The following is a 47,058-nucleotide window of genomic DNA, read 5'->3' on the forward strand; positions in this document are numbered from 1 at the left end:
TACAGCCACGGAGCCGGTTGTGGTTGCAAGATTTCGCCCCAGGTGCTGGAGGTCATCCTGGCCGGCAGCGGGGCCCAGAACCTCGATCCCAAGCTGTGGGTCGGCAACGCCTCGCGCGATGATGCGGCGGTCTACGCCATCGACGGCGAACGCGGGGTGGTCTCCACCACCGATTTCTTCATGCCCATCGTCGATGATCCCTTCGATTTCGGCCGCATTGCCGCCACCAACGCCATCAGCGACATCTACGCCATGGGCGGCGATCCCTTGATGGCCATCGCCATTCTCGGCTGGCCGGTGAACGTGCTGGCCCCGGAAGTCGCCCGTGAAGTGATCCGCGGCGGGCGCTCGGTGTGCGACGCCGCGGGCATTCCTCTGGCCGGCGGCCACTCGATCGATGCCCCCGAGCCGATCTTCGGCCTGGCGGTGACGGGCCTGGTGGAAAAACGCTTCATGAAGCGCAACGACACCGCCACCGCCGGCTGCCTGCTGTACCTGACCAAGCCCCTGGGGATCGGCGTGCTCACCACGGCCGAGAAGAAGGGCAAGCTGCGCGATGCCGACGTTGGCCTGGCCCGGGACTGGATGTGCACCCTGAACAAGCCCGGCAGCCATTTCGGCAAGCTCGAGGCGGTTACCGCAATGACCGACGTCACCGGCTTCGGCCTGCTCGGGCACCTGGTGGAGATGGCCGACGGTAGCGGCTTGACCGCGCGTATCCATTACGACCGCGTACCGCGTCTGCCTGGCGTCGAGTACTACCTGGACCAGGGCTGCGTGCCGGGCGGCACCTTGCGCAACTACAGCAGCTATGCCGACAAGGTCGGGCGGGTGCAGGAGCTGCACAAGCGGGTGCTGTGCGACCCGCAGACCAGCGGCGGCCTGCTGGTGGCGGTGACGCCTGAGGGCAATGGCGAATTCCTCGCCCTGGCGGCGGAACTGGGCCTGGAGCTGGCGCCTATCGGCGAGCTGCTGGAGCGACAGAGTCACGCGGTCGAGGTGTGCTGATGTCCCTGGACTACACCGATTACCGCGAGATCTTCCTCAACGACCGGCCGCTGATGGACACCCGTGCGCCGATCGAATTCACCAAGGGCGCCTTTCCCGGCGTGCTCAACCTGCCGCTGATGACCGACCAGGAGCGCCAGCGGGTCGGCACCTGCTACAAGCAGCAGGGCCAGCAGGCGGCGATCGTCCTCGGGCACCAGTTGGTATCCGGGGCGATCAAGGCCGAGCGCATCCAGGCCTGGGCCGATTTCGCCCGGGCCCATCCCGATGGCTTGCTCTACTGTTTCCGTGGTGGCTTGCGTTCGCAGATCGTCCAGCAGTGGCTGCGCGACGAGGCCGGCATCGACTATCCGCGGGTGGGTGGTGGCTACAAGGCCATGCGGACCTTTCTCCTGGACACCGTGGAGCAGGCCATGCAGCAGTGCGACTTCGTGCTGCTGGGCGGCATGACCGGCACCGGCAAGACCCAGGTGCTGGGGCAACTGGACAACGCCCTCGATCTCGAGGGCCATGCCAACCACCGCGGCTCCAGCTTCGGCCGGCGCGCCACCGGGCAGCCGAGCAACATCGACTTCGAGAACCGCCTGGCGGTGGACCTGCTGAAGAAGCGTGAGCGTGGTGTGCGGGGTTTCGTCGTCGAGGACGAGAACCGCATGATCGGTAGCTGTGCGTTGCCGCTGCCGCTGCACCAGGGCATGCAACGAGCGCCGATGATCTGGCTGGAGGACCGCCTGGACAACCGGGTGCAGCGCATCCTCCAGGACTATGTGGTGGACCTGTGCGCCGAGTTCGTTGCCGTGCATGGTGAGCCGGGTTTCGCTCTGTTCGCCCAGCGCCTGCTGGAAAGCCTGAACAAGATCCACAAGCGCCTGGGCGGCGAGCGCCACCAGCGGTTGCTGGCGCTGATGCAGGAGGCCCTGGCCGAACAGGAGCGCAGTGGCGTGGTGGAGTTGCACCGGGGCTGGATCCAGGGCCTGCTCAGCGAGTACTACGACCCGATGTACGCCTTCCAGCGCGAGAGCAAGGGCGCTCGGATCGAGTTCGTGGGCGACCACGCCGCCGTGCTCGATTACCTGCGCCAGCGCCAACCTCTGTAGCCGCTGTCGCGCCCGCGAGGCTGCGCATGAGGACGCAGTCCTCGCCAAACCTGCCGATGCATTCCACCTGGATAAACGCAGTGCCTGCTTCTGCGGGTGCTGCGCGCCCGGTCGCAGCCGCGCTGGCGCTTGGCTGCGGTCAGGGGAAGGGTTACAGCAGGGCGGCGCCCACCAGGCCGCAGACGATGCCGACCAGCATGGTCAACACGGCGACGGTGACCAGCACCCGGGCGTCGAAATCCTTGCGCAGCATCAGCAGCGACGGCAGGCTGATGCTCGGCAGGGTCATCAGCAGGGCCACGGCGGGGCCGGTGCCCAGGCCCAGGGTCATCATGGTCTGGACGATGGGGATTTCCGCGGCCGTGGGAATCACGAACAGGGTGCCGGCGATCGCCAGGGGCACCAGCCACCACAGGCTATCGCCCATGGCCCCGTCGATATGCGGGAACAGCCAGACCCGCGCCGCGCCCAGCAGCAGGACCGCGAGGATATAGATCGGGATGGTGCTCCAGAACAGTTGCCACAGGGTCTTGCCCCAGCGCACGGGGAATGGCTGCTCGTTCGGCGTACCGGCCTCCACCACGGCTTCCACCGCCGCTTCGGGCAGTTGCTCGGGGCGCGCCACGCGCTGGGCGATCAGCGATACCCCCAATACCAGGGCGATGCCCGCCACCAGGCGCAGGGCCGTGAAACCCCAGCCGAGGACGAAGCCCATGAACACCAGGGTCGCCGGGTTGAGCACCGGGTTGGCGATCCAGAACGCCAGGGCCGCACCCACCGATACGTTCTGCCGACGCAGGCCGGCGGCCACCGGGGCGGCGCAGCAAGAGCACATCATGCCGGGCAGGGCGAACAGGCCGCCGCGCAGGGTCGAGCCGAAGCCGGCACGGCCGAACAGGCGCAGCAGCCAGTCCCGGGGAATCAGCACCTGCAACAGCGATCCCAGGATCACCGCCAGCACGGCCGCTTTCCAGATCGCCAGGAAATACACCTGGGCGTAGGCCAGGGCCGCGCTCCAGGGGGAAGTCTGCTGGTCATTGAGGATCGAGGCGCCGATGCTGTGGCTGTCGGCGGCGGTAAAGGCCTTGAGGTAGTAGGGCGACCACTTCACGTAGTACAGGCCGATAGCGGCAACCAGCAGGAACAGCAGGGGTTTGCACCAGAACGACCAGCCACGGGTGGGCTGGGTGGGGGCGAGGTTGGACATGAAGGGAATTCCGCACAAAGACAATAAGTGCGGATTGTAGCTGCTGGCGCTTCCCTAAGCTGCAAGTCTCAAGCCTCACCGGGTGCTTGTTGCTTGCAGCTTAGAGCGTTCGGATCGAAGCGCGGATCGCCCGGGCGCACTCGATCACTGAAGGCGCGAGCTTGCGTTCGGCTTCTTCCAGGGTCCAGCGGCTGCTGGGCACCACCACATGCACGGCGGCCACCGGCAGGCCCTGGCTACCGAGGATCGGCGCCGCGATGCTCATGTCCCCCAGGAACAGTTCTTCGGCATTCAAGGCATAGCCGCGCTGCTGGCTGGCCTCGATTTCCCGCAGGATGTCCATGAGCTCGGTGCGGGTATGCCGGGTATGGGCCTGGCGGTCGCTGGCCTCGAGGACCTGCCGGGCATCGGCTGCCGGCAGGGCGCTGAGGTAGGCGCGCCCGGAACCTGTGCAGTACATCGGGATACGGCTGCCAATGGGCATGTGGATCGGAATGAACTTGGGTGCCACAAAGCGCGCTACATAGACCATGTCCTGCCCATCGGGCTCGGTGAGGTTGGTGGTTTCCCCGGTGACCTGGGCCAGCTCGGCGAGGAAGGGATTGGCCACGTCCACCAGGGTGTCGGCGGCCAGGTAGTTGTAGCCGATCTCCATCACCCGCGGAGTCAGTTGGAAGCGTTTGGTCTGCGGATGCTTACGCACATAACCCAGCTGTTCCAGGGTATGCACCATGCGCTGCGCCGAGCTTTTGTTGATGTCGGCGGCCGTGGCGATTTCCGCCAGGTTCATGGTCCGTTGCGCAGCGTTGAAGGCCCGCAGCACCGCCAGGCCTTTTTCCAGTGACTGGTTGAAAAGGGAGTTGTTGTTATCGTTCATGACCAGTCCTTTGAGTGTTTTTGAGTTTTAAATATCGATATTCGATATTTATAAATCTCTTTACGATTTTTGTAAATTGTTTATAGTCGGGTCCATGCCTCCTGCCTTCCAAACTAGGGGCTATCCATCACGGACTTCAAACAATAAAACCGTCCAATGGGAGATCCGCCATGCACGCCCGCACTCGCGTCCTTGCACCCGCTGTATTCGCACTCTGTTGCGCCCTTGGCCTGGGCCTTCCGGTGTCGGCCCAGGCCGAACCGCAATACAAGGTCGGCGCCACCGCCACCGGGATTCCCTTCACCTTCCTCGACGTCAAGCGCCAGAGCATCGAGGGCATGATGATCGATGCCGCCCGGGCCGTGGGCAAGGCCGGCGGTTTCGCCGTGGAGATCCAGCAGACCACCTTCGCCGCGCTGATTCCCTCCCTGACCACCCACAAGATCGACATCATTTCCGCCGCCATGCTGCGGACCCCGGCGCGCGAGAAAGTGGTGCAGTACTCCGACCCGGTGTTCAGCTACGGCGAAGGCCTGATCGTCAAGGCTGACGACGCGACCGACTACACCCGCATGGAGGACCTGGCCGGGGCGACCGTCGGGGCCCAGGTCGGTACGGTATTCATCGACGAGTTGAACAAGCGCGGGATCTTCAAGGAAGTGCGTGGCTATGACTCGATTCCCGACCTGATGCGTGACCTGGCCCTGGGGCGCATCAAGGCCGGTTTCGCCGACCGACCGATCCTCGCCTACCAGCTGGCCCAGGGCGGCCAGGACAAGGTGCGGCTGGTCAAGGGCTACCAGCCGGTGGTCATGGGCGATGTCTGCCTGATCGTGCGCCAGGGCGATGCGCAGACCCTGGCCGAGGTCAACCGCGGGATCGCGGCAATCAAGGCCGACGGCACCCTGGACCGCATCATCGAGCACTGGAAGCTCAACTGATCCAGTCGCGGCCCGGCGTCTGGCCCGGGTTCCTTCCTCGCCGATTAAACAGGTCTTGCCATGTTTCTCCAGAATGCTCTGGACTTCCTGCCCATTCTATTGAAAGGGGCGGTAGTCACCTTGCAGGTCACCGTTGGCTCATTCGTGCTCAGTTCGCTGATCGGCCTGGTCTTCGCCTTGATGATGGTGTCCAAGGTGCGCTCGGTGGCGTTGTTCGCCATCGGCCTGGTCAATGTCATTCGCGGGCTGCCGATCATCGTCCAGCTGTTCTACATCTACTTCGTGCTGCCGGATTTCGGCATCCAGCTCAGCGCCATGCAGGCTGGGGTGATCGGCCTGGGCATCGCCTATTCGGCGTACCAGGCGGAGAACTTTCGTGCCGGTATCCAGGCCATCCACCAGGGGCAGATCGAAGCGGCTGAGTCCATCGGCATGCGTGGGCCGATGATCATGCGCCGGGTCGTCCTGCCCCAGGCTTTGCGCATCGCCTTGCCTCCGTATGGCAACACCCTGGTGATGATGCTCAAGGACTCGTCGCTGGTGTCCACCATCACCGTGGCCGAGATGACCCGCGCCGGGCAGCTGATCGCTTCCTCGACCTTCGAGAACATGACCGTCTACACCCTGGTCGCCTTGCTCTACCTGGCCTTGAGCCTGCCATTGTCCTTTGTCCTGCGCCGCCTGGAGGCGCGTATCAGCAGCCGGAGAAAGCCATGATCCAGATCAAGGGCGTACACAAGAGCTTCGGCAACGTGGCGGTGCTCGAAGGCATCGACCTTGAGGTGCGCAGCGGTGAAGTGGTGTGCCTGATCGGGCCTTCGGGGTCCGGCAAGTCGACCCTGCTGCGCTGCATCAATGGCCTGGAAAGCTACGAGCAGGGTGACATCCTGGTGAGCGGAGCGCGGGTCGACCGGCAGGCCAAGAGCATCCATGAGCTGCGCACCCGGGTGGCCATGGTGTTCCAGCGCTTCAATCTGTTTCCCCACCGCACGGCGTTGCAGAACGTCACCGAGGGGCCGATCTACGTCAAGCAGCAGGACCCCACCCAAGCGCGCTTGCGGGCCGAGGCCCTGCTGGAAAAGGTCGGCCTGGCCCATCGCATGCACGCCTATCCGGACGAGCTCTCCGGCGGCCAGCAGCAACGGGTGGCGATTGCCCGGGCGCTGGCCATGGAACCGGAGGCGATCCTGTTCGACGAGCCGACCTCGGCCCTGGACCCGGAACTGGTGGGGGAGGTGTTGGCGGTGATGCGCAAGCTGGCCGGCGAAGGCATGACCATGATCGTGGTTACCCATGAAATGGGTTTTGCCCAGGATGTGGCGGACCAGGTGTGCTTCCTCCACGGTGGGCGCATCGTCGAGGCCGGGTCGGCGAGGGCGGTGCTCAGCAGTCCCAGGCATCCGCGTACCCAGGACTTCCTGCGGCGCTTGCTCAACCAGGGCGGGGAGGTGCAGGCATGAGCATCTCTGAGCCCTTGCGCTTGCCGCCCTCGCTGTGGGCGGCCACCGCCATGCCGGCCGAGCACACCCCGGCGCTGGCCGAGGACCGTGAGGTCGATGTGGCGATTGTCGGTGCCGGCTATACCGGGCTGGTCACGGCCCTGCGCCTGGCCCAGGCCGGTGCCAGGGTCTGTGTGCTGGATGCCGGTGAGCCCGGCTGGGGGGCTTCCGGGCGCAACGGTGGGCAGGTGATTCCCGGGCTCAAGTTCGATCCCGGGCAACTGCTGGCCAAGTTCGGTCCGGTGCAGGGCGAGGCGCTGGTAAATGCCGTGGGTTCGGCGGCCGATGAAGTGTTCGAGCTGATCAAGGAGCACGGCATTGGCTGCGATGCCACTCGCAAGGGCTGGATCCAACCGGCGTGTTCCAGCGCCGCAATGCACACTTTGGAGCGGCGCGCCGAGCAATGGCGCCAGCGCGGCGTGGCCGTGGAGTTGCTGGACAAGGCCGCGGTGGCTCGACGCATCGGTAGCCAGCAGTATCTGGGCGGCTGGGTCGACCCGCGGGCCGGCAGCCTGCATCCGCTGAACTATGCCCGGGGCCTGGCCCGGGTGGCCCTGGGGCTGGGGGTGAGCCTGCATGGCCAGAGTCGGGTCCGGCAACTGTACCGCGATGGCGGGCAATGGACCCTGGAGACCGGGCGCGGCATCCGGGTGCGCGCGCCGAAGGTCGTGCTGGCGACCAATGGCTACACCGATGGACTGTGGCCGGGACTGCGCCAGACGGTAATCGCCGCCAATAGCTTCATCATCGCTACCCGGCCGCTACCTGCGCCGCTACGCCAGAGCATCCTGCCCGGGGGCGAGGTGTGCTCCGATGCCCGGCGGTTGCTGTTGTACTTCAAGCAGGATGCCCAGGGGCGCTTGTTGCTGGGGGGACGCGGGCCGTTTGCCGAACCGCGCCAGGATGCCGACTGGAGCCACCTGGAGCGCTCGTTGCTGACCCTGTTTCCGCAACTGGCGGGCATACCCATCGAGTACCGCTGGAGCGGGCGCGTGGCCCTGACCCCGAGTTTCCTGCCGCAACTGCATGAACCTGCGCCGGGGTTGTCGATCCTGCTGGGCTACAACGGCCGTGGCATTGCCCTGTCGACGTTGCTGGGCAAGTACCTGGCCGGAAGATTGATGGGCACAGGGCAGGACTTTCCATTCCCGCTTACGCCGCTGCGGCCGATCCCGCTGCATGGCTTGCAACGCCTGTACCTGGGGGCGGGGATTGCCTGGTACCGGATGCTCGATGCCCTGGGCTGATCAGCGCGGGCCTTCACGCGCGCCGTTGTCCAGGCCCTGCTAGCAGCTCTGGCTATGCAGGCTGGCCTTGCCATTGTTTCGGCCTGCCGGGGCCGTGAAGTCTGAGTCCCTGAATGGCATTTGATTCGATCATCGGCAGGTTGAGCGCCGCAGGTTGCCGATTTAAGAAGCGCCGGCGGATAATTCCCCGCGGTTGTCCGCCTGTGGCGCTGTTCCCCTTTTGATAGAGACTGGAAGCCTGTCATGACCGATCTTTCCGCTTTTGCCGTCACCCAGAAATGGCCCGCGCAGTTTCCCGACTGGATCCAGTTGTACTCCCTGCCCACCCCCAATGGGGTCAAGGTCTCGATCATGCTCGAAGAGATCGGCCTGCCTTACGAAGCCCATCGGATCAGCTTCGATACCCAGGACCAGATGACGCCCGAGTTCCTCAGTGTCAGTCCCAACAACAAGATCCCGGCGATCCTCGATCCCCATGGCCCGGGCGAGCAGCCGCTGGCGTTGTTCGAGTCCGGGGCGATCCTGGTCTACCTGGCCGACAAGAGCGGGCAACTGCTGGCCCAGGAATCGGCGGCCCGCTATGAAACCATCCAGTGGCTGATGTTCCAGATGGGCGGCATCGGGCCGATGTTCGGCCAGGTCGGCTTCTTCAATAAGTTCGCCGGCAAGGAGTACGAGGACAAGCGGCCCCTGGAGCGCTACGTGAACGAAGCCAAGCGCCTGCTGGGGGTGCTCGACAAGCACCTGCAAGGGCGCGACTGGATCATGGGCGAGCGCTACACCATTGCCGATATCGCCACCTTCCCGTGGATCCGCAACCTGATCGGCTTCTACGAGGCCGGGGAGCTGGTGGGCATCGACAACTTCGCCAACGTGCAGCGGGTGCTGGCGCGCTTCCTGGCCCGGCCGGCGGTGATTCGCGGGCTGGAGATACCCAAGGTTTCTTGACGGTTGCCTGCCCTGTAGCCGCGGCCGCAAGCTGCGCACGAGCGCGTCGCGGTCGCGGTGATCTCAAGAACGCCAGAGGTGTGTCTAGGGGCGCCAAGCAAGGGCCTGCGGCCCTTTTCGCAGCCGCGCTACAGCCACGTTGTGCCTTATAACGCTGTGCCTTAATAAGAAACGGGAAATTTTGTATGCGCCCCCTGAGTTTCAAGCAAGTCGATGTCTTCAGCTCGACGCCCCTGAAGGGCAACCCGGTGGCCGTGGTGTTCGACGCCGACGGGCTCGACGAACAGCAAATGGCGACCTTCGCCAACTGGACCAACCTCAGCGAAACCACCTTCATCCTCCAGCCCCGGGACCCGCGTGCCGACTATCGGCTGCGGATCTTCACCACCCTGAATGAGCTGCCGTTCGCCGGACATCCGACCCTGGGCAGTTGCCATGCCTGGCTGGAGTCCGGTGGGGTGCCCAAGGGCCAGGAGATCATCCAGGAGTGCGCGGTGGGCCTGGTGCGGATCCGCCGTCAAGGGCAGCAATTGGCGTTCCTGGCGCCGCCCCTGCTGCGCTCCGGGCCGGTGGCGCCCGAGTTGCTGGAGCAGGTGTGCCAGGGCTTGCGCCTGGCGCCGTGGGCGATCGTCGATGCCCAGTGGGTCGATAACGGCGCTGGTTGGCTGGCAGTGATGCTCGCCGAGCGCCAGCAGGTGCTGGAGCTGCAACCCGACTATTCGCAGTTGAGCGGCCTGGCGGTGGGGGTGATCGCCCCTTGCGACCCGGAGCGCGACGAGAGCGATGCGCAGTTCGAAGTCCGGGCCTTCATCGCTGGCGACGGCATGCCCGAGGACCCGGCCACCGGCAGCCTGAACGCCGGCATTGCCCAGTGGTTGCTGGGGGCGGGGCTGGCCCCGGCGCGCTATCGGGTCAGCCAGGGCCTGAGCATGGGGCGTGCCGGTTGCATCGAGGTGGAACAGGTGGGGGACGAGGTGTGGATCGGTGGCAACGCGGTGACCTGCATCGCAGGCCACCTGAGCCTGTAGCCCAGGCCCTCAGCAGCCCCGGCACGCTTGCGGCAGATCGTCGCAGCGCACTGCGCGGCCCTCGTGGCGAGTGCCTTAACACCGGGGTTGCCGGCGATTGTTACCTGATCGGCAAGGCTCTCTTGAGCATCCCGGGTTTGTACCCGGGCGGCCGCAGGCATAAGCTTTCAGCCTTTTTTCGATATAGCTCTAGTTGTCCCGCGCCCAGCCTTAGGAAAAAACATGTCCAGTCAGTTTCCAGAAGCCCGTCCTCGTCGCCTGCGTCGTTCCGAACAGCTGCGCAGCCTGTTCCAGGAAACCGAATTCACCCTCAACGACCTGGTGCTGCCGATTTTCGTCGAGGAGGAAATCGACGATTTCGTGCCGATCAAGAGCATGCCCGGTGTGATGCGCATTCCCGAGTCCAGGCTCGCCAGCGAGATCGAGCGTTATGCCCGCGCCGGGATCAAGTCGGTGATGACCTTCGGCGTGTCCCACCACCTGGATGGCGATGGCAGCGACACCTGGCAGGAAAACGGCCTGGTCTCGCGCATGTCGCGCATCGCCAAGGACGCGGTGCCGGAGATGGTGGTGATGTCCGACACCTGCTTCTGCGAGTACACCGAGCACGGCCATTGCGGCGTGATGCATGGCCATGAGGTGGATAACGACCAGACCCTGATCAACCTCGGCAAGCAGGCCGTGGCCGCCGCCCGTGCCGGTGCCGACGTGATCGCCCCGTCGGCGGCCATGGACGGCCAGGTCCAGGCCATTCGCCGGGCCCTGGACGCCGCCGGGTTCACCCAGACGCCGATCATGGCCTATTCCACCAAGTTCGCCTCGGCGCTCTATGGCCCGTTCCGTGAAGCCGGCGGCAGCGCGCTCAAGGGCGACCGCAAGAGCTACCAGATGAACCCGATGAACCGCCGCGAAGCGGTGCGTGAGTCGTTGCTGGACGAGCAGGAAGGCGCCGACTCGCTGATGGTCAAGCCGGCGGGCGCCTACCTGGACATCATCCGCGACATCCGCGAAGCCTCGCGCCTGCCGGTGGCGGCGTACCAGGTCAGCGGCGAGTACGCGATGATCAAGTTCGGTGCCCAGGCCGGGGCCATCGACGAGCAGCGCGTGGTACGCGAGAGCCTGGGTTCGATCAAGCGCGCCGGCGCCGACCTGATCTTCACCTACTTCGCCATGGACCTGGCCCTGGCCGGGATCTGAGCCACCCCTGGGCGCCTGCCTGTCAGGCGCTCCAGGGCGGGCCGCAGTCCAGCGTGGCGCCGGCCCGGGGCTGGATCCGCTGTTCACGAAAGTACCGCTCCAGCACCTGCGGGTCGGCCGAACGCTCCGCCAGCGCCACGTAGGTGTCGGGGCGCAGCAGGTACAGGGCGTTGCGCACCAGCCCGGCCTCGGCATGGGCCGGCAGCCAGTCGAAGCTCGACAACGGGACTCCCCGGGCCTGGCACCAGTCGCGCAAATCCTCATTCGCCTCGCCATACACATGCACTTGCCAGCCCAGGTACTCCAGGCTGTCGAAATTGTCTTGCCCCTCGCTCCTGACCCAGGGCAGGCGATCGCCGCCGTGCACCGGGCCGGCGCCGCCGGCGCTCAGGGGCATGCCGCGGTAGTTCAGGGTGATCTGCGACACGGTGCGAAACAGGAACTCCCGGGCCCGCTCCACGGCGGCGATCTTCGGCAGTAGCAGGGGCGCCAGGCGGGTCCGCACCAGCTGGGCGATCGGGCCGTCGGCGGTGGCGAAGCTGAACACCCGGTCGGTGGTGGCCACCAGGCGCCGGGCGAACTCCATGCGCTCGATGCCGTAGCTGTCCAGCAGGCCCTCGCTGGCCTGGCCCTTGAGTACCGCGGCCAGCTTCCAGGCCAGGTTGATCGCGTCGCCAATCCCGGTGTTCATGCCCTGCCCGCCAGCGGGGCTGTGCAGGTGCGCCGCGTCGCCCAGCAGGAACGCCCGGCCACAGCGGAATTGCTCGGCCACCCGGTGGTGCACCCGGTAGCTGGAGAACCAGTTGACCTGGCCGACCTCCACCTTGAGCTGGTGCATGGCGCGCTGGCTGACATCCTCGAAGCGCAGGTGCTCCGAGTGCTCGGCGCGTTCGTCGCGTACGGTGCCGATCAGCCGCGCCCGACCACTCTGGGCCAGGGGAAACACTGCCAGGAAGTCGGCATCGTCCAGGTCCACATGCAGCTGGCCATCGAGGCTCGGGCCGCCGGCCTCGACATCGGCGACGTAGAACACCTGCTGGTAGGTGCCGCCGGGGAAGGCGCTGCCCAGGGTCTTGCGCACGACGGAGTGGGCGCCGTCGCAACCGGCCAGGTAGAACGCCTGGCAGTGTTCTTCGCGGCCGTCGGGGCCGCGCAGGCGGGCGTTGACCAGGTGGCCGTGGTCGGTGAAGGCCAGCAGTTCGGTGTCGCGCTCGACCTGGGTACCCAGCTGGGCCAGGCGCTCGATCAGCAGTTGCTCGTGTTCGTCCTGGGGGAAGATCTGCAGGAAGGGGTAGGGTGTCAGGTCGGTGCCGATGGCATTGAACGGCAGCTGCGCGGCCCGCTCGCCCTTGACCCAGAGGTTCACCGCCGGCACGTGGTAGCCGCGCTCGACGATGGCCTGGGTCAGGCCCAGCTGACGATACAGTTCCAGGGTCCGGGCCTGCACCGCCAGGGCCCGGGACGTGGTGCCCGGGCCATGGGTCTTGTCGATGATCCGCACCTTGACTCCTTGCTGGCGCAACCAGAGCGCCAGGACCAGGCCGGTGGGGCCGGCGCCGCAGATCAATACGTCGCTGCAGGTCATGTCTGGGTCCTCGGCAAGGCAGTCAATGTCATGGGCCTGGCGCTGCTCGTCACGGCGTCAACGCTGGGCGAAGGCCAGATTCAGCCCCAGGCCGGCAAAGCTGGCGGCGAAGCTGCGGCGCAGCCAGTCCTGGACCTTGGGCGACTCGATCACCGCGCGGCGGAACAGGTTGGCCAGCAAGCCGTAGAGGGCGAACACCAAGAAGGTCATGGCCATGAACACGCCGCTCAGGAGCAGCATCTGCGGGATCGGGTCGCTGCCGTCGTGGCTGATGAACTGCGGCAGGAAGGCGAGGAAGAAGATCGTCAGCTTGGGGTTGAGGATGTTCAGCAGGCAGGCCTTGAGCATCAGCGCGCCGGCGCCCTGGCTGACTGCGTGGCTGTCGACGGCGAAGGCCGAGCGATCGCGCCAGGTGGCGTAGGCCAGGTACAGCAGGTAGGCGACCCCGGCGAACTTCAGGCCCTGGAACGCCAGGGCACTGGTATGCAGGATCGCCGACAGGCCGAGGATCGAGGCCAGCAGGTGCGGGACTATCCCGCCGGTGCAGCCGATGGCGGTGAACAGGCTGGCGCGCTTGCCGGCCAGCAGGGCGGTGGAGATGGTGAGGATCACGCCGCTGCCGGGAATCAGCACGACGATCAGGCTGGTGATCAAGAAATCCAGGTTCAACATCCGGGCATTACTCCATGGCAAGACGAGGGAGTCGTCGAACATACACCCAGGCGGGGATGTGCAGTAGATGGATTCTAGTCGGCCCTGTTGCTGTTGCCGGCGATTTGAGCCGATCTGTCGCCGCTGCCGAGCTTGCGAGGCTGCGCCAAGGCCCGTAAGGACCTTCAGTGCAGGAATGGCCGGGCCAGGCGGCCGCTGCGCGCCCGTGCGCAGGCTGTGGCAGCGGTTACACGAAGCCGATCACGCTGTCGAGGGGCAGGGGAACGGCGTTGCAGGTCTTTGGTCGAAGCTCGCGTTCGTTGCTTTACTTGCATGGGACCGGGTCCCGAATTTCCTTGGAGAAACATGATTTCACAGCGCCTTGTCGGCAGTTTCCTGGGCCTGCTGTTGTTGGCCGGTTGTGCCAGCCAGCCCGGTTCCCGCTCGCCCGAGATACCTGCCGAACAGGTCCAGGCGCGCATCCTGCGACTGTTGCCCGCCCAGGTGAACGATCGCCAGGGCTGGGCCCGGGACATCCAGGTGGCCTTCAGTGCCCAGGGGCTCGAGCCCAGTCCCGGCAACCTGTGCGCGGTGCTGGCGGTGGCCGAGCAGGAGTCCGGTTTCCAGGTCGATCCGGCGGTGCCGGGCCTGGGGCGCATTGCCCGGGATGAGGTCGATCGCCGTGCGGCCAAGGCACATGTTCCGGGGCTGCTGGTCAGCGCCGCGTTGCAGGTACGTTCCAGCGACGGCCAGTCCTACAGCCAGCGCCTGGCCAAGGCCCGTACCGAAAAGGAACTGAGCGCGATCTTCGATGACTTCATCGGCCAGGTGCCCATGGGCCAGACCCTGTTCGGTGGTTTCAACCCGGTGCATACCGGCGGGCCGATGCAGGTCAGCATCGCCTTTGCCGAGAAGCACGCCCAGGGCTATCCCTATTCACCACGAGATTCGATCCGCCACGAAGTCTTCAGTCGTCGCGGTGGCCTGTACTTCGGCATTGCCCACCTGCTGGGTTATCCGGTGAGCTACCCGCAGCCGCTGTATCGCTTCGCCGACTTCAACGCTGGCTGGTACGCCAGCCGCAATGCCGCGTTCCAGGCCGCGGTCAGCCAGCTCAGCGGAACTCGCCTGGCGCTCGATGGCGACCTGATCCGCTACGACTCGATCCTGCCCGGCAGTACCGAGCTGGCGGTACGCACCCTGGGCAAGCAGTTGGGGCTGCGCAACCCGGTGATTCGCGACCAGCTGGAGCAGGGCGACAGCGCGCAGTTCGAGCAAACCGCGCTGTACCGCAAGGTGTTCGCCCTGGCCGACCAGGCCAAGGGCAAGGGCGTACCGCGGCAGATACTCCCGGGCATCGAGCTCAAGAGCCCGAAGATCACGCGCCAGCTGACCACCGCCTGGTTCGCCAAGCGGGTGGACGAGCGCTATCAGCGTTGCATGGCGCGCCAGTAGGCTTGGCATCGGCGCATCCGCTATGCCAGGATGCGCCATGAATTTTTTCCGGCTCGGCAATCGCCCCCATCACCATCGACCTCATTCCAGGGGCCGTGGTCGCGTATGCGCGTCGAGCCGTCAGTGATGCGCATCCCTCGCCACTGACCCTCGACTCACCACCAAGGCGCCCTGCAAGGCGCCTTTTTTATTGTCCGTAAAAAACCAGAGGAACGACCCATGACCATGCTCCGTGGCACGCGAATGATCACCGGCGAACAAGCCGCCAACCTGCGCATCCTGGAGGGCCGGTTCCGGAGCTGGCTTCATCCAAGCGGGTGCTGAAGAAGTCATAGTCCCGGCCTTGTGGGGCCAGAACACCTTCATCGAGAAGGCCGGTGGCAGTGAAGTCATCGGCCAGATGTGGGCCTTCGCCGACAAGGCCGGGCGCCCGTGCTGCCTGATTCCGGAGGCCACCGCGCTGTTCCAGGAAACCGCTTGCGAGCTGCTGGCGGGACGGACCCGGGCACTGTTCTTCTACGTTGCCCGCTGCTATCGCTACGAGAAGCCCCAGGCCGGGCGCTACCGCGAATTCACCCAGCTGGGGCTGGAGATCCTCGGGCCCGACCCACGCCAGGCACTGGTGCAGGCGCAGCAGTTGTGCACCGGCTTCCTGGATGCCTTGGCGCTGGACTATGAGCTCAACCTCGGAGTCAAGCGTGGCTTGAGCTATTACCTGGATGGCGAGGGTTTCGAGGTGCGTTGCCGGCGCCTCGGGGCGCAGCAGCAAGTGGTGGGGGCGGGGGCTTATCGCCAGGGGGCTGGGTTCGGCATCGGCCTGGAGCGCTTGCAACTGGCGCTCCAGGCCCAGGCCTAGGCGAGGTTATTGGCGGCGACGGACGAACTTGCGCCACAGCCAGACCCACAACAGCGCCAGGGGGAAGGCGAGGATCACGAAGGGCAGCACGTAGCTGCCTTTCTCCAGGGCCTCGGCGGTACCGTCGGCCAGGTTGTCCAGCAGGTTGCTGAAGGCGCGCTTGAGGTTGGAGCTGCGCTGGCCGCTGTCGCTGGGCTGGAAGTTCAGGGTCAGGCGGTTGGTGTCCAACCGCCGTTGCTGGCCAGCGGCGGTCTGGGCCAGGGCTTGCAGGTCATTCTCGATGCCGGCTTGTTCCTTGCTCAAGGCGATCAGGTCGCCGACGCTGATGTCCTTGCGCGCGGCCAGTTCGTCCAGCCGCTGCTGCTGGGCCTTGAGCCGTTGCTGCTGGCGCTGCACGTCGGCCACGGCATCGGCCAGGTCTTCGGCGCTGGTGATGCGCTCGCCCAGCTCGGCGCCTGCGGCGGCCTGCTGGACCAGGGGCTCGACGCCGCCAGGGACGATGCGCAGCACCACCTGAGCGCGGTATTGGCCTTGTTCCAGGCGCAGGATATTGCACGCGCCGAACTTCGCCTGTTCGCAAGCCTCACGGGTTTGCGCCAGGCGCGGGCCGATCTGCTCCGAGGGCAACGACAGGGTCAGTTCGTGTTCATAGGCCAGTTGCGCGCCGGCGTGGCCCTGGGCACCGCCGAGGGCTACGCCGGCACTGCGTGGGTCGCTGGGGGAGCAGGCGCTCAGGGCCAGGGCGCCGAGCAAAGCCAGGGCCAGGCGGCGCAGGTGGCGGGGGTGATCGTCCTGATGCGACATGGGGATTCCTTTGGGGCTGGTCATGCGGGGGATTGAATGGCACGTATCTTACCGTCCTTGGCCACTGCGCCACGATCCCGCGGTGATTTATTCCTGAGGATTTGCCTGGTCGATGGTCATGGGCAGCACCCTGGATAGGCGCTACACCTGAATGCCCCGGGGCGGTTCCGAGTCGACCAGGAGTACGTTATGAATCAAGCAGACATTCCCCAGGGCTTCAGTCCCTTGCCGCGCAGCAGCCCGTTGCTGGAGTTGATCGGGCCGGTCTATGGCCGCGGCAGTGGCAGTGGGCTGCGCGTGGGCCTGCGCGCCGATGCGCGCCACGCCAACGGTCGCGGCATCGTCCATGGCGGCATCATCGCCACCCTGGCGGACGTCGGCATGGGGTATGCCATGGCGTTCGCCAGCGAGCCGCCATTGCCGCTGATCACGGCCAGCATGAACCTCGATTACCTGGGCGCGGTGCAGGTGGGGGAGTGGCTGGAGGTGCGCCTGGAGCATTCCCGGCGCGGGCGGCAGATCGCCTTCGCCACCGTGGTGCTGAGCGTTGGCGAGCGCGAAGTGGCCCGAGCCAGCGGCGTGTTCGTCGTGCCGCAGCCGACGCTGGCCTGATCCGACGCATCGCGGCCGCTGCGCGCCCGTGCGCAGCCTTTGTAGCCGTTGTCGAGCTTGCGAGGCTGCGCCAAGGCCCCCAGGGCCTGCAGCGGGCATTCATGAGCAGCTACGCGATGCTCAACTGGTGATCTGTTTCCAGTCCAGGCCGAAGCGCGCCAGGTACTTGCGCAAGCGATCGGCGTCGTTGGGATTGGCCTTGCCCAGGCGCGAGACCCCGAACAGGCGCCGCCCGGCATCCGACAGGCTGTCGGCGCGCCGGCATTCGGCGATCACCGCCTTGAGTTGCAGGCGGTCGAACAGGTCCAGCTCCACGTCTGCACCTAGCAACAGTTGCACCTCGTCCTCGACCTGTTCCAGGCCCCAGGCATGGCGCAGGCGCTGGATCTCTTCCTGGGCCAGGGCCTCGTCGATCCGGCCGCTATCGGCCAGGGTGGCCATGCGGGTGATGGACGCCGATAGCTCGCGGAAGTTGCCCAGCCAGGCCGCTTCGCTGGAGCTGGCGAAGGCCAGGTAGCGCCGCCGGGCCTCGAGGTTGAAGCGCACCAGTTGGCCTTGCTCCCGGGCATGGCGTTCCAGCTCGAAATCGATGTTGGGCTCGATGTCTTCGCGGCGTCCCGCCAGCCCCGGCAGATTGAAGGTCCAGAGGTTGATCCGGGCGTACAGGTCTTCGCGGAACAGGCCCTGGGCGACCCGGCCGCGCAGGTCGCGGTGGGTGCCGGCGATGATCAGGAAGTCGCTCTCCACCTCCTGGTCCGACCCCATGGGGAAGAAGCGTTTTTCCTCGATGGCCTTGAGCAGCATCGCCTGTTCGTCCAGGCCCAGTTCGCCGATCTCGTCGAGGAACAACATGCCGCCGTGGGCCGCTCGCAGCAGGCCGTCGCGGGCATTCTGGGCGCCGGTGAAGGCGCCCTTGGTATGGCCGAACAGTGCCGACATGGCGCCGTCGCCGCGCAGGGTGGCGCAGTTGACCTCGACAAAGCGCCCCTGGACCTGGTGCCGGCCGCGCTTGAGTTCATAGATGCGCCGGGCCAGGAACGACTTGCCCGCCCCGGTGGGGCCGATCAGCAGCATCGGCGCCTTGGAGCGTACCGCCACTCGCTCGATCTGTTCGATGGAGCGGTTGAAGGCCAGGTTGCGGGTGGCGATCCCCGACTTGAGAAAGGCCAGGCCCTCCAGGCGCTTGTGGGCGAAGCGCGAGGCGATGCGGTCATAGCGCGACAGGTCGAGGTCGATCAGCGCATGGGTGCCGGTGGCGTGTTCGCCCGGGTCGCGGCGCCGGGCTGGCGAGGTCTGGATCAGCCGCGCCGGCAGGTAGCGGGCCTCGGTCAACAGGAACCAGCAGATCTGCGCCACGTGGGTCCCGGTGGTGATGTGCACCAGGTAGTCCTCGCGCTCGGTGTCGAACGCGTAGGCGCTGGTGAAGTCGTGCAGGGCGCCATACACCTCCTCGAAGTCCCAGGGGTTCTTCAGCTCCATGGGGTGCAGGCGCACCTCGGTCTCGGGGGAGACCTGGCGGATGTCGTCGGCAATGCGCCCGGCGAGGCTGATGTCCCGGGCGTCGATGCCGTGGATCAGTTCCAGGCGGTGAATCAGCACATCCTGCTGCTGGCACAAGCCCACGCTCGGGCGCCAGTGGCTCCAGCGGTTGGCGCCCTTGCCGACGCGATCGAGGGTGGCGCCGACGAAACCGATGGCGACCGTGGACTTGCCTGACATGTTTATACCCTTAGATAAACTGCGATAGATAAAGATATAAAATCGGAGCGGCGTTTGTCGCGAAAAATCACAGAAGAAATAAAGATGAAAAATAAATCTGTTTAAAATCAATAAGTTAAAAATTAATTCGATAAAAAATTCAAAGCTGGCACGGCGGCTGCAATATCTCTGGCAACGAACAAGACAACCAGCGAGACGCCAAGATGGCCAACCAGCAGCTGTTCAACACCCAACAGGCAAAAGCCCCGGCGAGCGACACCCGCAATGCCTCCCAGGCCCCGGCCTACGCCCACAACGCCAAGCATCGCCTGGCCCAGCTGGCGGTCACCGGTTGCCTGAACTCGACCTTCTACACCTCGCCCGAGGATCAGCTGGAAGCCGTGTTGCAACTGGTGAGTGAAGTCGACAGCCGCTTCGTGGCCCAGGCCGCTCGCTACGCTCGCCAGCAAGGCCATATGAAGGACATGCCGGCGTTGCTGCTGGCGGCGCTGACCGCGCAACGTTCGGTCCAGGTGCCCGAGCTGTTCGCCCAGGTGGTGGACAACGGCAAGATGCTGCGCAACTACGTGCAGATCCTGCGTAGCGGCGTGACCGGTCGCAAGTCCCTGGGCTCGCAACCCAAGCGCCTGGTGCAGGAGTGGCTGAACAACGCCAGCGAGCGCCAGCTGCTGCAGGCATCGATCGGCAACCAGCCGTCGCTGGCGGATGTGGTCAAGATGGTCCACCCCAAGCCCCGCGAGGCCTGGCGCGAAGCTTTCTTCGCCTGGCTGATCGGCAAGCCGGTGGATGTCCAGGCGCTGCCCGGGCTGACCCGCGAGCTGCTGGCGTTTCGCAGCGGGGCCAGCACCCAGGTGCCGGATGTACCGTTCCAGTTGCTGGGCAACGAGACCCTGAGCGCCGAGCAATGGGCCGCCCAGGCTCGCAACATGGGCTGGCAGGGGCTGCGCATGAACCTCAACACCCTGGCTCGCCACGGTGCGTTCCAGGTGCGCGGTTGCACGGAGTATGTGGCGGCGCGCCTGGCGGATGCCGAGGAGGTGGCCAAGGCCCGGGTCTACCCGTACCAGCTGCTGGCGGCCTACCGCATGGCGGGGCAGGAGGTGCCGCAGCGGGTGCGCGAGGCGCTGCAGGATGCCCTGGAGCTGTCCCTGGCCAACGTGCCGGCGCTCAGCGGTTCGGTGGTGGTATGCCCGGACGTCTCGGGGTCGATGCACAGTCCGGTCACGGGGTATCGCCAGGGCGCCACCACGGCGGTGCGCTGCATCGATGTGGCGGCCCTGGTGGCGGCGGCGGTCCTGCGCAAGCGGCCGACGGCGCGGGTCATGCCGTTCGAGCGGGACGTGGTGGATATCCGCCTCAACCCCCGGGACAGCGTGATGACCAATGCCCAGAAGCTGGCGGCCATCGGTGGCGGCGGGACCAACTGCTCGGCACCCTTGGCGCAGCTGGCCAATGCGCGGTTCAAGCTGGACACGCTGATCCTGGTCTCGGACAACGAGTCGTGGATCGACGCCCGGCGCCATGGGGCCACTGAAACCATGCGCCAGTGGGAGCGGATCAAGGCGATCAACCCCAACGCCCGGCTGGTGTGCATCGATATGCAACCCGGGGCTACCACCCAGGCCCCGGACCGTGAGGACATCCTCAACGTCGGTGGCTTCAGCGATGCGGTGTTCGACGTAATCGAGCAGTTCATCGCCGGCAACTACGGCGGCCAGCACTGGGTGAAAGCCATCGAGGCCCTGGCGCCCTGAGCGCCAGGTCATTGAGTCAGAGCATGCGCCGGGCAGCCGGCGCACACAGAAGTTTCTTGATCATTGGCCCTGAATGCCGCTGTGACTACATCCAAAGGCGTCTCAGCAGATTTTGTCAGGGCCGGTGACGGCGCGAATGCCGGTGGCTGTACATCCTGGTCTTGCCGGTTCGAATCCGGCTATCAGCCACTCCTGTTGTCGCGCCACCTGTTTTGCGGTTTTTTGCGACGAATGCCGATGGAACTACATCCAAGGCTCGAGATGCGGGTGCAAGCCCCGCCGGTGCTCGAAAAGGGCGCCGTGGTTCAACCAGCAGAACGCGAGTGCATCGTTTCATCGATCCCTTGTCGTCGCAGGTTTTCCCCGCCTTGGCGGGATGGCAGCGAATGCCACGGGTACTACATCGTGTCGCGGGTTCGAGCCCCGCCAGCCGCAAGGCTGTAGCTCAGTGGGTAGAGCAAATGTGCCCGTTCCCTTGTCGCTGCCCGCAGGCCCGGCCTGCACCGATTGACCCGGCGAATGCCGGTGGAACTACAGGACAGCCTGGTCGCGGGTTCGATTCCCGCCCACCGCAAGGTGGTAGCTCAGAGGTAGAGCAGGCTGCATGTTTCACCCTTTTTTGTCGCCCAGGCCTGCCGGATGCCCGGCCGGCCACCCGATCGATCATGGGCGCAAGACTGCAATCCGCTCTTGCGCTGCCGATACAACAAGGCCCGGATTCGGGCCCCAGGAAGAAAGAGTAAAAAGATATGGAACGCAAGACCTACCAATTGCTGGAAGTCGCCAACGGTAAGCCAATCAAGATGTGGACCCAGGGCGTGCCCGTGGAAAACGAAGCCCGCCAGCAACTGATGAACACCGCCAAGATGCCCTTCATCTTCAAGCACCTGGCTGTGATGCCCGACGTCCACCTGGGTAAGGGATCGACCATCGGCAGCGTGATCCCCACCGTGGGCGCGATCATTCCGGCGGCGGTCGGGGTGGATATCGGCTGCGGGATGATCGCCGCCCGGACCTCGCTGACCGCCTCCGACCTGCCGGATAACCTGGCCGGGTTGCGTAGTGCCATCGAGCAGGCGGTGCCCCACGGTCGTACCTCGCCCCGTAGCGGACGAGACAAGGGGGCCTGGGGCGAGATCCCGCAACAGGCCGACCAGGCCTGGGCGGCCCTGCATCCACGGTTCAAGGCGATCACCGATAAGTACCCGGCGCTGGCCAACAGCAACAACCGCCAGCACCTGGGAACCCTGGGAGGCGGGAATCACTTCATCGAGGTCTGCCTGGACGAGGCCAACCGCGTCTGGTTCATGCTCCATAGCGGTTCGCGCGGCGTGGGTAATGCCATCGGCAACCTGTTCATCAACCTGGCCCAGGCGGATATGCGCCAGCACATCGCCAACCTGCCGGACCGCGACCTGGCCTACTTCGAGGAAGGTAGCCAGCACTTCGATGATTACGTCGAGGCCGTGGCCTGGGCCCAGGATTTCGCCCGGCAGAACCGCGAGTTGATGATGCAACTGGTGATCCAGGCCACCCGCAAGGTGATCAGCAAACCCTTCGAAGTGGCGCTGGAGGCGGTGAACTGCCACCACAACTACGTACAGAAGGAGCGCCACTTCGGTGAAGAGGTGCTGGTGACCCGCAAGGGCGCGGTGTCGGCGAAGAAGGGCGAGTTGGGGATCATCCCCGGGTCGATGGGAGCCAAGAGCTTCATCGTCCGCGGGTTGGGTAACGAGGAGGCGTTCTGCTCCTGCAGCCACGGTGCCGGTCGAACCATGAGCCGGACCAAGGCCAAGAACACCTTCACCCTGGCCGACCAGATTCGCGCCACCGCCCATGTGGAGTGCCGTAAGGATGAGAACGTGATCGACGAGATCCCGATGGCCTACAAGGACATCGACCAAGTGATGGACGCCCAGCGCGAACTGGTGGAAGTACTGCATACCTTGCGTCAGGTGGTATGCGTCAAGGGGTAGAGCGATGGATGTCATGGATATGCTGGAGTGCCCGCCCGATTGGCACTACCAACTGAGCGACTACGAAATTGGCCGGATGCGCGAAGTCTGGCAAACCCGGGACGAACACGATGCCTGGCTGGTCCTGAGCGGTTTTGGCAATGGCTTCGTCCGCCAGTCGGCAGTACGACGCCTGGCCCGCCAGCCGTCGGCCGCCGCCCTGGTGGTGCTGCTGGAGCGCCTCAACGATTGGGTGCCCCAGGTTCGCCAGGAGGCGGCTACGGCCGTGGAGCTGTACCTGGTGCCTGAACAGGGCGCCTTGTGGTTGCAGGTCCTGGGTCCGCTGCTGGCCTTGACCGCCAAGCAGCGGGTCAGCCACGGGGCGACCCTGGAACGGGTACGCGCGGTGCTGCAGTTGCCGCAAGTACGAGGCAAGGTCGAGCAGGCCTTTGGCGCTTGCCGGGGCCGGGCCGCACGGTTCGTCTTCGAGCTGTTGCTGGACAGTGGCGCGGATCGCCCGGCACTGCTGGCCCAGGCCCTGGGCCATGGCGAGGTCAGCGTGCGGCAGATGGCGGTGGACGCCTGTTCCGGGCTGGCTAAAGAGCAGGCCCGGCCGTTGCTGGAGCAGGTCATGCGGACCTCGGGCGCTAGCGTGCGGGTCAAGGCCCTGCGCTTGTTGCTGCCGCTGTTGGACGACCCGCGCGAGCAACTGCGCCAGGCCTTGCTCGACCCCTCGGCGGCCCTGCGTGGCCTGGGGCATTGGGCGGCGCCACGCTATGGCCTGGAGCCACGGGAAGTGCTGCTGGCCCGGGTGCTGCAACCGGCGCCGGCAAACCGGTCGCAGTGGCAGGGCCTGCTGGGCCTGGCCAGGGAACTGCAAGAGCCCCGGGCCGATGCCATGGTGCAACTGGCCCTGGCCTCGCCGGCCTTGAACACGCGTCTGCTGGCCCTGCATAGCCTGGGCGAGCGCGGCATGGCCTGGCAGCTCAAGGCCCTGGGCGATGTCTCGGACAAGATCTTCGAGATGGCGATCAGCCTGCTGCGCGAACAACCCTGGGCGGTATTCGACGAAGCCCTGGAGCAGTACATGGATGTTCACTGGCCAGCGCTGCCTGCATGGCGCCAGCGGATGCTGCTGAGTCTCAAGCCGGGCTGGCGGCAGCTGGAGTACCTGCTGTGGCGCCTGGACCAGGCTCCACAACAGGCGAGCTACTGGCAGGCGCAATTGGCCGGTTGGTGCAGTGGGCGTTATGCGCTGTTCGACCCGGTGACCCCCAAGCCGCTGCGCGAGGCGCTGGCCCAGCGGGTACGAATGATGGAAAAGACTGGAGAGCTGCCGGCAGGTTCACTCAAGTGGCTGCCATGAACCAAGGAGAGCAAGCATGTTGTCGCCACTACTGAACCTGCAGGACAACGAGCAGATCCAGGCCCTGCGCCGGCAATTGAAAGAGGCGGGCTGCGTATTCGAGTTCGCCGTGCTGGACGTCGCGCCACAGGCCAGCATCGACCTTGATCTGCATCGCCAGGCCCTCGACGCCTTGTACCTGCAGATAGAAGAGCAGCGCCGGGAGGCGCGGCGCCGGCTGATCCAGGAGCATCCGCGCTATGCCGATCTCGGCGAGGCGTCGCCGATGCGCTGGGAACTGCAGCGGGCCGTGGCTCGGGAGCTGGATGCGCAAGAGCTCCAGCGCCTGGGTACCGCCAGCTGCATGTCAGGTCCGCAGGCCTTGTACCAGGCCTTTATCGACCCGCCTTACCGAACGCGTTTCCCCGAGGATGGCGAGCCGCCGGAGGCGATCTTCCAGCGTTGGCTGGCCCTGCTGGGGCTTGAACCCGGGGCGCAGCCGGTGGTGATCGACTGGGTGAGCGATTTGCAGCTGGATTGGCAGGTCGAGGGGACGGCGGCCAGCGAGGCCTGGAGCGATTATTTCGATGAGGGCCTGGAGTGGTGGGGCGTCTGGTGCCTGAGCATCTGGAACCCCGAGCGCCGGACCTTGGGGGTACTGATGGCCAGTGCCACCGATTGAACAGGAAGCAGGACATGCAAGTAGACAAGGAACTTCACCCCCTGGACGACGCCATGCGCGAACGGGTCCTGGAGGAGCTGGCGCGGATCGAGCGCGAGCGCAATGTGCAGGTGCTGTATGCCTGCGAGTCCGGTAGCCGGGCCTGGGGCTTCGCCTCCACCGACAGCGACTACGACGTGCGTTTCATCTACGTGGAGAAACCCGAGTGGTTCATCCAGGTGGACGCCGCGCGGGACGTGATCGAGCGCCCGCTGGACGATGAGCTGGATGTCAGCGGCTGGGAGCTGCGCAAGACCCTGGGGTTGCTGCGCAAGTCCAACCCGACCTTGCTCGAATGGCTCGATTCGCCCCTGGTGTATCGCCGCGAGGTGGCTGCGACCGCGCGTTTGCGCGAGCTGGCCGAGGCCTTCTATAGCCCGCCGGCGGCGCGCAACCACTACCTGTCGATGGCCCGGAAGAACTTTCGCGGTTACCTCCAGGGCGAGAGCGTGCGGTTCAAGAAATACTTCTATGTGCTGCGACCGTTGCTGGCGGTGCGCTGGATCGACCAGGGCCGGGGCCGACCGCCCATGACCTTCGCCGAGCTGCTGGAGACCGTCGATGATCGGCGCTTGCTGGACGAGGTGGATGAGCTGCTGGACTTGAAGCGCCATGCCATTGAATCCACCCATGGTCCCCGGCGCCCGGCGTTGCACGACTTCATCGCCGCCGAGCTGGAGCGCCCGGTGCCGAAGCTTGCGCGCACCCATGAAGACAATGCCTTGCTGGACGCCTACTTGAGAGACACCGTCCGGCACTACGCTTAAGGAACATGATGAAACAGGATGTGATCGAGCTGGACGGCGCCATTGGCGGCGGCCAGGTACTGCGCAGTGCCCTGAGCCTGTCGATGCTCACCGGCAAGGCCCTGCGGATCGGCAATATACGCGCCCGGCGCAGCCGCCCGGGCCTGATGCGCCAGCACCTGACGGCGGTCCAGGCCGCTGCCCAGGTGTGCGGGGCCAGGGTCCGGGGGGCCGAGCTGGGCTCCCAGGTGCTGGACTTCGAACCGGGGCCGATCCGTGGCGGCGACTACCGCTTCGCCATCGGCACCGCCGGCAGCTGCACCCTGGTGTTGCAGACCTTGCTGCCGGCCTTGCTCCAGGCCCCGGAACCCAGCCGGGTGACGGTCACCGGCGGCACCCATAATCCCCTGGCACCACCGGCGGACTTCCTCCAGCACTCCTGGCTGCCGCAGCTGCGGCGCATGGGCGCGCAGGTGGAGTTGCAGTTGCTGCGCCATGGTTTCGTACCGGCTGGCGGTGGCGAGCTGGAGCTGTTGGTACGGCCTTCGACCCTGCAGCCCGTGCATCTGCAAGAGCGTGGCGCCTTGCTCGGACGTCGGGCCTGGGCCCTGAGCGCCGGCTTGCCGGAACATGTGGCCGAGCGTGAACTGCGGCGGGTGGGCAATCGCCTGGGGCTGTCCCGGGAGGAGCTGCAAGACGTGCAGCTGGATGAGCAATACGGCCCGGGCAACGTGCTGTTGCTGGAGTTCGCCTACGAGCACCTGACCGAGTTGTTCTGCGGTTTCGCCCAGAACAGCCTGCGGGCCGAAAGCGTCGCCGATGCCGCCATCGACCAGGCCCGGGAGTGGCTGGCCTCCGGCGCGGCGGTGGCCGAATGCCTGGCCGACCAGTTGTTGCTGCCCATGGCCCTGGCCGGTGGCGGCAGCTTCACCACGCCGCGCCTGACCAATCATCTGGCGAGCAATATCCAGGTGATCGAAGCCTTCCTGCCGGTGCGCTTGCAGACGCGCGCCCTGGGCGAGCAGATGCTGCACGTGGAGTGTCGTTCCCGGGACCGATAGGCGTAGAGTGCCCCGGTCAACCTGGAGGTCGCCAAGATGTATCACTTGTATGGAAGCCAGGGCACGGGTTCGGCCATGGTCGAGATTGCCCTGGAGTATTGCCAGGCGCCGTATCGCTGTATCGAGGCCGCGCCCTGGCAAGCCAGCCCGGGGCGGGACGCCCTGGAGCGGCTCAATCCGTTGCTGCAGATTCCCACCTTGCAGTTGCCCGATGGCAGCATCCTCACCGAAAGCGCGGCGATCCTGATCCACCTCGGGTTGCAATTCGCCGATTCCGGGTTGCTGCCGACCCAGGCCGCGGCGCGGGCCCAGGTCATTCGTGGCTTGGTGTACATCGCCGCCAACTGCTACTCGGCGATCGGCATCCTCGACTATCCGGCGCGTTGGGTCAGCGATGCCGACCCGGCGCTGGAGGCGCGGGTGCGCCAGGCGACCGGGCAACGCCTGCACCACGCCTGGGAGCTGTTCGCCCGCCAGTTCGCTCCACGGCCTTTCCTTAGCGGCGACGCGCCCGGGGCCCTGGATATCCAGGCGGCGGTGGTGTCGCGCTGGGGCGGCGCCAGGGACGCGCTGCGCCACAGCCAGCCGCATTTCGTGGCCCTGCTCGAACGCATCGAGCACGAGCCCCGGGTGGCCCCGGTGCTGGCCCGGCACTGGCCCGAATCCCGCTGAGAGCCGGCTTGAGGTGTTGGGGGCAAAGTTGGCAGTCTGCGCGCCCGGATTCCCCCAGGTCCGCTGGCGGGAGATGCCGATGATGTCGATGCGGCTCAGCTTTCGCCCACTCCAGGCGCGGCGCTGAAATCCGTCGGTTTTGCCGGGCAAAGCTCATATACTCCGGCGCCTCGTTTTCATACCCAGCAAAAGGAGCCTCCTGTGGCCAACGAACCGGATCACCAGTTCTTCGATCGCGCCGACGCCATCATCGACCTGGCCAACTCCCAGGTCGCCACTAGCGGCCGTGGCAAGGTCAGCGCTTCGCTGATGTATGCCAATGCCCGTTTCTGCGCATTCATCCGCGCCACCGGCTGCCGTGACGCCGAGGAAATGGCCGCTTCCAAGCAGCAGACGCTGGACTACTTCGTCGATCAGTTCCGCCACATGCTCGACGAGCACCTGACGGACTACGCCGAGCACTTCGCGCAATACACCAACCGTTCGCCAGAGTGAAGACCGCCGGCGCCGCCTGGCGCCGGGGCACCCAACCGCTGGTCCTGTTCCTGCCAGGAGTCCCGGGGCTTGCCGAGGGCTCGACTAGACTTCGTTTGCGGAGCGTCTTGCCGGGCGTTGCACCTGTACCAGAGGCCAGCGTCCGGTAGCGGCAGGCGCTGGCCGCAAGCAGGACATACCCAATCAGCAAGGAGTGCCAACCATGATCGTCATTCCACAACGTGTCATCGAAAACGGTAGTGTCATCTCGCTGCGTGGCGACTCGGGCAACTACATGTCGCGCATGGGCGCGACCGGCCTGGAGTTGTCCAAGGGCTCCATCGATCAGTACTGCAAGTTCAGGGTGGTGCTGGTGCAGATCGGCACCGACAAGAAGCTCGCCCTGCAGGGCGATACCGGCAAGTTCATGTCGCGCATGGGGGCCACGGGCCTGGAGCTGTCCAAGGACAGCATTGACCCGTATTGCCAGTTCGCCTACGCCATCGATACGGCCAGCGGCCAGATATCCCTGCGTGGGGACAACGGCAAGTGGATGTCGCGCATGGGCGAGAAGGGCCTGGAGCTGTCCAAGGACGGCATCGATCGCTTCAGCCAGTTCATGCTGGTGCTCGAAGGTTGAGACGGACGCGGCAAGGGCTCGAGCCGCAGGCCCTTGCCGCGCTCCATGTCCCGGCCCCCAGTGGGCAGCGTCGCGGATGTCGTTGCGGCGGTGCTGCCCCTGTCCGACTCGAGCTTCGTCACCGGGGTGGTGCCGGCCGTGGACGGTAGCGCCCCAGTGGCGCCTGGTAACCCGCGGGCACGGGGGTTACCAGGCCTTGTAAAGATCCAAGTGCCCCGCGATGGCCTCAGTGCCGACCACAAGCGTGCCCTGATCCAAGGGGCGACCGAGTTGCTGCGGCGCGAGCGCGATAACCGCGGTTGACACGCCAGGCGCCCTGGCCGGAAGCGATTTTTATGTGAACGATGTCACTCTTTTCTCAAGGGAATACCAGTCGCGGTCGATAACCTCCGGATGCCTAACTGATACGGAGTTCGTCATGGCTTTGCTTCCGGTTCGTCTGTCTCATCGTTTGACCCTCGGCAGCGTGCTGCTGTTGCTGTTCACGGCGCTGGCGGTTTTTGCCGTGATGACCCTGCGGGGACAACCCAAGGTAGTGGAGGCGAGCTCGGCGTTGATCGAACAGACCGGCAGTGCCATCGTCCGTCAACTGGCCTTGCAGTTGGCGGGAATCGAAGGCGTGACCGTGAGCATGGCGCACATGGTCGAGGGCCTGCCCAAGGAGCCGGAGCTGGTCATGGCCACCGCGCCCAAGGTGATCGACCACGAGAACGACAAGGCCATCGCCGGTGGCGGGATCTGGCCGGAACCCAATGCCTTCGCCCCGGGCGTGGAACGCCGCAGCTTCTTCTGGGGCCGCAGCGACGCGGGCTCGCTGGTGTATTCCGATGACTACAACGCCGCCGGCAGCGCCGGTTATCACCATGAAGCCTGGTACACGGGGGCGCGCAATAGCGCCGCCGGGCACTGCCTGTGGTCCGAGGCCTACCAGGACCCGGTGACCCAGGTACCGATGACCACCTGCAGCGTGCCCTATCGCCAGGGCGGCGCCTTTGCCGGGGTGGCCACCATCGACCTGCGCCTGGACGACCTGGCGCGCTTTCTCAAGGAACAGGGTTCGGTCACCGGCGGTTATGCCTTCGCCCTCGACCAGGCCGGCAACGTCCTGTACTTCCCCGATGCCCAGGCCAGCGGCGGCGGGCAGATGCTCAGCTTCGACGCCTTGAGCAAGCAGCAGGCCTGGTTGCGCCCGGTGGCCCAGGCCCTGGCTGGCGCGGCGCGTCCCGGCCAGGTGCGCAGCCTCGACCTGGATCGCGACGGACGCTTGCAGGAAGCGGCGCGGGTCAGCCTGTTCACCATGCCCGGCACTGGCTGGACCATCGGCCTGGTGACTCCCGAGGAGCGGGTCACCGGCCTGGCCCGGGCCATGACCACCGAGATCCTGGCATTCCTCCTGCCGTTGCTGGCCCTGTTGCTGTTCTTCGCCTGGCTGGCGGGCAACAAGCTGATTGCCCAGCTCGAGGAAACCACCCGCCAGATCGATGCCCTGGGCAGTGGCCAGGCCACCGACAATGCCGAGTTGCACGTGGATCGGGCCGATGAGATCGGCGCCTTGCGTGGCGCGGTCAACCGCTATGCCGGGCAGTTGCGGCAGATGCTGCAGAAGATCGCCAGCGAAGCCCGCCAGTTGCAGAGCGAAGCCGCGCGCCTGGGCGAATTGAGCAGCACCCTGGCCCGGCGCGCCGAGCAGCAGCGCCAGGAAAATACCCAACTGGCCACGGCCATCACCGAGATGTCCTCCAGTGCCCAGGAGGTGGCGCAGAACACCAACAACTGCGCCGACACCGCGCGCCAGTCGCTGGAAGTGGTGCAGGATGGCCAGCAACGGGTGGCGGCCAACAGCGAGTCGATCCAGCAGCTGTCCACGGAAATGGCCGAGGCGGCCTCGGTGATCCAGCGCCTGGAGCAGGACAGCCAACAGGTGGGCGCGGTCCTGGACGTGATCAAGGCCATCTCCGAGCAGACCAACTTGCTGGCCCTCAATGCCGCCATCGAGGCGGCCCGGGCCGGCGAGCAGGGCCGTGGTTTCGCCGTGGTGGCCGACGAGGTGCGGACCCTGGCCGGGCGTACCCAGACCTCGGCCAACGAAATCAGCGGCATGATCAACGACTTGCAGCAGGCTTCGCGCCAGGCGGTACAGGCCATCCAGTCCGGCGAGTCGCGCACCCGCCAGGCGGTGGGCGAGGCGGCCGGGGCGTCGGATGCGCTGTCGAGCACGGTCAACAGCTTCGATGACATTTCCCAGCGGGCGCAGCAGATTGCCGTGGCGGCGCAGGAGCAGAGCCACGTGACCCAGGAAATCAACGAGCTGGCGGTGCGTATCCACAGCATCAGCGAAGACAACGCCCGGGACGCCCAGGCCCTGGACAAGGTCAGCGAGGCCATGCAGGCCTTGTCAGGACGCCTGGCCGACCTCAGTCACGGCCAGATCTGACGCCGCGCCCGCCCGACCCGGGTCGGGCGGGCGGCTTCGGCCTTTTTCGCCGCCGGGTCCGCCGGCGCCGAATCAGCGGTACGCCCGCTATTGCAGCTTGAAGTTCAGCAAAAAGCCCAATGCCACACCGAAGAACCCCAGCAGGCCGCTGCCCAGGGCGCTGCGTGGCGGGCGGCGTTTGGCCAGGTAGCGGGCCGCGGCGCCGCCGAGCACCGCGCCGGGGAAGTCGAGCAGGTAGTAGATCCAGCCCAGGGCATCCTGCGGGGTGGTGATCCACAGGCAGAACAGCAACAGGTGGATGGCCAGGGCCAGGGCGGCACCGGCGACCATGGCCGAGGCCGGGCGGGTCAGGAGCAGCAAGCCGAGGACCAGCGCCTGGGGCAGCCAGTAGCCCGCAAAGTTGTCCCAGAAGTAGTCCTGCGGCTCCATGGCCCGGGCAATGGCCAGGGCCATGCCCAGGATGATGGCGATGATGGCGGGCAGGTGCTGGAGCGGTAGGCGGTGCAGTGGCATGAGGACCTCAGGACGGGCGGGCAGGGACTTTTTACGGTCCGGGGCCGCGCCTGTCCAGTGCCACGTGGACGGTTTCCGCGCAGGTGGCGCCCGGCGTGCTGCACAGCTCGTGCACGCACTGGCGTAGCCAGCGGTGGGCCGGGTCGGCCTCCATCCGGGGGTGCCAGAGCAGGGAAATGGTCATCGGCGCGAGCGCCACGGGCAGCTCGAAGGCATGCAGGCCGGCCCGCAGGTTGCTGGTGTGGCGCTCGGGCACCATGGCGATCAGGTCCGAGCCCCGGGCCAGGGCCAGGGCGGCGGAGAACCCGCTGACCAGGGCCGTCACCTGGCGTGCCAGGCCCAGCGCCTGGAGGGCCGCGTCCATGGGACCGTGGGCGTGCCCCTGGTGGGAGACGAGGATGTGCTGGCCGGCCAGGTACTCGTCGAGGCCGACCGGGCCCCGGCTCAAGGGGTGGCCGGCGCGTACCACGCCGACGAAGCGATCGCGAAACAACGCCCGGGTGCGCAGCTCGGGGCTGGTGTCGGCATCCACCACCGCTGTTTCCAGATCGATGCTGGCCTCGCGCAGGGGCTGGCTGTCGCGGTCCAGCTTGGGCACGAAATGCATCCGCACGCCCGGCGCTTCCCGCTGCAGGCGGGCGAGCAGCGCCGGGCCGAAGTTCTCGACGAAACCGTCGCGGCTGCGCAGGGTGAAGGTTCGACGCAACTGCCGCAGGTCCACCTCGGTGGCCGGACGCAAGGCGGCCAGGGCTTCCTCTACCAGGGGGCCGATCCGCTGGCGCAGCTCCAGGGCCCGGGGCGTGGGCACCAAGCCGCGCCCGGCGCGCACCAGCAACGGGTCGCCAGTGGCCTGGCGCAAGCGGGCCAGGGCCCGGCTCATGGCCGAGGGGCTCAGTTGCAGGCGTGCGGCGGCGCGTGCCACGCTGCCTTCGGCCAGCAGCACGTCCAGGGTCAGCAACAGATTCAGATCGGGAGTCGACATGGGCGCAATCTAGCATGGCCGAACGCGGCTGGCATGGCGTGGCCTGCAGCTAATAAATGCACCGGCCGCGCCTTCCGCCTGGTGATGGGCGGCCCTAGGCTGGCGGGCATCATGTTGCTGGAGCCTGTGCGATGCCCATTCCCGAATCCGATCCCACCTCCCGGGAGGCCCTGGCGCCCCGTGCGCGCTGGGCCCTGGCCAGCCTGTCGCTGGCAATGCTGATGCCGTCCCTGGACACCAGCATCGCCAATGCCGCGCTGCCGAGCCTGGCCCTGAACCTGGAGGCGTCCTTCCAGCAGGTGCAGTGGATTGTCCTGGCCTATCTGCTGGCCGTCACTACCCTGATCGCCAGCGCCGGGCGCCTGGGCGACCTGCTGGGACGGCGGCGGGTGCTGCTCTGGGGCATCACCCTGTTCACCCTGGCCTCGTTGTGCTGCGGCCTGGCCCCGGGCCTGGGCTGGTTGCTGGTGGCCCGCGCCCTGCAAGGCCTGGGAGCGGCAGTGATGCTGGCCTTGAGCATGGCCCTGGTGGGCGATGCGCTGCCCAAGGCCCGCACCGGGGCTGCCATGGGCTGGCTGGGCAGCATGTCGGCTTTGGGCACCACTCTGGGCCCGGCCCTCGGCGGCCTGATATTGGCCAGCATCGATTGGCGCTGGATGTTCCTGGTCAATGTGCCCCTGGGGCTGGTGGCGCTGCTGCTGGCCTGGCGTTGCCTGCCCGCGGACCGGCCGGTGGCGTCGGCCAGTGCCTTCGATGTGCCCGGCAGCGTGCTCCTGGCTTTGAGCCTGGGCGCCTATGCCCTGGCCCTGACCCTGGGGCATAACCGGCTGGCGCCGCTGAACCTGGGCCTGCTGGCGGCCAGCGCGGCGGGAGTCGTCCTGCTGGTTCGCGTCGAGCGCCGGGCGACTGTGCCGCTGTTCCAGCCGGACCTTTTGCGCCGGCCACAACTGCGAAGCAGCTTGTGGCTGAGCCTGCTGGTGTCGACGGTGATCATGACCACCCAGGTGATAGGGCCGTTCTATCTGTCCCGGGGGTTGGGGCTGGACACCCTGGCGGTGGGCCTGAGCCTGTCCCTGGGGCCACTGGTGGCGACCTTGAGTGGCGCACCCGCCGGGCGCCTGGTGGATCGCTACGGTGCCCGGTCGCTGTCCCGGCTCGGCTTGCTGGGCCTGTGCAGCGGCCTGGGCCTGCTGGCGCTGCTGCCCCTGAGCCTGGGACTGGCGGGCTACCTGCTGCCGCTGGCCCTGGTTACCGCCAGCTATGCGTTGTTCCAGGCGGCCAACAACAGCCTGGTGATGCTCGATGTGGTGCCACGGCAGCGCGGACTGACGGCGGGCCTGCTGAGCCTGTCGCGCAACGTCGGGCTGATCAGTGGCGCGGCGGCCATGGGCGCGCTGTTCGCCTGGGGCGCGCAGCCGCAGGCGGGAGGGCGGGGCGGCGTCGAGGCGGTGGCCAGCGGTATGCATTGGACCTTCGGCATGGCGGCGTTGCTGATGTTGCTGGCGCTGGCCATCGCCGGCCGCGACCGGCTGTCCGAGCAGGCCGGTGCGGCTTGTCGGCCGGCGCGCTCCGACTAAGCTTGGCCAGCACACCCCACCAAGGAGCTGGTAACCGTGAGCACTCTTCGCACCCCGTCCCTGGGCCCGATCGTCGGACATACCACCGATACTTCCTGCCGCTTGTGGATCGCCGCCTCGGACGCCCTGGATGAGAAGGGCGTGGCCGAGGACATCCGTACCATCGGCGTCATTGGTGTGGTGGGCGGCAACGGCCGGGTGGCCGCCGACAACATCTACTACTTTCGCCTGCGTCGCGAGTATCACCGCACCGGCACCTTCAACCTCGGAGTCGACGTCAACCTGTGGCGCAACGAGACCGAGCGCAAGCAGCTCAAGCCCTTCCTGCTCACACCCGCCACCCACTACCGGGTGCGCATGGCTTCGCTGAATGTCGATGACGCGGGTTCCATCGATGATGAGGTCTCCAGCGAATCGGTGGTCCAGCGCCTGCCGCCAGCCTCGGCCTGGGCCAGCGACCTGAACCGCCTCGGCGCCGAACGGGTGTATGTGGAGGCCGAGTTCACCACCCACGCCAGTGCCGACGCTGGGGCGGCTTCCGAGCCCTTGAGTTTTCTCCTGGGTTCCTGCCGGTACCCGGGGTTGCCATGGCAACGGCGGGATTCGGATGCGATCTTCGGGCCCATGCTCAGCGAGCATGGCGATACCCGGTTCGTGCTGATGGTGGGGGACCAGATCTATGCCGATCTGTACAACCGCGCGGTGCCCATCGGCCGGGCGGACAGCTACAAGGAGTTCGAGGAGCGCTACCACACTGCCTTCGGCTCGCCCTTCATCAGCCGCTTGCTGGCGCACAAACCCACCTACATGATCCTCGATGATCATGAGATCGAGGACAACTGGACGCAGGATCGCATCGACAAGAACCTTGGCAAGCGCACCTTGTTCAATTGGGCCATGGGTGCCTACATGAGCTACCAGTGGAGCCATGGCCCGCGCTTCGAGGACAGCTATGTGCAGAACCGCGCGATGTCCGGCAACGATCAGTACCTCAAGCACCGCTCGGTCAAGCAGCTGTTCTACGACTTCTCCTGCGCAAGCTACCCGTTCTTCGTGCTGGATACCCGAACCCAGCGCTTTCTCGATGATGAGCCCGGCGCCCTGCCGGACAACCATCTGCTGGGACGACCCTCGCTGCACCCAGCCGAACCCGGCCAGCTGGATCGCTTGTGTGCCTGGTTGCGGCATATGCAGGAGGATCGTGGCAACACCCCCAAGTTCGTGGTGACCTCCAGCGTCTTCGTGCCCAATGGCGTCGATACCGCAGGGGAGGGGCCGCGCTACGATCGGCGCAAGAACGAGAGCGACTCCTGGTCGGCGTTCCCCACCACCCGCCGCATCGTGCTGGAAACCATCGCCCTGTACCAGGTGCAGAACGTGGTGTTCCTGTCCGGCGACATTCACTGCTCGAACATTTCCCAGCTGGAGTTCAGTGACGGGGTCCAGGGTATCAAGGCCTACGCCGTCACCTCGTCGGCCTTCTACTGGCCGTTCCCGTTTGCCGACGGCGACCCCGCCGGCTACGTGCACGACTCGCGATCCCCCGAGACCCCGGACAGTTTTGCCCTGAAAAACGTCAAGGGCACCATGGACTACCGCACCTGGGCCTTCACCCAGGCCGACAACTTCGCCCGCCTGGACCTGCACCCCGACACCGCTGAACTGCAGGTGCAGTTCTACGGCACCGACGGCAAGCCCCTGCTGACCCGCAAGCAGGACGACGCCGTGAACGACCGGCCGGAACGGCTGCAACTGGCGCCCTGGTAGGCCAATACCGCTCAGTTAATGGAACTGTAGGAGCCAGGCTTGCCCGCGATGGACTGGGGAGCGCTGGGTCTATCCCGTAGGCACGCGCTACCGTTAACGACCCTCGCGAGCAATCGACCGGCTGCTCCTACAGGGGGGGAGATTCAATCCCGGTGACAAGCCCAGTTACAGCCCCAGTTCCAGTGCCAGCAGGTCCGCCAGGGGCTGGCGGCGGCGGATCAGGCGCGGCTGGCCGTTTTCGAACAGCACTTCAGGCAGCAGGGTCCGGCTGTTGTAGTTGGAGGACATGCTGGCGCCATAGGCACCGGTATCGTGCAGTACCAGCAGGTCGCCGACCTGGGCCTGGGGCAGCAGGCGCGGGGTCAGGCACTCGTCGTCCTGGGTGAAGATGTCGCCGGACTCGCACAGCGGGCCGCCGACCACGGTCGGTCGTTGCGGACGCTGGACCGCTTGGCCATTGGCGTCCAGCAGGCTCATGCCGTGGTAGGCGCCATACATGGCCGGGCGCATCAGGTCGTTGAAGCCGGTATCCACCAGCACGAAGTGATGCTGGCCGGCGTCCTTGACCACCCGCACTTCGCTGACCAGGCAACCGGCCTCGGCCACCAGGAAGCGTCCGGGCTCGATCTCCATGTGTACGCCGTGGCCCAGGTAGGCCTCGATTTCCTCGCGGGCGACTTTCCAGGCGTTGGCGTAGCGCTGCACGTCCACCGCGGTATCGCCGTCGCGATAGGGGGTGGACAGGCCGCCGCCGATGGAGAACGCCTCGATGTCGTGGTCCAGGGACTTGACCGCCGCGACCATGGCCGCGCCCACCTGCTCCAGGTGGTCGTAGTCGACCCCGGAGCCGATGTGCATGTGCAGGCCCACCAGGTGCAGCTGGTGCTGGCGTATCACCGCCAGGGCCTCGCCCACCTGGTCGTGCCAGATGCCATGCTTGCTGTTTTCCCCGCCGGTGTTGGTCTTGCGGCTGTGGCCGTGGCCGAACCCGGGGTTGATCCGCAGCCAGACCCGATGCCCGGGGGACTGTTCGCCCAGCTGGCGGAGCATGTCGATGGAGCCGGCGTTGACCTCTACTTGCAGTTCCACCACACGCTTGAGAGTGGCCTCGTCGAACAGGTCGCAGGTGAAGACGATCCCGCCGTTGGCCGGGCTGAAACCGGCCAGCAGGGCTCGCTCGATCTCACCCAGGGAGACCGCATCGACCCGCACCCCGGCTTCGCGGATCAGGCGCAGCAGGTGCAGGTTGGACGAGGCCTTCTGGGCATAGCGCACCACGTCGAAGGCTTGCAACTGGGCGATGCGCGCCTGAAGGGTGGCGGCGTCGTAGCACCACAGGGGAGTGCCGTATTGGCGGGCGGCGGCGACGAGTTGGGCGGGAGCGAAGGGAATGGCCATGGTCTGTGCAGTCTGTGGTCAGTGAGAGTGGGGGCAGCATGCCGCTTCCTGGCTATTCAATAAAATATCTATTCTTTGCTATCTGATTCAGTTTTGATATGGATTGATCGACTCAACGAGCCCTCTCGCCATGGATATCTCCCTGCGCCACATCGAAGTGTTCCGCGCCATCATGCAGGCCGGCAGCGTCACCGGCGCGGCGCGCCTGTTGTTCACCTCGCAACCCACGGTCAGTCGTGAACTGGCGCGGCTGGAAAGCCTGTCCGGCCTGCGCCTGTTCGATCGCGAAGGCGGACGCCTGCTGCCCACGGCCCAGGCCCTGCTGTTGCTCGAAGAAGTGGAGCGGGCCTATGTCGGCCTGGAGCGAATCAACAGCGTGGCCCGCTCGATCCGTCGCTTCGAGCATGGCCAACTGAGCCTCTGTTGCCTGCCGCTGTTCTCCCAAACCCTGCTGCCCCCAGTGTGCAAGGACTTCCAGGCCCGGCACCCGGGCATCGGCCTGAGCATCAGCGCCCAGGAATCGCCGCTGCTGGAGGAGTCACTCAGTGCCCAGCGCCACGACCTGGGTCTGACCGAAAGCGAGCACCTGCCCCGGGGTACCCAGGGCGAGTTGCTGTTCTGTGCCGACATGGTCTGCATCCTGCCCGAAGGCCATCCGTTGCTGGCCAAGGCGCGGCTGTCGGTGGCGGACTTTGGCGGCCAGAACTTCATCAACCTTTCGGGCCTGGATATCTATCGGCAGACCCTGGACGAGCATTTTCGCCAGGCCGGGGTTGACCGGAGGATAGTGATCGAGACCACCAATGCCGCCTCGGTGTGCGCCATGGTGCGGCAGAAGCTGGGGGTGGCGATCATCAATCCATTGAGTGCCATGGAGGAGGCGGGGCGCGGCCTGGCGATCCGGCCATTGCAACTGTCGGTCCCTTACAAAGTGATGCTGGTGCGTCCGGATTACCGGCCCTCGTCGAGTTTCGTCGAAGGGTTTTGCCAGTCATTGCGCCAGCAAGCGCTGCGCCTGGCCGGGCAGCTCAAGGAATGGGTGAGCGAGCACTAGGGCAGAGAGGGGATCCCGGTGCGTGAGCACCGGGAGGGCAGGCTAGCCGGTGGATGTCGTGGGTCCGCCGGTTTGCCGATGCTCGTTGTGCTGCGGGCCACCAGGGTGGCCCGCAGCTGAGGCGTTAGCGCTCGATGGCCAGGGCCACGCCCTGGCCGCCGCCGATGCACAGGGTAGCCAGGCCCTTATGGGCATCGCGCTTGATCATTTCATGCAACAGGGTCACCAGCACCCGGCAGCCCGAGGCGCCGATGGGGTGGCCGATGGCGATGGCGCCGCCATTGACGTTGACCTTGGCTGGGTCCCATGCAAGCTCCTTGGCCACCGACAGCGACTGCGCGGCGAAGGCTTCGTTGGCTTCGATCAGGTCCAGTTGGTCGAGGCTCCAGCCGGCCTTCTCCAGGCAGCGGCGGGTGGCCGAGACCGGGCCGATGCCCATGATCGCCGGATCGACCCCGGCGTTGGCGTAGGCGGCGATCCTGGCCAGTACCGGCAGGCCCAGGGCCCGGGCCTTGGTGGCGCTCATCAGCATCACCGCGGCGGCGCCGTCGTTCAGCGCGGAAGCGTTGCCGGCGGTGACGCTGCCGTCCTTCTTGAACGCCGGCTTGAGCTTGGCCAGGGCCTCGGCGGTGGTGCCGGGGCGGGGTTGCTCGTCGGTGGCGAAGGTCAGCGGGTCGCCCTTGCGCTGGGGGATCTGGATCGGGGTGATCTCGTCGACGAAGCGCCCGGCCTCGATGGCCGCGGCGGCCTTGCGCTGGGAGTCGGCGGCGAAGGCGTCCTGGGCTTCACGGCTGATGCCGTATTTTTCCACCAGGTTCTCGGCGGTGATGCCCATGTGATAGTCGTTGAAGGCGTCCCACAGGCCGTCGCTGATCATGGAGTCGATCATCTGGCTGTGGCCCATGCGCAGGCCGGTGCGGGCCCCAGGCAGGACGTAGTTGGCCAGGCTCATGTTCTCCTGGCCGCCGGCGATGATCACCTCGGCGTCGCCGCAGCGGATGGCCTGGGCGGCCAGGTGCAGGGCCTTGAGGCCGGAGCCGCAGACCTTGTTCAGGGTCATGGCGGGCACGGCGTGGGGCAGGCCGGCCTTGATCGCGGCCTGGCGTGCGGGGTTCTGCCCGGCGCCGGCGGTGAGCACCTGGCCCATGATGACTTCGTCGACCTGGGCTGGGTCGATGCCGGTCTGGGCCAGCAGCTGGCGGATCACCGCGGCGCCGAGGTCGACGGCGGGAATGGCCGCCAGCGAGCCCTGGAAGGTGCCCACGGCGGTGCGGGTGGCGGCAACGATTACGACGTCTTGCATGATGGGCTCCTCAGGCGAACTGCATTTCGGGAACGTGGTCCGGCACGATCAGCTTGCCGGCGGTCTTGCTGACGATTTCCTCGACGCTGACCCCGGGGGCGCGCTCCTTGAGGATGAAGGCGCCATCCTCGATCTCGAGGTAGGCCAGGTCGGTGAGCACGCGCTTGATGCACTGCGCGCCGGTCAGCGGCAGGCTGCAGCGGCTGAGCAGCTTGGACTCGCCGTCCTTGGACGCGTGGGTCATGGTCACGATGATGTTGTCGGCACCGGCCACCAGGTCCATGGCGCCGCCCATGCCCTTGACCAGTTTGCCGGGGATCATCCACGAGGCGATGTTGCCCTGCACGTCCACTTCGAAGGCACCGAGCACGGTGAGGTCGATGTGGCCGCCGCGGATCATCGCGAAGGATTCGGCGGAGGAGAAGATCGAGGCGCCGATGCGTGCGGTCACGGTCTGTTTGCCGGCGTTGATCATGTCGGCGTCGATCTGGTCCTCGGTGGGGAAGGCGCCCATGCCCAGGAGGCCGTTTTCCGATTGCAGCATGACTTCCATGCCTTCGGGGATGTAGTTGGCCACCAGGGTCGGGATGCCGATGCCCAGGTTCACGTAGTAGCCGTCCTGCAGTTCGCGGGCGACGCGCTGAGCCATTTGTTCGCGGGTAAGAGCCATGTTCGTTGTCCTTTTAGTCGGGCTGGGGAAGGGCGATCACTTGCGCACGGTGCGCTGTTCGATGCGCTTCTCGAAGGTGCCGCAGATGACTCGGTCGACATAGATGCCCGGGGTATGGATATGCGCCGGGTCCAGTTCGCCCGGCTCGACGATTTCTTCCACCTCGACCACGGTGATCTTGCCGGCGGTGGCCGCCAGGGGATTGAAGTTCTGTGCGGTGTGGCGATAGACCACGTTGCCGAAATGGTCGGCTTTCCAGCCCTTGACGATGGCGAAGTCGCCGGTGATGGACTCTTCCATCAGGTAGGTGCGGCCATTGAACTGGCGGGTTTCCTTGCCTTCGGCCACGGGAGTGCCGACGCCGGTGGCGGTGAAGAAGGCCGGGATGCCGGCGCCGCCTGCGCGCATTTTTTCCGCCAGGGTGCCCTGGGGGGTCAGCACTACCTCGATCTCGCCACTGAGCAGTTGCTGCTCGAACAGGGCGTTCTCGCCGACGTAGGAGGCCACCACCTTGCGGATCTGGCGGTCTTCGAGCAGCACGCCCAGGCCGAAGCCGTCGACGCCGCAGTTGTTGGATACCACGGTCAGATCGCGGGTCCCCCGGCGCTTGATCTCGGCGATCAGGTTCTCGGGAATGCCGCACAGGCCGAAGCCCCCGGCGATCACGGTCATGCCGTCCTGCAGACCTTCCAGGGCTTCCTCGTAGGACGCCACGCGCTTATCGAAACCTGCCATATGCACCATCCTCTTTCTTGTTCGTTGGCGGCTGGCCAGCCGTTGTGGGATCAGTGTTGCGCCATGGGATTGATTTGTTAAGTTGATTTTTAAGGTTGATTGATTTGAAAAACAGCATAATGAGCTGCAAGCTGCAAGCTGCAAGCTGCAAGCTGCAAGCTGCAAGCTTATAGCTTGTGGCCTGTCGCTGCGCCTCCTGAGGATGATGGATGACGGTCAAACAGATAAGGGCCTTCCTGGCGGTGGCCCACAGCATGAGTTTCGCCTTGGCCTGTGAGCGCCTGCACCTGTCGCAGTCGGCGCTGAGCCTGACCATCAAGGCCCTGGAAGAGGGCCTGGGCGGACGCTTGTTCACCCGCAATACGCGCAACGTCGCCCTGACGCCCGAGGGCGAGGCGTTGTTGCCCCTGGCCCGGCGCCTGATCGCCGACTGGGACAACGCCGAGGACGAAATGCGCCAGCGCTTCACCCTGCAACGTGGGCGGGTGACCCTGGCGGCCATGCCGTCCTTCGCCGGCAACCTGCTGCCGCCGATCCTCAAGCAGTTCCGGGCCCGCTACCCGCAGGTCAACGTCACGGTCAACGATGTGATCAACGAGCAGGTGCTGGAGATGGTCCGCGACCGCGAAGTCGAGCTGGGGGTGGCCTTCGAACCCCAGGACAGCACTTCGCTGGCCTTCACCGCGCTGTACGTCGATCGTTTCGTCGCCGTGGTGTCCCGGGAGTCGTCCCTGGCACAGCGCAGCGAGATCGACTGGCAGACGCTGTTGCAGGAGCCCTTCATCACTCTGCAGCGCCCGTCCACGGTGCGGGTCATGCTCGAGGAGCATCTGCGGGCCCAGGGCATGCAATTGCCGGTGGAGTTCGAGAGCCACCAATTGGCGACCGTGGGCCGCATGGTCGCCAGCGGCCTGGGGGTGAGTGCGGTGCCGGCCTTGTGCGCCGGGCAGATGCGCGAACTGGGTGGGCACTGCATCACCCTCGGCGAGCCGGTGGTGGAGCGGGCCATCGGGGTGCTGACCAAGCCGGGAGAGGAGCTGTCCACCGCGGCCCAGGCTTTGTTCGACATCCTGCGCGAGGCCAGCCTCGTCCAGCGCCTGCCTGCCTGACTCAACTGCCCAGGCGTTCGGCGAGCCAGGGCAGGGCCTGGTCGCAGGGCTGCTCCAGCTTGAAGTCCAGCAGCTCGTCGGCGCGGGTCTTGCCGAAATTGATGGCCAGCAGCGGCTTGCCTTGCTCGACCACCGCCCGGCACAGGCGAAAGGCCGAGTAGGCCATCAGCGACGATCCCACCACCAGCAGGCCGCCGGCTTCGTGTACCGCGCTCCAGGCTTGGGCTGCCGTAGCCTGGGCCACGTTCTCGCCGAAGAACACCACGTCGGGCTTGAGCCGCGCGCCCTGGCAGTGGGGGCAGAGGGGCACCTGGAAGCGTGCCTCGAAGGCCGGGTCCAGCAGGGTATCGCCGTCGGGCGCCTGTATCGCGTCGACGCCGGCCAGGTACGGGTTTTGTGTCTCCAACTGCTGCTGGATGGCATCGCGCTCGCTGCGCTGGTTGCAGTCCAGGCAGCGTACCCAGTGCAAGCTGCCGTGGAGTTCGATGACCCCGGGGCTGCCGGCCTGGTCGTGCAGGGTGTCGACGTTCTGGGTGATCACCCCGGCGATCCGCCCTCTGGCCTGCAACTGCGCCAGCGCCAGGTGCGCGGCGTTCGGCCGGGCCTGGCGGATGCGCGGCCAGCCGAGCATGGCCCGGGCCCAGTAGCGCCGGCGAGCTTCGCTCTGGTTGAGGAACTCCTGGTACATCATCGGTTGCCGCCCACGGCGCACGCCTTCGTTGTCGCGGTAGTCGGGGATGCCCGAAGGGGTGCTGACACCGGCCCCGGTCAAGACCATGAAAGGCTGGGTGTCCAGGGCGGCGGCGAGTCGTTCCAGGGAGGGCGCGGCGGGTTGGTTCATGCTCGGGGCTCGTTCAGGCAGGCCTGTTAGAAATAGCCGCAAAGCCGGCGTTGCGCCAGCGCCCGTCAGCAGGTGGCGGAGCCTGGGCCAGGTTCCGGATTGCCGTGGGGCCTGCCGCAAGACATGGGCAGGCCCGCCCGGGGATCAGCTGGAATGCTCGCTGTCGTCCTCCAGGGGCATGTCCACGTTGTTGTCTTCCTGGCCCGGCACTTCGGTGATCACGCTGAAGTCGCTGACTTCCACGGCGCCCAGGCCATAGCCCAGCAGGTGGAAGGAGAAGGCTTTGCGGGTCTGCGGGTTGTCGAAGCGGAAGTCCATCTGCAGGGGCTGGTCCGGGGTCACCAGCATTTCTTCCGGCAGGCCCAGGGGCACGTCCTGCTCCAGCTCCTTGCCCTTGAGCAGGATGTAGGCGTTCTGCTGCGGGTCGGCCGAGCGCACGGTGAAGCGCACCCGGGTCTGGGTCCCCTTGGGCATCTCCAGGTACTGGGCACCGATCAGGTTGTCGGCCCAGTCGTCCTTGATCTGCGCCTGCAGCGGAATGATCGCCGGGCTGCCGAACTGGTAGTGCTGGTTCAGTGGCGACTGCAGCAGGCTGCGGTCCAGGTTCGCTGCCCGGGCGCTGACCAGGCGCGCCCGCTGGCCGCCGTACTGGCCCAGGAAGCTGGCGCTGTCGGCGATGAAGCCCTGGCTGGCGTAGTTGCGGCAGCGCTGCTGGAAATCACACTCGGTGAAGGTGCCCTGGCCGTCGTGGTAGCGCAGCTTGCCGTTGGTGTAGGACATGATTTCCCGGCCCCCGGCATAGTCGCGGAACAACGAGCGGCCGCTGAGGCTGGCGGGCACCGGCAGGGCGAAGTAGTCCAGCACCGAGGCGCTGAGGTCGACATGGCCGTAGGTGCCGGACTTGATGTGCGGCAACAGTGGCTGGTCCGGGGCCAGCATCAGGTTGAAACCCCAGGATGAGGCCAGGCGCACGCCGTCGATGCCGTGGGACTCATCGGACGTGATGATCACCAGGGTGTCCTTGAGCACGCCCTTGCGCTCCAGGCCCTCGAGGAAGTTGCCGATGGCGTCGTCCAGGTAGCCGACCGCCGCCTGCTTGGGCGTGTCGTAGCGCTCTAGGTATTCCTCGGGGGCCGAGTAGGGCTGGTGGGTGCCGACGGTCAGCAGGGTGAGCATCCACGGCTGCTTGTTCTTCTTCAGCTGGTCGATGTAGCCCAGGGCGCCTTCGAAGAACGCCTTGTCATCCTTGCCCCAGGGAAATTCCAGGTAGTTGGGGTTGTTGAACCATTCCAGGCCATGGGTCGAATCGAAGCCGATGTGCGGCATGATCTTGTCTTTGGCCATGAAGCGCAGGCCGGCTCCCTGCAAGTAGTGGGTCTGGAAGCCGAACTTGTGCATCTGCGCCGGCAGGCAGGCCTTGTTGCGCTGGTTCTGGGTCAGCATCTCCACGCCCTTGGGCGTGCCGTTGTCCAGCTTGTCGTAGTCGCCGCAGAGCATGGCGTACAGGCCACGGATGGTCTGGTGGCTGTGCAGTACGTAGTCGGGGGTGTTCATCCCGCGTTCGGCCCAGGCGCTGAGCCTGGGCATCAGGTTTTCCTGGTAGCGGCTGTGCAGCGCTTCGCGGTTGGTCTTGATATAGGCGCCGGGAATGCCCTCCAGGGCGATCAGCAGCACGTTGCGCGCCCGGCCAGCGCTGGGCAGCAGCGGCTGGCCCGCAAGATCCAGGTTGGTCAGGCCGGCCATCTGTACTGGCGCGTCTGAGGCGTCGCCATCGAGCCAGTCTTCGACGCGGATTTGCGCCTGGCCCACGGCAGTGGCCAGGGCCTGGTGCGGCAGGTTGAACAATTGCCATTGGTCCGCTTCGCTGGGCTTGAGGTACTGGATGCCACCGTGGGCCAGCAACAGCACCGCCGGCAGGCTCCAGGCGTGGCGCGGCAGGGTCGGCAGCGATACCCCGCGACTGCTGCGCTGCACCACCAGCCACAGCACCAAGCCCAGCAACAAGGCCAGGCCCAGCTCGGGGTGGGCCTGGCCGCCGCCGGTGGAGTTCTCGACGAATTGCGGGTCCACCAGGTAGTGCAGGTCGGAGACGTTGGGCATGCGGCCCACGGCGCTGACCAGCTCGGCGCTGACCAGGGTCAGCAGGGCCCAGATCACCAGCACCGGCAAGGCCAGCCACCAGCGTCGGCGGTACAGCAGCACGGTGAGCAGGCTGGCGCTGGCCAGGTCGGAAAGGTAGCCCAGCGGGTTGGACCAGCCCAGGGCCAGGCGCGCGCCCATGGGGACCAGCAGCAACAGGCCGAACAGGGTGCACAGGGGGGCAAGGGGGTGTTGTAGGCAACGACGGATAAAATTCACAGATAACCTGCCTGTCATCAAAGCTTCACGCAAATGTGCGCAATGGTAACAAGACCTGGCGGCTCGTCGTTTCTTAAATTGGCGAGGCAGTGGCGCTCCAGGGTTCGCTTCGAGGCGCTCAATTGCGTCTTTGCGGGGGTGCAGGGCCCTGGTCCAGGCGCTTGGGACGCCTACAGGAGGAGGGGACTGGCGCGGGATTTACTATTTCAGAGTGTTAAAAAAGGAGCCGCGGACCGGCTCCTCATGGGCATCACTCGCCGCGGATGTACTGCTCCAACTGGCGGATCAGGTCGGCTTGCTCGGCGATCGCTTCCTTGACCAGGTCGCCGATGGACAGCAGGCCCAGCAACTGGCCGTTCTCCACCACCGGCAGGTGGCGCAGGTGGTTGTCGGTCATGATGCTCATGCAGGTCTCGACGTTCTGGTGCGAGTCCACGGTGATCACCGGCGAGCTCATGATGGCGCTCACCGGCGTGCCGACCGAGGAGCGGCCGTGCAGTACCAGCTTGCGCGCATAGTCACGCTCGCTGATGACCCCGACCACCGCGCCGTTCTCCAGGACCGGCAAGGCGCCGACATTTTTCTCGGCCATCAGCATCAGGGCCTCCAGCACCATCTGCTGCGGGGCGATGGTGTGTACTTGCTGGTGGTGCTTGGCCTTGAGTTTCAGCAGTTCTGCGACGCTCTTCATTGGGGGCGCTCCGGTTGTTCTGCAGGGGGCGGCACCGGCCGCCCCAAGGTGGGTTTCTACAGAATCGTAGAGACTGGGCCAGCCGGCAAGGCTGAAAGCGGCAGACAGACGGCGAAAAACGTCAATCGGCAGGAATTTTTGCAGGCTTGCTGGGGAAAACCCTTGCTTGACGGCGGCTTTGGTCCCCGAGGGCCTGGATGTCGCCGCTCAATGGCGGTTGATATTGGCCAGGGTCATGGGGGCGATGATCCGGTGAAAAGGCGCCACCGGCAGCATGTACAGGCGCCCCAGCAGATTGTGCGGGTGGACCACGGTGGACAGCACCACCGGGCGTTGTCCGTCGTCGTTCGGGGGCAGGCGATTCAGGGACAGGTACACGTCCAGGTGCTTGTCCCGGTCCACCACCAGCACCTCGTCGGGCGTCTGCGACACCAGGGTGAAGATGCCGACCCGCTGGTCCGGCTGGTAGTCCTCATCGGCCCGCGCCAGGTCGATGCGGGTCAGACGGCCCAGGTCCTTGAGGCCGAACAGCTGCACCACGCGATTACGCAGGGCCATCATCCGGTCGATCCAGGCCGGGGTCTGGCTCATCAGCAACAGCAGGTGGCGCATGGCGCTGCGCTCGGGATCGTTGGCCAGCACCTGGCGGCAATCGACGAAGCTCGCCCCGACGGCCAGGTTGGCGATGCTGGATGGGCTGGGCACTGGGCAAGGTTGGACGGTGGCGTGCATCGATACGGTTCCCTGTAAGAAATGGCGGCGCCTGCTGGCGCCCGGCAAAAATACCATTGTGCTGTGGCCGCTGCCGAGGTTGCGACAAGGTCGAGCCCCGGCGGCCGCTACGCGCCCGTGCGCAGCTTGCGGCAGCGGATACACGAAGCGACCTCGAGGCCTCCACTGCACCCGTCAATGGCCGCAACGCCCAGCAAGACCTGGGCAGTGGCTATGCGCAGAAGGTGACAGGCAGCATGAAAAAAGGCGCCCGCAGGCGCCAAGGATTCACCCCAACCGAGGGAGCCGGGTGAAGCCGTTCGCAGGAGTGTCGCGGTGGTAAGGCGCGACGTGAACGGAAGAGGGAGGGCGCCGGCGGGAGCACGGGCGCCAGAGGATCACTTGCCCAGCTTGATGCGGGTCCAGCCGCGGTTCATCACGCGCTGGATCGGGATCGGCTGGTCGGGCACCGCATACAGGGTGGCCAGCACGTCCTGCGGCGGGTAGGAGGCCGGATCGTTGCGGATCGCCTCGTCCACCAGCGGCGTGGCGGCGGCATTGGCGTTGCTGTAGCCCAGGCTGTTGGTGACTTCGGCGATGATATCCGCGCGCATCAGGAAGTTCATGAACAGGTAGGCGTTGTCGACGTTGGTGGCGTCCTTGGGGATGGCCATCATGTCGTAGAAGCTGCCGGCGCCCTCCTTGGGAATGCTGAAGGCGACTTTCTCCTGGTTGCCCGCTTCTTCGGCGCGCGAGCGAGCCTGCAGCACGTCGCCGGAGTAACCCACGGCCACGCAGATGTTGCCGTTGGCCAGG

The 47,058-nt window shown here is 66.2% G+C and carries 43 protein-coding genes and 2 pseudogenes (1 of these 45 only partly in view); 28 read left to right on the forward strand and 17 right to left on the reverse strand.

Features of this window, described 5'->3' with window-relative positions; genetic code table 11:
• A protein-coding gene (gene selD / locus H7A76_RS25600; RefSeq protein ID WP_185701082.1) for a selenide, water dikinase SelD crosses the window boundary here: on the forward strand, nucleotides 1–1,008 show its 3' portion. 27 nt of this gene lie to the left of the window's left edge; 1,008 of the gene's 1,035 nt are visible here — the last part of the coding sequence; its start codon lies beyond the left edge, outside the window; the stop codon is at nucleotides 1,006–1,008.
• On the forward strand, nucleotides 1,008–2,105 hold the full coding sequence (gene mnmH, locus H7A76_RS25605) for a tRNA 2-selenouridine(34) synthase MnmH (protein WP_185701083.1): 1,098 nt from the start codon (nucleotides 1,008–1,010) through the stop codon (nucleotides 2,103–2,105). The genes selD and mnmH overlap by 1 nt, the downstream gene beginning before the upstream one ends.
• Before the next feature lie 151 nt (nucleotides 2,106–2,256).
• On the opposite strand, the gene H7A76_RS25610 is transcribed toward mnmH, so the two are convergent.
• Both H7A76_RS25610 and H7A76_RS25615 read right to left on the reverse strand, forming a co-directional pair.
• Complete coding sequence (locus H7A76_RS25610) at nucleotides 2,257–3,312, reverse strand: permease (RefSeq protein ID WP_185701084.1); 1,056 nt, start codon at nucleotides 3,310–3,312, stop codon at nucleotides 2,257–2,259.
• Between the two features lie 100 nt (nucleotides 3,313–3,412).
• A complete protein-coding gene (locus tag H7A76_RS25615; protein WP_185701085.1) occupies nucleotides 3,413–4,189 on the reverse strand; it encodes an IclR family transcriptional regulator in 777 nt (258 codons plus the stop codon).
• A gap of 170 nt (nucleotides 4,190–4,359) precedes the next feature.
• Between H7A76_RS25615 and H7A76_RS25620 the strand changes: the two genes are divergently transcribed.
• From H7A76_RS25620 to hemB, 7 genes are all read left to right on the forward strand, one after another.
• Nucleotides 4,360–5,130 carry an ABC transporter substrate-binding protein gene (locus tag H7A76_RS25620; protein WP_185701086.1) on the forward strand — a complete coding sequence of 257 codons (771 nt, stop codon included), beginning with the start codon at nucleotides 4,360–4,362 and terminating at the stop codon, nucleotides 5,128–5,130.
• A 60-nt stretch (nucleotides 5,131–5,190) separates the two neighbouring features.
• Nucleotides 5,191–5,847: an amino acid ABC transporter permease gene (locus tag H7A76_RS25625; RefSeq protein ID WP_185701087.1), complete on the forward strand. Its 657-nt coding sequence runs from the start codon at nucleotides 5,191–5,193 to the stop codon at nucleotides 5,845–5,847.
• Nucleotides 5,844–6,590: an amino acid ABC transporter ATP-binding protein gene (locus tag H7A76_RS25630; RefSeq protein ID WP_185701088.1), complete on the forward strand. Its 747-nt coding sequence runs from the start codon at nucleotides 5,844–5,846 to the stop codon at nucleotides 6,588–6,590. Before H7A76_RS25625 ends, H7A76_RS25630 begins: the two co-directional genes overlap by 4 nt.
• Nucleotides 6,587–7,876, forward strand: a complete 1,290-nt coding sequence (locus H7A76_RS25635; RefSeq protein ID WP_185701089.1) for an FAD-binding oxidoreductase — start codon at nucleotides 6,587–6,589, stop codon at nucleotides 7,874–7,876. Before H7A76_RS25630 ends, H7A76_RS25635 begins: the two co-directional genes overlap by 4 nt.
• A gap of 243 nt (nucleotides 7,877–8,119) precedes the next feature.
• Entirely contained in the window at nucleotides 8,120–8,824 is a 705-nt protein-coding gene (locus H7A76_RS25640; protein ID WP_185701090.1) for a glutathione binding-like protein, read from the forward strand.
• Nucleotides 8,825–9,009: 185 nt separating this feature from the next.
• Nucleotides 9,010–9,852: a PhzF family phenazine biosynthesis protein gene (locus H7A76_RS25645; RefSeq protein WP_185701091.1), complete on the forward strand. Its 843-nt coding sequence runs from the start codon at nucleotides 9,010–9,012 to the stop codon at nucleotides 9,850–9,852.
• A gap of 222 nt (nucleotides 9,853–10,074) precedes the next feature.
• Nucleotides 10,075–11,049, forward strand: a complete 975-nt coding sequence (hemB, locus tag H7A76_RS25650) for a porphobilinogen synthase (protein WP_185701092.1) — start codon at nucleotides 10,075–10,077, stop codon at nucleotides 11,047–11,049.
• Nucleotides 11,050–11,071: 22 nt separating this feature from the next.
• Here the strand turns inward: hemB and H7A76_RS25655 are convergent, their stop codons facing one another.
• Nucleotides 11,072–12,634 carry an FAD-dependent monooxygenase gene (locus H7A76_RS25655; RefSeq protein ID WP_185701093.1) on the reverse strand — a complete coding sequence of 521 codons (1,563 nt, stop codon included), beginning with the start codon at nucleotides 12,632–12,634 and terminating at the stop codon, nucleotides 11,072–11,074.
• 57 nt (nucleotides 12,635–12,691) lie between these two features.
• Entirely contained in the window at nucleotides 12,692–13,306 is a 615-nt protein-coding gene (locus tag H7A76_RS25660; RefSeq protein ID WP_185701094.1) for a LysE family translocator, read from the reverse strand.
• 345 nt (nucleotides 13,307–13,651) lie between these two features.
• On the opposite strand from H7A76_RS25660, the gene H7A76_RS25665 reads away from it, so the two are divergent.
• Nucleotides 13,652–14,740, forward strand: coding sequence for a DUF1615 domain-containing protein (locus H7A76_RS25665; RefSeq protein WP_185701095.1), 1,089 nt, complete (start codon nucleotides 13,652–13,654; stop codon nucleotides 14,738–14,740).
• A gap of 307 nt (nucleotides 14,741–15,047) precedes the next feature.
• On the forward strand, nucleotides 15,048–15,596 hold the full coding sequence (locus H7A76_RS25670; RefSeq protein WP_185701125.1) for an ATP phosphoribosyltransferase regulatory subunit: 549 nt from the start codon (nucleotides 15,048–15,050) through the stop codon (nucleotides 15,594–15,596).
• Between the two features lie 6 nt (nucleotides 15,597–15,602).
• Here H7A76_RS25670 and H7A76_RS25675 read toward each other — a convergent pair whose 3' ends face one another.
• Complete coding sequence (locus tag H7A76_RS25675) at nucleotides 15,603–16,400, reverse strand: DUF4349 domain-containing protein (protein WP_185701096.1); 798 nt, start codon at nucleotides 16,398–16,400, stop codon at nucleotides 15,603–15,605.
• Nucleotides 16,401–16,589: 189 nt separating this feature from the next.
• Between H7A76_RS25675 and H7A76_RS25680 the strand changes: the two genes are divergently transcribed.
• The gene (locus H7A76_RS25680) at nucleotides 16,590–17,012 is read left to right on the forward strand and encodes a PaaI family thioesterase (RefSeq protein ID WP_185701097.1); all 423 of its coding nucleotides are present in this window, start codon (nucleotides 16,590–16,592) and stop codon (nucleotides 17,010–17,012) included.
• Between the two features lie 120 nt (nucleotides 17,013–17,132).
• On the opposite strand, the gene rtcR is transcribed toward H7A76_RS25680, so the two are convergent.
• A complete protein-coding gene (rtcR, locus tag H7A76_RS25685) occupies nucleotides 17,133–18,731 on the reverse strand; it encodes an RNA repair transcriptional activator RtcR (protein ID WP_185701098.1) in 1,599 nt (532 codons plus the stop codon).
• A gap of 203 nt (nucleotides 18,732–18,934) precedes the next feature.
• Between rtcR and H7A76_RS25690 the strand changes: the two genes are divergently transcribed.
• From H7A76_RS25690 to H7A76_RS32895, 12 genes and pseudogenes are all read left to right on the forward strand, one after another.
• Nucleotides 18,935–20,485, forward strand: coding sequence for an RNA-binding protein (locus H7A76_RS25690; RefSeq protein WP_185701099.1), 1,551 nt, complete (start codon nucleotides 18,935–18,937; stop codon nucleotides 20,483–20,485).
• Nucleotides 20,486–21,234: 749 nt separating this feature from the next.
• The gene (locus tag H7A76_RS25695; RefSeq protein WP_053138441.1) at nucleotides 21,235–22,461 is read left to right on the forward strand and encodes an RtcB family protein; all 1,227 of its coding nucleotides are present in this window, start codon (nucleotides 21,235–21,237) and stop codon (nucleotides 22,459–22,461) included.
• A gap of 4 nt (nucleotides 22,462–22,465) precedes the next feature.
• Nucleotides 22,466–23,806 (forward strand): PBS lyase, encoded by a 1,341-nt coding sequence (locus H7A76_RS25700; protein ID WP_185701100.1) that lies wholly within the window; start codon nucleotides 22,466–22,468, stop codon nucleotides 23,804–23,806.
• Nucleotides 23,807–23,822: 16 nt separating this feature from the next.
• Nucleotides 23,823–24,467 (forward strand): hypothetical protein, encoded by a 645-nt coding sequence (locus tag H7A76_RS25705; RefSeq protein ID WP_185701101.1) that lies wholly within the window; start codon nucleotides 23,823–23,825, stop codon nucleotides 24,465–24,467.
• A 14-nt stretch (nucleotides 24,468–24,481) separates the two neighbouring features.
• Complete coding sequence (locus tag H7A76_RS25710; RefSeq protein WP_185701102.1) at nucleotides 24,482–25,273, forward strand: nucleotidyltransferase domain-containing protein; 792 nt, start codon at nucleotides 24,482–24,484, stop codon at nucleotides 25,271–25,273.
• 8 nt (nucleotides 25,274–25,281) lie between these two features.
• Nucleotides 25,282–26,313 (forward strand): RNA 3'-terminal phosphate cyclase, encoded by a 1,032-nt coding sequence (gene rtcA / locus H7A76_RS25715; protein ID WP_185701103.1) that lies wholly within the window; start codon nucleotides 25,282–25,284, stop codon nucleotides 26,311–26,313.
• 36 nt (nucleotides 26,314–26,349) lie between these two features.
• On the forward strand, nucleotides 26,350–26,985 hold the full coding sequence (locus H7A76_RS25720) for a glutathione S-transferase family protein (RefSeq protein ID WP_185701104.1): 636 nt from the start codon (nucleotides 26,350–26,352) through the stop codon (nucleotides 26,983–26,985).
• 201 nt (nucleotides 26,986–27,186) lie between these two features.
• Nucleotides 27,187–27,480 carry a DUF3144 domain-containing protein gene (locus H7A76_RS25725; RefSeq protein WP_185701105.1) on the forward strand — a complete coding sequence of 98 codons (294 nt, stop codon included), beginning with the start codon at nucleotides 27,187–27,189 and terminating at the stop codon, nucleotides 27,478–27,480.
• A 202-nt stretch (nucleotides 27,481–27,682) separates the two neighbouring features.
• Complete coding sequence (locus H7A76_RS25730) at nucleotides 27,683–28,099, forward strand: hypothetical protein (RefSeq protein ID WP_185701106.1); 417 nt, start codon at nucleotides 27,683–27,685, stop codon at nucleotides 28,097–28,099.
• A gap of 45 nt (nucleotides 28,100–28,144) precedes the next feature.
• The gene (locus H7A76_RS25735; protein WP_185701107.1) at nucleotides 28,145–28,402 is read left to right on the forward strand and encodes a hypothetical protein; all 258 of its coding nucleotides are present in this window, start codon (nucleotides 28,145–28,147) and stop codon (nucleotides 28,400–28,402) included.
• A gap of 373 nt (nucleotides 28,403–28,775) precedes the next feature.
• Nucleotides 28,776–29,411: pseudogene (locus H7A76_RS32890) on the forward strand (cache domain-containing protein); the annotation flags it as partial.
• 585 nt (nucleotides 29,412–29,996) lie between these two features.
• Nucleotides 29,997–30,533 (forward strand): annotated as a pseudogene (locus H7A76_RS32895) (methyl-accepting chemotaxis protein); the annotation flags it as partial.
• Nucleotides 30,534–30,620: 87 nt separating this feature from the next.
• On the opposite strand, the gene H7A76_RS25745 reads toward H7A76_RS32895, so the two are convergent.
• Nucleotides 30,621–31,046 carry a hypothetical protein gene (locus H7A76_RS25745; RefSeq protein ID WP_185701109.1) on the reverse strand — a complete coding sequence of 142 codons (426 nt, stop codon included), beginning with the start codon at nucleotides 31,044–31,046 and terminating at the stop codon, nucleotides 30,621–30,623.
• 31 nt (nucleotides 31,047–31,077) lie between these two features.
• Entirely contained in the window at nucleotides 31,078–32,028 is a 951-nt protein-coding gene (locus tag H7A76_RS25750) for a LysR family transcriptional regulator (protein ID WP_185701110.1), read from the reverse strand.
• A 131-nt stretch (nucleotides 32,029–32,159) separates the two neighbouring features.
• Here H7A76_RS25750 and H7A76_RS25755 point away from each other — a divergent pair, with 131 nt between their 5' ends.
• Together H7A76_RS25755 and H7A76_RS25760 are read left to right on the forward strand one after the other, a co-directional pair.
• Nucleotides 32,160–33,605 (forward strand): MFS transporter, encoded by a 1,446-nt coding sequence (locus H7A76_RS25755; protein ID WP_185701111.1) that lies wholly within the window; start codon nucleotides 32,160–32,162, stop codon nucleotides 33,603–33,605.
• 36 nt (nucleotides 33,606–33,641) lie between these two features.
• Nucleotides 33,642–35,372 carry an alkaline phosphatase D family protein gene (locus tag H7A76_RS25760; RefSeq protein WP_185701112.1) on the forward strand — a complete coding sequence of 577 codons (1,731 nt, stop codon included), beginning with the start codon at nucleotides 33,642–33,644 and terminating at the stop codon, nucleotides 35,370–35,372.
• Nucleotides 35,373–35,537: 165 nt separating this feature from the next.
• Here the strand turns inward: H7A76_RS25760 and lysA are convergent, their stop codons facing one another.
• Complete coding sequence (gene lysA / locus H7A76_RS25765; protein ID WP_185701113.1) at nucleotides 35,538–36,770, reverse strand: diaminopimelate decarboxylase; 1,233 nt, start codon at nucleotides 36,768–36,770, stop codon at nucleotides 35,538–35,540.
• A 130-nt stretch (nucleotides 36,771–36,900) separates the two neighbouring features.
• Here lysA and H7A76_RS25770 point away from each other — a divergent pair, with 130 nt between their 5' ends.
• Nucleotides 36,901–37,824 carry a LysR family transcriptional regulator gene (locus H7A76_RS25770; RefSeq protein ID WP_185701114.1) on the forward strand — a complete coding sequence of 308 codons (924 nt, stop codon included), beginning with the start codon at nucleotides 36,901–36,903 and terminating at the stop codon, nucleotides 37,822–37,824.
• Nucleotides 37,825–37,948: 124 nt separating this feature from the next.
• Here H7A76_RS25770 and H7A76_RS25775 read toward each other — a convergent pair whose 3' ends face one another.
• Genes H7A76_RS25775 through H7A76_RS25785 form a run of 3 tightly spaced genes read right to left on the reverse strand, consistent with a single transcriptional unit; the run spans nucleotide 37,949 to nucleotide 40,532 of the window.
• On the reverse strand, nucleotides 37,949–39,127 hold the full coding sequence (locus H7A76_RS25775) for an acetyl-CoA C-acetyltransferase (protein ID WP_185701115.1): 1,179 nt from the start codon (nucleotides 39,125–39,127) through the stop codon (nucleotides 37,949–37,951).
• 10 nt (nucleotides 39,128–39,137) lie between these two features.
• The gene (locus H7A76_RS25780) at nucleotides 39,138–39,797 is read right to left on the reverse strand and encodes a CoA transferase subunit B (RefSeq protein WP_185701116.1); all 660 of its coding nucleotides are present in this window, start codon (nucleotides 39,795–39,797) and stop codon (nucleotides 39,138–39,140) included.
• A gap of 36 nt (nucleotides 39,798–39,833) precedes the next feature.
• Entirely contained in the window at nucleotides 39,834–40,532 is a 699-nt protein-coding gene (locus H7A76_RS25785) for a CoA transferase subunit A (protein WP_185701117.1), read from the reverse strand.
• Nucleotides 40,533–40,741: 209 nt separating this feature from the next.
• On the opposite strand from H7A76_RS25785, the gene H7A76_RS25790 reads away from it, so the two are divergent.
• On the forward strand, nucleotides 40,742–41,641 hold the full coding sequence (locus H7A76_RS25790; RefSeq protein WP_185701118.1) for a LysR family transcriptional regulator: 900 nt from the start codon (nucleotides 40,742–40,744) through the stop codon (nucleotides 41,639–41,641).
• 1 nt (nucleotide 41,642) lies between these two features.
• On the opposite strand, the gene H7A76_RS25795 is transcribed toward H7A76_RS25790, so the two are convergent.
• The 5 genes from H7A76_RS25795 to H7A76_RS25815 form a co-directional block, all read right to left on the reverse strand.
• Nucleotides 41,643–42,482, reverse strand: a complete 840-nt coding sequence (locus H7A76_RS25795; protein ID WP_185701119.1) for an NAD-dependent protein deacetylase — start codon at nucleotides 42,480–42,482, stop codon at nucleotides 41,643–41,645.
• A 144-nt stretch (nucleotides 42,483–42,626) separates the two neighbouring features.
• Nucleotides 42,627–44,858 (reverse strand): LTA synthase family protein, encoded by a 2,232-nt coding sequence (locus H7A76_RS25800; protein WP_185701120.1) that lies wholly within the window; start codon nucleotides 44,856–44,858, stop codon nucleotides 42,627–42,629.
• A gap of 232 nt (nucleotides 44,859–45,090) precedes the next feature.
• Nucleotides 45,091–45,531, reverse strand: a complete 441-nt coding sequence (locus tag H7A76_RS25805; protein ID WP_022641043.1) for a CBS domain-containing protein — start codon at nucleotides 45,529–45,531, stop codon at nucleotides 45,091–45,093.
• Between the two features lie 207 nt (nucleotides 45,532–45,738).
• Complete coding sequence (locus H7A76_RS25810) at nucleotides 45,739–46,263, reverse strand: DUF2867 domain-containing protein (RefSeq protein ID WP_185701121.1); 525 nt, start codon at nucleotides 46,261–46,263, stop codon at nucleotides 45,739–45,741.
• Between the two features lie 377 nt (nucleotides 46,264–46,640).
• Nucleotides 46,641–47,058, reverse strand: a 418-nt coding sequence (locus H7A76_RS25815; RefSeq protein WP_185701122.1) for an extracellular solute-binding protein, incomplete at its 5' end; no start/stop codon positions are given.

It is taken from the genome of Pseudomonas sp. MSSRFD41, assembly GCF_014230245.1.
Lineage (GTDB): Bacteria > Pseudomonadota > Gammaproteobacteria > Pseudomonadales > Pseudomonadaceae > Aquipseudomonas > Aquipseudomonas piscis.

Excerpts from the sequence above, each read along its gene's own strand:
- mnmH (WP_185701083.1), top strand. The coding sequence starts at position 1,008 with ATGTCCCTGGACTACACCGATTACCGCGAGATCTTCCTCAACGACCGG.
- H7A76_RS25665 (WP_185701095.1), top strand. The coding sequence starts at position 13,652 with ATGATTTCACAGCGCCTTGTCGGCAGTTTCCTGGGCCTGCTGTTGTTG.
- H7A76_RS25630 (WP_185701088.1), top strand. The coding sequence starts at position 5,844 with ATGATCCAGATCAAGGGCGTACACAAGAGCTTCGGCAACGTGGCGGTG.
- H7A76_RS25700 (WP_185701100.1), top strand. The coding sequence starts at position 22,466 with ATGGATGTCATGGATATGCTGGAGTGCCCGCCCGATTGGCACTACCAA.
- H7A76_RS25620 (WP_185701086.1), top strand. The coding sequence starts at position 4,360 with ATGCACGCCCGCACTCGCGTCCTTGCACCCGCTGTATTCGCACTCTGT.
- H7A76_RS25775 (WP_185701115.1), bottom strand. The coding sequence starts at position 39,127 with ATGCAAGACGTCGTAATCGTTGCCGCCACCCGCACCGCCGTGGGCACC.
- H7A76_RS25655 (WP_185701093.1), bottom strand. The coding sequence starts at position 12,634 with ATGACCTGCAGCGACGTATTGATCTGCGGCGCCGGCCCCACCGGCCTG.
- H7A76_RS25790 (WP_185701118.1), top strand. The coding sequence starts at position 40,742 with ATGACGGTCAAACAGATAAGGGCCTTCCTGGCGGTGGCCCACAGCATG.
- H7A76_RS25780 (WP_185701116.1), bottom strand. The coding sequence starts at position 39,797 with ATGGCTCTTACCCGCGAACAAATGGCTCAGCGCGTCGCCCGCGAACTG.
- H7A76_RS25610 (WP_185701084.1), bottom strand. The coding sequence starts at position 3,312 with ATGTCCAACCTCGCCCCCACCCAGCCCACCCGTGGCTGGTCGTTCTGG.
- H7A76_RS25810 (WP_185701121.1), bottom strand. The coding sequence starts at position 46,263 with ATGCACGCCACCGTCCAACCTTGCCCAGTGCCCAGCCCATCCAGCATC.
- H7A76_RS25710 (WP_185701102.1), top strand. The coding sequence starts at position 24,482 with ATGCAAGTAGACAAGGAACTTCACCCCCTGGACGACGCCATGCGCGAA.
- H7A76_RS25785 (WP_185701117.1), bottom strand. The coding sequence starts at position 40,532 with ATGGCAGGTTTCGATAAGCGCGTGGCGTCCTACGAGGAAGCCCTGGAA.
- H7A76_RS25735 (WP_185701107.1), top strand. The coding sequence starts at position 28,145 with ATGTCCCGGCCCCCAGTGGGCAGCGTCGCGGATGTCGTTGCGGCGGTG.
- H7A76_RS25695 (WP_053138441.1), top strand. The coding sequence starts at position 21,235 with ATGGAACGCAAGACCTACCAATTGCTGGAAGTCGCCAACGGTAAGCCA.
- hemB (WP_185701092.1), top strand. The coding sequence starts at position 10,075 with ATGTCCAGTCAGTTTCCAGAAGCCCGTCCTCGTCGCCTGCGTCGTTCC.
- H7A76_RS25755 (WP_185701111.1), top strand. The coding sequence starts at position 32,160 with ATGCCCATTCCCGAATCCGATCCCACCTCCCGGGAGGCCCTGGCGCCC.
- H7A76_RS25690 (WP_185701099.1), top strand. The coding sequence starts at position 18,935 with ATGGCCAACCAGCAGCTGTTCAACACCCAACAGGCAAAAGCCCCGGCG.
- rtcR (WP_185701098.1), bottom strand. The coding sequence starts at position 18,731 with ATGTCAGGCAAGTCCACGGTCGCCATCGGTTTCGTCGGCGCCACCCTC.
- H7A76_RS25625 (WP_185701087.1), top strand. The coding sequence starts at position 5,191 with ATGTTTCTCCAGAATGCTCTGGACTTCCTGCCCATTCTATTGAAAGGG.
- H7A76_RS25660 (WP_185701094.1), bottom strand. The coding sequence starts at position 13,306 with ATGTTGAACCTGGATTTCTTGATCACCAGCCTGATCGTCGTGCTGATT.
- H7A76_RS25730 (WP_185701106.1), top strand. The coding sequence starts at position 27,683 with ATGATCGTCATTCCACAACGTGTCATCGAAAACGGTAGTGTCATCTCG.
- rtcA (WP_185701103.1), top strand. The coding sequence starts at position 25,282 with ATGAAACAGGATGTGATCGAGCTGGACGGCGCCATTGGCGGCGGCCAG.
- H7A76_RS25750 (WP_185701110.1), bottom strand. The coding sequence starts at position 32,028 with ATGTCGACTCCCGATCTGAATCTGTTGCTGACCCTGGACGTGCTGCTG.
- H7A76_RS25720 (WP_185701104.1), top strand. The coding sequence starts at position 26,350 with ATGTATCACTTGTATGGAAGCCAGGGCACGGGTTCGGCCATGGTCGAG.
- H7A76_RS25795 (WP_185701119.1), bottom strand. The coding sequence starts at position 42,482 with ATGAACCAACCCGCCGCGCCCTCCCTGGAACGACTCGCCGCCGCCCTG.
- H7A76_RS25680 (WP_185701097.1), top strand. The coding sequence starts at position 16,590 with ATGAATCAAGCAGACATTCCCCAGGGCTTCAGTCCCTTGCCGCGCAGC.
- H7A76_RS25635 (WP_185701089.1), top strand. The coding sequence starts at position 6,587 with ATGAGCATCTCTGAGCCCTTGCGCTTGCCGCCCTCGCTGTGGGCGGCC.
- H7A76_RS25805 (WP_022641043.1), bottom strand. The coding sequence starts at position 45,531 with ATGAAGAGCGTCGCAGAACTGCTGAAACTCAAGGCCAAGCACCACCAG.
- H7A76_RS25770 (WP_185701114.1), top strand. The coding sequence starts at position 36,901 with ATGGATATCTCCCTGCGCCACATCGAAGTGTTCCGCGCCATCATGCAG.
- H7A76_RS25705 (WP_185701101.1), top strand. The coding sequence starts at position 23,823 with ATGTTGTCGCCACTACTGAACCTGCAGGACAACGAGCAGATCCAGGCC.
- H7A76_RS25800 (WP_185701120.1), bottom strand. The coding sequence starts at position 44,858 with ATGACAGGCAGGTTATCTGTGAATTTTATCCGTCGTTGCCTACAACAC.
- H7A76_RS25615 (WP_185701085.1), bottom strand. The coding sequence starts at position 4,189 with ATGAACGATAACAACAACTCCCTTTTCAACCAGTCACTGGAAAAAGGC.
- H7A76_RS25675 (WP_185701096.1), bottom strand. The coding sequence starts at position 16,400 with ATGTCGCATCAGGACGATCACCCCCGCCACCTGCGCCGCCTGGCCCTG.
- H7A76_RS25745 (WP_185701109.1), bottom strand. The coding sequence starts at position 31,046 with ATGCCACTGCACCGCCTACCGCTCCAGCACCTGCCCGCCATCATCGCC.
- H7A76_RS25640 (WP_185701090.1), top strand. The coding sequence starts at position 8,120 with ATGACCGATCTTTCCGCTTTTGCCGTCACCCAGAAATGGCCCGCGCAG.
- lysA (WP_185701113.1), bottom strand. The coding sequence starts at position 36,770 with ATGGCCATTCCCTTCGCTCCCGCCCAACTCGTCGCCGCCGCCCGCCAA.
- H7A76_RS25645 (WP_185701091.1), top strand. The coding sequence starts at position 9,010 with ATGCGCCCCCTGAGTTTCAAGCAAGTCGATGTCTTCAGCTCGACGCCC.